The following is a 56438-nucleotide window of genomic DNA, read 5'->3' on the forward strand; positions in this document are numbered from 1 at the left end:
CCCCAGACATCAGCGGCGGCATCGGAATTGGCGGCGTTTTCTAGGCTTCGCGCGGATTGCTTACAAGGTTCCAATCGGCAAATCCTTGCTTTACCGCCCTGCAACCTTTTTTCGCCGGGCGGCAACGCGAGCAATTCCGCCGAGCAAATAGCGTGCGCAAATCCTGATAGGCGTGCAGCGATGGAAAGCCGGCGATGAGTTCGAACGAAGACCCTTTCGGCTCGGGCGACAGAACCATCATTCGTCCCGGTCGAGCGTCGAAGCCAGCCGGCGAAAAGCCAAAGTCCAACAACGTAGCGCGGGCTCTCGCCGAAGCCACTGTCTTCGATCCCGGAATCGCACAATCGCCACCGCCCGGCTGGTCATCGGGCACCGTGATCTACCAAGGCGCATTCGCGGAAAACGCTCCGGCAGAAGGCAACCCGTGCGGAGATTTCGCCGACGGCTCAATCGATCCGCAAGTTCAGAAAATCTCGCAGGATGTGGTACTTAACGCCGGCAACAACGTTTCATACAAGGCAGCCAACCCAATCGTCGCCGCGGCCGCTCCGCTGCTGGTGTTGCTGGGCCACTTGCGGCTCAACATCTCCGATATCGACGCCGAGCCCCTGGCAGCGCGACTTGCCGATAAAATCGAGGAATTCGAACAAAGGATTGCAGACGCGGGCGTTGCGAGCGAGGACGCCCGCATCGCGAAATTCGTCCTCTGCGAAACCGCCGACGATATTGTCCTCAATCTCCCTGGCGTCGACAAGCAGGCATGGACGAAGCAAGGCATGCTGGCGCGTTTTTTTCAGGTCGGAACGCCCGGTGTGGGTTTCTTCAAGGCATTGAACAAGACACTGGCTGATCCCGAGGCGCATCCCGATCTGCTCGAATTGATGCACGCCTGCCTCTGCCTGGGTTTCGAGGGCCAGTACCGCGGCCTGGCACGCGACGACAGCAGTCTCGAACGCGTTCGCAGTGATGCTTATGAGACGTTGCGTTACTTCAGCGCTCGCCCGGACGACGAGATTTCACTGCGATGGCAGGGGCTGTCCGCAGCAATGACGCGCAGTTCGCCGCGGGTGCCGCTCTGGTCGGTTGCGGCTGCCGCACTCGCCCTGGTGACCGGTGCATTTTTCGCGATGCGTGTCCTGATCACCAACGAAGGTGACGCATTGGCCGACGAACTCCTGGCACTCAATCCATCGACGCCGGTCATTATCGAGCGTGCGAGTTTCGTGCCGTTGGTTGAGGAAGTCAAAGTCACCACGACACAGATCGAGCGCGTCCGTGCCGCGTTGGCCAACGAGATCGAAAACGGCGGGCTGACGGTCGACACCAAGGGCGATTTCATCGTCGTGGAAGTCAACAATCTCGTGCTGTTCCAGTCCGGAAAGGCAGATGCAAAGCCGGAGTTCGATCCGATCGCCGCGCGCATCGCAACGGCATTGGAGCCGGAGCCGGGACCGATCAAGATCGTTGGTCACACGGACAATGTGAAGCCTAGAAAATCGAGTGCCTTCAAATCGAACTACGACCTTTCCGTTGCTCGAGCCAAAGCGGTCGAGAAGGTGATCGCATCGAAGATCGGTGATCCGTCTCGTATCGCTGTCGAGGGCAAAGGTGAAGACGAGCCTATCGCTGACAATACAACACCGGAAGGCAGAGCCCGAAATCGTCGCGTCGACCTGATGATTCCCAGGGAAGAAACATTGTGAATGCGTGCCGGATCAAATTGAAGCTCAGCCCGGAGCGCCCATGACGATCTGGCTGCTGCGGATCTTCAGCGCACTTGCACTGATCGGCCTTTCCATCGCCGTGTGGTTTGCAGGCCCCATGATCGGCTTTGCCGACGCCAGGCCGCTGGAGCCCGCGTGGCTTCGCGCAACGATCATCGGCGTATTCGTCGTAATCGTGACGGGCTACTATCTGTTCCGCTTCTGGCAAACGCGCAAAAGGCAAAACGCCCTTGAGGCGATGGTCACGGAAGGTGACGACAAGCACAGCGATTCGCGCGTGCTCGAAGGACGGATGAGCGAAGCCGTCTCCATCCTCAAGCGTTCGAACGGCAGGCGCAATTTTCTCTACGAGTTCCCCTGGTACATCGTCATCGGTCCTCCCGGCACCGGCAAAACCACGGCGCTCGTGAATTCGGGCCTGAAGTTTCCTCTTGCTGGTTCGAGTGAAGCCCAGCCTGTGGCGGGTGTTGGCGGCACGCGTTATTGCGACTGGTGGTTCACCGACGAGGCCGTTCTGATCGACACGGCGGGTCGATACACGACGCAGGATTCGGATGCCGAATCCGACAAGAAAAGCTGGCTAGCATTCCTGTCGCTCCTCAAGAAGCATCGTGTCAGGCAGCCCGTAAACGGCGTTATCCTGGCCATCAGCCTTTCGGATCTTATGACACTCAGCGGCCAGGAGCTTGGCGCACATTCAATCGAAATCCGCAACAGATTGCGGGAAATCCATGAGATCCTGAAGATCGAATTTCCAGTTTATGTGCTGTTCACCAAGGCTGACCTGGTGGCCGGCTTCATGGAGTATTTCGCCGATTTCGATGAGAACCGACGACGCAAGGTTTGGGGGCTGACCTTCCAGACAAGCGACCGCGGCAAGAACATGGTCGAAGCTGCGCCCGCCGAATTCGATGCTCTGGTCGAACGCTTGTCAAGCGAGATGCCGGACCGTCTTCACGAGGAAGCCGATCCAGTCGAGCGTATCTCAATCTTTGGCTTTCCCGCCCAGTTCAGCGCGCTGAAGGACAGGGTCACCGATTTTCTCGGCAGCGTTTTCGAGCCGACTCAAAGGCAGGTGAACGCGAGCCTGCGCGGCTTCTATTTCTCGTCGGGTACCCAGGAAGGTACACCGATCGATCAGGTTCTCGGCGCCATCGGCCGGAGTTTCGGCAACACGGCCCAGGCTCATCTTTCCGGCACCGGCAAGAGCTTCTTTCTCCACGACCTCCTAACCAAGGTCATTTTTGCGGAGTCCGGATGGGTCTCGCACGATAAGTCGGCTGAACGGCGTGCCGCACTTGCCCGATATGGCGGCTTCGCCGCAATCTCGCTCGTCGCCGCCGCAGCCCTTGGCGCACTGGCTCTGAGCTTCACGACAAACAGGACACTGATTGCGAGCACGGACGAGGCGGTTGTTCAATACCGCGTGACGGCGGAGCCATTGCTCAAAAGCGCTACGGTGGCCGATGTCGACCTGGAAAATGTGCTTGGCGCGCTGGAAGCACTCCGCAATCTGCCAGTCGGCTATGAAAATCGCGAATTGCCGACGCCTGTCGGGGAAACTCTGGGGCTCAGCCAGCGCGAGAGACTCGTTTCGGCTTCCGAAACCGCCTACCGGCAGGCGTTGGAGCGGATGTTCCGATCGCGGTTGTTGCTGCAGGTCGAGCGAACGCTCGAAGCCAATATGGGCAATCCGATTGCGCTCTACGAGCCACTTAAGATCTATTTGATGCTCGGCGGCAAGGCGCCGAAAGCCGATGATGAGTTGATCGTGTCCTGGATGAAACAGGACTGGGAGCAGAACCGGTACCCCGGCCTGCAGAATCGTGCCGGGCGCGAGGAACTCGAAAAGCATTTGCGCGCGATGCTCGCGCTGGACGATTCATACGAACCATTGTTCGAACTCAACCGTCCGCTGGTCGAATCCGCGCAACGTTCGCTCGGACGCATGACCGTCGCGGATCGCGCTTCCGCAGTGCTTGGATCATCAACCTACGCGGCTTCGCTCGACGATTTTTCGGTGGCCGTGCATGGAGGCTCCGAGGCGCAACTGGTTTTCGAAACGGTGGACGGCAACGACCTGTCTGCACTCAGTGTGCCCGGCATCTATACCTATGCCGGTTTCAACGACTTCTACATCAAGCAACTCGGCGGCATTGCACAGAAACTTGTCGACGACCAGTGGGTGATTGGCGCGGGCAGCGAACAAGGCGGCTTCGAGCAGGAATTGCTCAGGCTCGGACCCGAACTTCTGGAGCGGTACAGCAAGGATTTTGCAACTGCGTGGACCGCAGCCCTCGACAAATTGAAGTTCAAGCCAATGTCGGCGGACAAGCCCGATTATCTCGCCCTGTCTGCCGCCGGGTCTTCCACATCCCCGATCATCCGACTTTTCGAGGCTGTCGCATACGAAACGGCGTTGACACGTGAGGCTGATGCCAGCGAGAGCTCACCAAAAGGCAATACGGGCACGGCCGCGGACGGGGATCGAAGCCGATCGCAAAGCCCGGAAGATCGTGCAAAAGGCCTTGCCCGCATCGGTATCGATATTCCCACCGGCAAGTCGCAGAGCAGAGCTGGTGCCGCCTTCGCGAAATCGGCGGGACAAAACCCCGGCGCAAGCATCGAAGCCCAGTTCAGGCCTTTCCAACTCCTGATCAGCGGACCTGCCGGCCAGCGACCGATAGATTCACTGGTCCAGAATTTCCGTGACATCCATCAAAGCCTCACATTGGCCGCCGCGATGCCAGGCCAGACGGAACGCGCCAACGCGAATCTCCAGCTGCAAATATCCAACCTGCGAGCCAATGCGTCGCGTCTACCGAAGGTTCTTTCGAGGATGGTTCAAGGAGCTGCCGACGATTTCGAAGGGGATGCGGCCGAGACCTCCATAACGCAGCTAAATCAAAGGCTTGCCGAAACGGTGACCAAACCCTGCGAGGACGTGATCGCGAATCGTTTTCCTTTTGCTGGCAGCAGCGCTGAAGATGTGCCGATGGTGGATTTTGCCAGGCTTTTCGCACCCAATGGCGTGATCGACAGATTTTTTGCCCAGAACCTCGCACCGCTTGCCGATATGAGCGGCCAGAACTGGGAATGGAAGCAAGAAACCCGTCTTGGCCGCGAACTCTCAAAATCGACGCTGAAGCAATTTCAGCTCGCGGCGCAGATTCGCGACGCATTCTTCCCTATGGGAGGCTCGGTGCCTGCCATAAACATCACGTTCACGCCCTTCTCGCTGCACGGCGAGGCCGATATGGCACTGCTCGACGTGAATGGTCAGGTAGTGCAGAGCTACCAGACCGGTAACGCGCCGGGCATGGTGACCTGGCCGGGAGGTCTCGATTCCGGATCCGCGAACCTCAGCCTGACGCCAGAGCTTCCAGGGCGCGAATCCGTTATCAGGTTCGATGGCTCCTGGGCGCTGAAGCGCCTGCTGGACAAGGGTACGATCACCCGGAACGGTGATAACCTGGAGGCGCGTTTCGTAATCGGCGGCCGTGATGTCGCTTACACGATCCAGATTAATTCAACTGGCAATCCGTTTTCGCTCCCGGCTATCTCCGGGTTCAACTGCCCCTCGGGATTCTGAATGCTTGCGGACTTTCTTTGGCTGGGAAAGGTCGGCGTTAAAAGACCTTGAACTATGAATTCAGACTGCGGCAAAGATACCGCATCCACCGCTCAAACCACGGCTCGACTTAATTTCTATACTCTAATGTTCTTGCGTGTGGCAGACTGGCATGCAGCGTGCCGGATAGAGCGCCGCGGACAGCGTCGAGAACGCCAGGAGGCAATTTGAAAGATGCCACCCTCCCCTTCGAAAGCTACGGCGTGAGCCATAAGGGCTGCGTGCGCCAGCTCAATGAGGACAGCTATCTGATGGAGCCTCAGAGTGGGCTTTGGCTGGTTGCGGACGGAATGGGTGGACATGACGCTGGTGAGGTTGCTTCTGCCAGCATCGTGGAGCACCTGGCGACCGTCGGTATCGCAAGTTCCGCGCCGGATCTTCGCGCCCGCTTCGAGGATCGCCTGAGCCGGGCTCATGCAGAAATACGCGGTATCTCCGAGGCGCGAGGGGTCACGATTGGCTCGACAGTTGCAGCCCTCCTGGCCATGGATGGCAGGTTTGCCTGCCTGTGGTCTGGCGACAGCCGTGTCTACCTGGTTCGCAACGGCGCGATCTCACAGATTTCGCGTGACCACACCGAAGTCCAGGAGCTTCTCGACCGCGGCATGATCAGTCCTACCGAAGCGCGAACCTGGCCACGCCGCAACGTCATCACCCGGGCAGTCGGCGTCAGTGATGAAATCGTCGTCGATTTCCAGCAGGGGGAAATCTTACCGGGTGATGTTTTTGTCCTCAGCACCGACGGCCTGACAGCCCATGTCACCGACGCCGAGATCGAGGCGGCGGTGGCATCAGCTGCACCGAAGGCAGCATGCGAGAAACTGCTCGCGGCAGTGCTCGCACGCGGCGGAACCGACAACGTCACCATAGTGCTTGTGCGGATTCGAGATGGACACAACGGCCGCTTTCCCGGTTCGGGTCTATCGGTGTCGGGGAGTCGGGATCGATGAGTGCCGACGACAAGACACGAATCTTGCCTGACATGGCCAACACCGATGTCGGCACCCAGCTCAGCGGCATCTACGAACTCGATGAGCGCATTGCTTCCGGAGGAATGGGCGAGGTCTTTCGCGGGCATAACATCCAGACCGGCGATCATGTTGCCATAAAGATCGTGCTGCCGGAGTTTGCTCGCGACCAGACCATCCTGTCGCTCTTCCGCAAGGAAGCGTCCATCCTCAATCATCTGTCGCACGACGCGATCGTGCGATACCACGTGTTCACCATAGACCCCGGAATCGGTCGTCCGTATCTCGCGATGGAATTCGTGAACGGCGAGTCGCTGTTCGACATCATACGTCGCGGTCCCATGCCGACCGATGATGTGCGCAGGTTGTGCCATCGCCTCGCCTCGGGCCTGAGCTTCGTCCACGAAGCAGGTGCCGTGCACCGTGATCTCTCTCCAGACAACGTCATTTTGCCGGGAGGCAGGGTCGAGCGGGCAAAGATCATCGACTTCGGCATCGCCCGCTCGGCGACGGTGGGAGGCGAAACATTGATCGGTGGAAAATTCGCCGGCAAATACAATTACGTCTCTCCCGAGCAGTTGGGGCTCTGCGGCGGCGAGGTAAGCGAACGATCGGACATCTATAGTCTGGGGCTTGTTCTGGCGGCGGTGCTGCGCGGAAAGCCGCTTGAGATGAGCGGTTCGCAATTCGAAATCGTCGAGAAACGCCGAAGCGTTCCCGACCTGTCCGACATCGATGACGATCTGCGGCCGATGATCGAAACTATGTTGCAGCCCGATCCCATGGATCGTCCGACCGCCGCCGAAATAGCCAGGATGACGCGGGACGACATGGACCTCGACGGCACGCTGGCGCCGAGATCGGCCAGCCAGCGCGATCGATCAACCGTCAGGCCGCAAACCAAGCAACCCACTTCCCGCGATCCCTGGGTCGACTCATCCTCTTCCGAAATCCCCGAGGATGCGCATGCCTTGGCTGCGCCACCGAGGACGGAGGTGCCCCCTTTCGTACCGCATATGCGGCCGGCGCATTTATCGCAACCGCGACGTATGCCTCCCCCTACGCCACTACCCCAAAAGCCTGCGGGAGAACGGCCTGGCCGGAAACGGAATATCGCGATCGCATCGGCGGCGGCAGTGGTCCTACTGCTTGGTGGAGGCGCCTGGCTGGCAGGATTCCTGACGTCGCCTCCCGCCACGGATACCGGCGAAATATCGCAGCTGACGCCCAACCTTTCCACACCGCCCAAAACCGAAACCGCTGTGCCGGACAACGAGGCGGCTGAAAGTGCGGCACCATCCAAGACCCAAGCCGAAACGCCGGATCCGTCACCTCCAGCGAACCAAACGGATATTGCAACCGCTCAAGATGCTCCGCCGCCGACCGACAAGATCGCGGATACTCCGGCCCCGATAGAGAAAGCAGATGTCCCGGTTCCACCGGTAGAGAAAGCAGACGTCCCGGTTTCGCCGGTAGAGGAGTCGACCACCGCAAATGAGCAAAGTCGCGTGGCCGTTCAAGCACCCGAGAGCAATGCAAAAACCGCAGCTCCTGAGATATCGGCGCAACCGTCACGCCAGACGGACACGACTGAGACCGAACGTCCGCAAGCTGACAAAACTGCACCCCCCGAAATCGAAACGTCGGCCTCCATTCCACCGACCGGCGAGTCCGATCTCGTCAAGGGACCAGGATCGACCGACGAGCAGCCTGCAAATAGCGAGCAGCAGGAAACAACGACGGCAATGAATATTCCAAAGCCGGAGATTCCGGCGACAGACGCCATCGACGACGTTGCCGAACGCATATCCTGGCTGCGCAATTATAGCGGTGGAGACTGTTTCTATGCGTCGGCGACCGGGGCGACCGACAAGGCCATCGAGATCGAAGGATTTGGCACTGCGGTCGAACCATTCATGCAGATGATGGAAGCTTTTCGCGGACAATTTGGTATTGAGCCGGATGTCAATGTCCGGCTGATCGAGCCTGCGCAATGCCAGGTTACACAATTCTTGCGCACGCTTGGCGCAACAGCGGCGGACAAGCCACACCTTACACTCGACCGAACATCGGTGCCGAATGGGTCGCCGATCAGCGGCACGCTTGAAACCCTTGGCGGGTTAAAGTCCAGCCTGATTCTGATCGATCACAAAGGAATGGCATTCAACCTTGATGAGCGCGTCGTCGTAGAGTCCGGGAGGGCGACGTTCAGTATTCCGATCGGCCTCGGCGCCACAGATCAGGCTGCGGGGAAGGCCGTTCCTCAGATAATACTCGCCGTCACGGGGGGCAGTGACATCGCCACCGCCACATTCTCAAACCCGACGCCAGCGGCCGTCGCGCTGCCCAAAATCCTTGCTGAAATCCAGGAAAAGGGGCTCGAGTTTTCCGCGACGGCCAAATATTTCCGGCTTGGCGGGTAGCATGGGCACCCATGGCACTTGGTCACCCGCATCCGTTCGGCCACTCCGCCACCTCGCAGGAAAACCGGAATAACTCTGCCGGGCCGCTCACCGCTCTAATGGATATCCCAAGACTCACCACCATGGTCATGGCGTTTCTGGCAACCTTGCTGTTGCAGGGAGAGGCGCGGGCAGAATTCACGGTCTGCAATCAGACGCTCGATGTCGTCAATCTTGCTGTCGGCCAGGAGATCGACACCGCATTCCAGACGGACGGATGGTGGACGATCGGCGCAAATCAATGCGTCAACGTCATCCGCGAGGAACTGACCAACCGCTACATCTACGTCTATGCAACCGATGTTTTCGGGCACGCGATCCTGAGCGGTTCGACAGACATGTGTATCGAGCGCCGGCGCTTCAGTATCCGCGGTATCGAAGAGTGCTGGCAGCGAGGTCACATAGCAGCACGGTTTTATGAGATCGACACGCTTGAACAGATCCGGTGGACCTTCTTCCTGACCGGGCGCAGTCCATGACGCACGACATCGACGCCAGTTTCCGGTTGCGAAAGCAGGCGCTTGCGGCGCGGCGAAAGCGGGCGCGCTGGCGCAAAGTCTTCCTCGGGTTCGGTGTCTTCGCACTGCTGTCGATCGCCACCTCACTGTATTTGACAGCGGACTACTGGTCGTTCGGCGATTACGACGAAGAACTGGAGGCAACAGAAGGAAGCGATGACATGCCAGCGGACGCGCCGGTTTATGTGCCGGCGATCGTCGACCTGGCGGGTGATCCGATGTGGATCAACCTTTCGCGCGACAGCGCCACCGCGACGAAGGGCAGGTCGATCGCAAGGCCGGCGGACCTCGCCATCGATGGAATATCGCCGCAGATCGAGATCCTGTCGGATGCCATGCTGAGTTCCAGCGAACGCTTCATGACCACTATACCTTCGTCGCAGGAGGATTTCGCGTTCTTCCAGGCACAAAGAACTGCCGTATCAGCACCGGCGGATGATTTGCAGATCGATCTCCAACCATCGATAGAAGATGCGGATGCGGACGATTCCGAACCGGCAACCGATTCTTTCGTCGATCCAAGCGCAGGCTGGGGTGAAACCATCGATGCGGGCGAAGCCGACCTTCCCGCCTTCCAGAAAACCGAGATCGAGAACAACACCAACGTCGCGACGGTAACTCCCGAATTCGAACGATTCGAGATGACCGAAGACATCTTCGTGAAAATTCTCAGCAACCGCAGTTTGGACAGCGTCGTCATCGAGGGGCATTTCACTGCCGAAGAAGCCAAGCTGGCTGGTGAAGCGATGAAGTTGCTTTTCAAGCGGGAAAGTCTGGAGCCCGGCTATGTCGTCGCCATGCGCGGGTACCGGTCGAGGCGAGAGACATTGACGCCTTCGCTGATGCAGATCTCGATCTACGCCAAGAACACGTTCGTCGGCACACTCGCGCGCAATTCGGCGGGCACCTTCGTATCAGGCGTCGATCCGTGGGTACGCGATGACTTGTTCAACTATTCCGGCGCCCCCGAAGAAGGAGCGCATAAACGGCAATACCGGCTTCTCGATGCAATCTATTCAACCGCCGCCCGCAACAACGTGCCGACTGGCGTGATCGGCGAAGCGATCATGTATCTGTCACGCGGTCAGGATTTGAATGCCTTCGCCACCTATAACGAGCGCCTGGTGCTCATCTATTCGCAGACTGCGCGTGGCGAGGACGGCGCTGCCGGACGTGTACTGTACGCCGGTGTCCACGGTGCCGACAAAACTCTCGAATGTTTCGTCTTCCAGCAAAGCAACCGCGAGTTTGCCTGTGTCACAGGCGACGACCAGGTTCATTCGCTGACCGTCACCAACGGCATGGTCACACCTGTCAGCGGAGTCATGACTTCCACTTTCGGCCCGCGCAAGCACCCGATCCTGGGTACCGTCCGCATCCACAAGGGTGTCGATTGGGCGGCGCCCACAGGCACCCCGATTTCCGCGGCGTTCGACGGCGAGATCGTCTTCCAGGGCAACGGCGGAGGTTACGGCAATCTGGTACGCATTTCCCACGCGAACGGCCGCGAGACGCGCTATGCGCATATGTCGCGCTTTGCGGCGAACACGAGCGTCGGTACCGTCGTCAAGGCCGGCGATATCATCGGCTATATCGGTACCACCGGCCTGTCGACAGGTCCGCATCTTCATTTCGAACTCTATCAAAACAGTCAGGCGATCGATCCATTGGGTACGGTAACGGTCGTCGCATCGGACGATTCCGCGGTCGAGGCGTTGACCAACCGCATCATCCACGTCGAAAGCGGCGGCAGCGCCCGCGCCAAGAATCCGCTGTCGTCAGCGACCGGCCTCGGCCAGTTCATCTCATCCACCTGGATCAGGATGATGAACACCTACCGGCCGGATCTTGCGCGCAGTCTTTCGCGCGACGAACTCCTCGCCTTGCGTTTCGATCCGACAATCTCGCGTGAAATGGTGCGCAACCTGGCGCGGGAAGGCGAAGCCTATCTCAAGGCGCGAGGTCATCAGATCACCGCCGGACGGCTCTACCTTTGCCATTTCCTCGGCATGGAAGGCGCGCACGTTGTGCTCTCGGCGCCGGGCGAGTCCATGCTCGTCAACCTCCTCGGGTCGTCGGTCATCCAGGCTAATCCGTTCCTTACTGGCAAGAATGCGAGTTACGTTGCCAGTTGGGCCGAGCGGAAGATGAGCGGTCGCAGCACATTTACGCCACAGCCATCAACCACCGTCACGACGGAAGTCAGGCAGACCTCGCCGGAGTTCGAAAAATACAAGAAGGCGATCGCCGCGCTCGTGGAATCCGTAAAGAACACGATTTGAACGATCACGCCCACCGCGGCGGGATCGTCTTTACGAACCGCGCAGCTAACACCGGCACCGGAGAATTACTGAATCTTGATCCGCATTTCGACCCGCCGGTTGACCGGGTCGTACGGGTTGGCATTGCGCGGATGCGTTTCGCCCATGCCGATCGCATTGATGCGAGAGGGTTCGATGCCGCTGGACAGAAGGAATGCAGTCACCGATTGCGCGCGCCGTTGCGAAAGCCCTTCATTGTAAACTTCCGAACCAGAGGCGTCAGTATGGCCTTCGACGACAAAGGTATGCGCCTTCAGGCGATTATCCTTCAATGCCTTAGCAAATTCGCCGAGTTTGACCCGAGCGTCCGGGACCAAATCCGCCGAATCGAGTTCGAAATTGACCGACATATCGAGGCCTGTTTGCACAGGCTGTTCAGCCTTGCTTTTGCATTCGTCTTCGGTGCCGACGCATATTCCGCGCGCGGCGCCCAAATCCGCCGCGTTGGCGAAAAATTTGACGATGTCTTCCGAAGACTGAAGCGGATCAGCCAATGCAGTTGAAGATGTTAGCGCTGATAACAGCACAATGACCGAAGTACTTACCCGCATAGCGGTGTCTCCAGTTTGAGAATCCGACTAACAACGGACGGGAATAGCTAAAGTAATTCGATGAAGATTTCCTGTCAACCAAAACGCTGATCGTTCAGTCATGGACACGCCTCCGCTGATATGCATGACACAACGTCCGAGCCACAAACTGCGTCATGATTTCTACCGGCCTCCTCGGCAGCGTTCCCTAAGACATAAAGCGAATCTCATAGACGAGTGTTTTCAGTGTCTTGCACACGTTACCAATGATATTTTCAGAACCTGATTTTGACTATGGTCTCGGAAATTTGGATTTTTGCTTGAAAATAAATCGGGATACGCTTCAGTCCAATCTCTGATTGGCGGCTAACGATTTGGCACCTGCGTCAACTTAAGCGAGCGTGCATCCGGCACCGGGTGTCGGCTGATCTAGCGGGAAGGCATCGCAACGATGGTCAATGGGCTCCGGTTCAAGACGGCAATTGATCTTTTCACAGCGTATCCGGCGGCCTCTCAAGACATGATCGCCGCACCAAACGATCAACCCTCACTTGAATTCTGCCGCGCCCTGCTCGCGAGCAAGGTACCTGAGGAGGCAATTACGTTTTGTGCATACCTGCTGCCTGGCCGAGCCGCGATCTGGTGGGGGCATGAGTGCCTGAGCCAGTTGTCGGAGCTGCTAGAAGAACAGGATCACCGGTTGCTGGCGCTTGTTCACGACTGGATCAGTGAACCACTGGAATACCGGTACCATGTTGCGTTGGACGAAGCGACGGCGACCGACCAACAGAGCCCCGCAGTCTGGATCGCCTTGGCAACGGGGCGGAGCGGTGACAGCACGGCTGCATATCCACGAACGCCTTTGACCGCCCGCGCCGTTAATGCCGGCATCCTGGCCGGGCTGGCACGAGTGGCAATAGCGGACCGCCTTTCCGTACTGACTGCCTTCGTGGAAATGGGCATTCAGTTGGCGGAGATTGAAAGCCTGAACGTCTCGAGCGGAGTTTGATGGCCTATCCTCTCACCCTTGGCCAGAAGAAACCCGTCCTCTGGCGGTAGGCTTCATAGGGGCCGGCCAGTGCCGTGGTCGAGAACTTCTTTTCCTCATCCCGGGCGGCAACCACGTAGATGGCGATCAATCCGGCGACCGGCACAACCGCCCAGATCGACCACGTGGCTATACCCCATCCGATCCAGAAGATTGCATATGAAGTGTAGAACGGGTGACGGACATACAAGTACGGCCCCTCCGTCACCAGGCTATCCGGGTTGTCGGCATCGAATGCGAAGCGGAGCCTTGCTGCTCGCGAGGCGGTAATCGCCCACCAGAACAGCGCAAGGCTGGCAATCTCCAAACCGAAACCAACGAGCTTCGCCCCTATCGGCTGCTTCTCGATCCACAAAATGCTGAGAAAAAACAGCGATGTCGCGATTACCACCGCGGAAATCAACATTGCGCCGGGCGGCATGGTCGCTGAATGGAAATGCGCCCGCATCGACCAGGTGTACTGGCCGACGATGGCGAGGCTCAGCACCGAAACGAGGAGGTCGAGAAAGAATGCCATCTGGTCGCTCCGGCAAGCATGAAAAAAATCCGTCGGCATATATACCGACGCTATTACAGGTTTATTCCGAACCCCGTCATGAAGGAAGAATATGCCGGCGAAGGCATGATAATTCCGGTAATCCCATTCGCCAATCGCAAAAGTTAACGCGCCGTTGAACTTCCTTGTGCAATAGCTGGCTGAACAGTTCTTCGAGTTCCGCGTAAACAATGGTCGCATCAGACCTCACGATCCGTACTGCGCAAGCAGACCTCCGCATCAGCCAGACCTCGGGAGATGGCCTGCCGGTTTTGCTTATCCATGGCTCCGGCGCTTCACGAAAGGTTTTTGCGCGGCAGTTCGAGAGCCCGCTTGCAGCGACAAACCGTCTGATCGCTTTCGATCTGCCTGGCCATGGCCAGTCGTCAGACGCGCGCGATCCGTCAACCGCCTATTCGTTGCCCGGCCTCGCAATCTTGGCGGGCCAGGTTCTCGACCGGCTTGGCATTGGCCGTGCAGCGGTCTACGGCTGGTCGCTCGGCGGCCATGTCGCGATCGAACTGGCGAGCATCCATCCCGCAGTCGCCGGGCTGATGCTTTCGGGTGCTCCGCCCGTTGCCAAAGGGCTGCTGGAAATGCTGCGTGGTTTCCACGCCAACTGGGACATGCTGCTTGCTTCCAAGAAGATTTATTCGGAGCGTGATGCCTCACGTTTCGAACGACTCTGCTTCGGCGAGACGGGCAATCCTGCGTTCCTTCAGGACATCCTGCGCGCGGATGGACGGCTGCGCAATGCCGTCTCGCGAAGCATGATGAGCGGTGAAGGTGCCAACCAGAAGCGAGTGGTCGAAGACGCCGAATTTCCCGTGGCTTTCGTGAATGGAGAAAACGATCCTTTCATCCGCCTCGGCTTTTTCAACACGCTCAACTGCGCATCGCTGTGGGAAGAGCCAATTGTCGTGGAAGGCGCCGGCCACGCGCCCTTCTGGGAGCGTCCGGAAGCGTTCAATGCGATCTTCTCGCGGTTCCTCAATGAGGTTTCTGCACAGGAAGCGCGTGGGTCGGAAAAACTGCGCCGCCGCTCGGCATAGTCGTCGCCGAAGTTCGGCGAACGTTTCGAGGGCCCGCAACTCATACTGGAATCAAAGTTGGTAGCCTTGTCAGATTGTGGAGGACACTTTCAGCCGATTGCTGATAGGTTATGGTCGCCGGTGCATGAAGCGGAGTTTCTTGATGAGTAAGTGGCAGTCGTTCCGAATGATGGCACTGGCGGCGTCGACATCCCTCTTCGCTGGCGCCGGGGCACAAGCAGCCGATCTCGTCATCGCGATGCCGAACTGGTCATCGGGCCAAGCAACGGCGAACATACTCAAGGTGGCGCTCAAGAAAGAATTCGGGGTCGAAGCCGACGCAGTCGAAATGGGCACGCTGATCGCGTTTGCCGGCCTAAACTCGGGCACCGTCGATATTCACCCGGAAGTCTGGCTGCCCAACCTCGACAATCTGGTCAAGCAGTATGTCACCGACGCCGGCACGGTCGCGATCAGCCCGGTCGGCGTGCCCGCATGGCAAGGTATTTGCGCAAACCGCACCGCGGCCGACAAATACGGCATCAAGGACATTTCCGACCTCAGCGATCCGAAGAAGACAGCGGCCGTCGACACGGATGGAGACGGGCGCGGCGAGATGTGGATCGGCGCCCAGACCTGGTCCTCTACCTCCATCGAGCGCATTCGCGCCAACAGCTATGGCTACGCCAAGACGGTTACACTGCTGGAGATGCCCGAGGATGTCGGCATGGCGGCGGTGGACGCTGCGGAGGCTACGGAGCAGCCGGTGGTGTTTGGTTGCTACGCGCCGCATGCAGTGTTCAAGCTGCACGATATCGTCAGGCTCACCGAACCGCCCTATGATCCGGCCAAATGGCAGATCGTTCTGCCTTCCGAGGATCCGGCCTGGGAAACGAAGTCGAGCGCGCCAGTGGGCTGGGATACGGCCCATTATCACATCGCCTATGCGACAGCATTGCGAAAGGAGCATCCCGAGATCGTCAAGTTCCTGGAACGCGTCGATTTCAAGCCTGAGGAGTCGACTGAGATGAGCTACGCGCTCCAGGTCGAACGTCAGGATCCTTACGAGTTCGCCCAGCAATGGGTGACCAAGAACGATGCGCGCGTCAAAGGATGGGCCAAGCCATGAACGTGAACCCGGAGGGCGCAAAAACGTGTTCGGGAGGCGGTCGCGGCGGCTTGCAACGCTTCTCTTTGGCGAAAGCTGCAATCCTGCTGGCCACAGGCTTGGCCTTCTCCGTTGGAGTGGCTCTGGCGGCGGGGACGCAGGTCTACAACCCCAAGACAGGGCAGTGGACGAACTACGATCGCACCCAGGCGTACAAATATTACCGGACGCACAAGCAGGTGCCGGAATCGTTTCGCATGCAGGTCGTCAAGTTCCGGACCGCCGAGCAGCCCGGCACGATCATCATCGATGGAAACCAGCACTTTCTCTACCTGGTGCAGCCGGGCCAGAAGGCGATCCGGTACGGAATAGGCGTTGGTCGGGACGGCTTCGGATGGGCAGGCATCGTGCGCGTGGGGCGCACGGCCGAATGGCCGACCTGGACGCCGCCCGCCGAAATGGTCGCCCGCGACCCCAACGCCAGGAAGTGGGCCAAAGGTCAGCCGGGAGGACCGGACAACCCACTCGGCGCGCGCGCGCTTTATCTCTACGAAGGCGACCAGGATACGATCTACCGCATCCACGGCACGCCGGAGCCATGGACGATCGGACTGGACGTGTCATCCGGATGCATCCGGATGAACAACGACGACATCGTCGACCTTCATTCCCGCATCCAGGTCGGGGCCAAGGTGATCGTGCTGATGCAGGGGGCGGCCCTCTACAAGGGCGTGTGAAGTTCTGAAACCGGAGAGGGGTGGATCATGACCATTGCGACCAACAAGGAGTTTTCTGCGCGACGCACCAACGTTCTACGGCTCGGTTCAGTTCTCCTCGCGGCTGTCGCAAGCGCCTGCACGAGCACGCCAACACCCGACCAGATGTCGAGGACGGCGGTGGAAACTGCGCCAGCCGACCTGCAACTGCTTTGCGCCAACGCGGCGGCGCAAGCCGGCGGCGTCGAAAGCAGCAAGGTGCTGCCGACGAGTTCGCGCAAACTCGATGCCAAGACCTACCAAGTGGACCTAAACGTCGGCGGAAAACCCGTCAGTTGCACCGTCGACACCGAAGGCAATGTAATATCGGTCTAGGCTAGACCGGAGACTTTGCGGCGGCTGGTTGCGCGTGCCCGGAATGCCTTCGCCGTTTTCGACGAGAGAAAGCAGCGGAACATCCGGAACCAGCGTCACCGCCCCAGCTTGGCATCCTTAGTCGTCGACTCACTAGAAAAATGAAACCGGCATCCGTCACTCTGGATACCGTTCCCCACGGGTTGATCCGTGCGGCTGTCTGCGATAACATGACAATCGTAGTTAAGTTTTAGCCGCGGACGCAGCAAGGGCCACTCTTCACGCGCGGCGCCATCAAAACCTTTGAAACTCCGTACGGAGCGCCTGGCCGGCCTCTGTGTGAAATGGCGTCCGCAACGAATGATCGACAAGAATCAGATTGTAGCAGAGCAGGCAATTTTTAGAAGCTTCGCAAACAGCTATCTGCGCGAGCTGAATCCCGGGATCCCGGTTTTCCATCGCATCGGCGAACGGAATTTCGACTGCGTCGAGATTTCCCTGCCGTCGCGGCATGCGGTTCTTCGCATCGAAATCAAATCCCGATCGCTGTGCGGAATGCACCTCTTTGGACAAATCTGGATTCGTCAGGATGCCGGTCCGAACTGGCGCGAGATAGAACCCATCCTGGCCTTGCATCTGCTTGTGCTCGGCGCCCGGGATGGCGGATCGGCGACACACCGGCAGATCGATGTGGAGCTCATCGAGAGGATTTTCCTCAGCTGCCAGGCAACGAAACGTTATCTCGACGCGGCCGGGGAAACGCCGTCTTCGCCGGTCGGCTTCATTGCCGCGGAGCAATCCTTGTATTTTGGGCATCCGCTGCATCCGACGCCCAAAAGCCTGCAAGGCATGACCGACTGGCAGCAAGCCGCCTATGCCCCTGAGCTACACGGCCGGTTTCAGCTAACCTATTTCGCCGCCGCCGACTTCGTCCGCGCGGATTCCGCCGGCCTTCCAGTGGCTTCCATCGTCGAATCCCTTCTGGGAAATGACGCCGGCAAAGTCGCCGCCGGCAACGGCGAAATGCTTCTGCCCATGCACCCGCTCCAGGCGGAGGCGCTGATGCTCGACCCTGCGGTGCGGGAACTGATGGCATTGGGACACATCCGGCATCTCGGTCCGGCAGGGCCGACGTTCACGGCAACCTCCTCGGTACGCACCGTCTACAGTGACGCCGCCGCCTGGATGCCGAAATTCTCGCTGCCCGTCCGCATCACCAACTCCAAGCGCGTGAACCGCCGGCACGAGCTGGAGGCCGGCGTGGCAGTGGCGCGTCTTTTCCAACGCGCCGGGATCAACACTTTCGATCCGCATCTCGGCTTCCTCCACGACAGCGCATATCTGACGCTGGATTTTCCCGGGCAGGCAGAGAGCGGGTTCGAGGTCATCTTCCGCGAGAACCCGTTCCGGGGCCGGGCGAACGATCCTGTGATAACAGTGTCGGCGCTGACGGCCGAACCGCGCCCGGGAGACAGTTCGCTGTTCGAAAGCGTCATCCTGCGTGTCGCACATGACCATGATGTCTCCGTGCGGCAAGCGTGCCGGCGCTGGTTCGAATGCTATCTCGATTGTGCGCTTGATCCGCTGGTCAAACTCTACGACCGATTCGGCGTCGCGCTGGAGGCACATCAGCAGAACAGCTTGCTGGATCTGTCGCAGCGGGGGCTGCCGAGCCGATACCTCTATCGAGACAGCCAGGGATTCTACCTCTCGAACAGCTTCAAGGCACGGTGGTATAGCCTGGTGCCGGAGATCGTCCAGATCCGCGGTCTTTTCTTCGATGATCGTGAAATTCGCGAACGGTTCTCCTACTACCTCATCGTCAACCAGATCTTCTCTGTCGTCGCGCGTGCCGGACACGACGGCCTGGCGAGCGAGGCCGAGTTGCTCGGCATTCTGCGCGCGCGGCTAAAGAAGCTGGCGGCGGAACTGACAGGGGCTGGCGGCGAGTTCGCGGCTGGACTGCTGAACAAGCCGACGATCACCGCGAAGGCCAACCTGGCGATACGGCTCCAGAATGTTGATGAACTGGCCGCCGACGGCACCACGATCTACACACATTTTCCCAATCCGCTGAGCCGCGTCGGGCTGTTCATGACCGCCGAGACGGCACATGCCATTGCCTCTTGATCTCCACGGCACGCCAGAGCGGCGCGTCATGCGCCAACTGGCCGAGGCCCTAATCTATGAAGGCTTGGTCGATTGCGCGGTGTCCTGGCGCGGTAGCAAATGCCGCTTCGAATGGCGACATGACGGCGGCGGGATGCGCTGCTCAGGATATATCGGCGCCTTCGGCCGAATCAGGATTGTTCCCGAAACCATCGAGCACCGCGAAAGCGGTCAATGGCAGCAGGCAACGCTCGGCGCCCTCCTGGCAAGCACGCGAGTTTGTCCCGAACGTCACGCACAACTCGCATTCGAACTCGAACAAACGCTGGACTTCAGCATTTGGAACGACAGCAACCTTCCTCCTCGACCGCGCCGGGATCTGCCGTTTGCGCAACTCGACAGCGCAATGGACGAGGGCCATCCCTATCACCCGTGCTTCAAAGCGCGCACCGGCTTCGATGTCGACGATCATGCAGGATATGGCCCGGAAGCTGGCAACACCTTCCGGCTGGCCTGGCTGGCGATCGCGCCGGAGCGCCTGCACTCGGCGTTTCCCGCGGATGAACAGGGCTTCTGGCAGCAGGAACTAGGCGCCGAAACCTATTCGGTGCTCAACGCGCGTCGTGCCCGGCTTAGCGATAACGCAGGGCGGTTCGGTCTTATGCCCTTGCACCCCTGGCAGTGGAAAGCGTTACAGGAGTCGGACCTTTCGCGCTGGCTGGCCGAGGGTTCCGCCGGCTTCCTCGGCCATGCCGGCGACCGCTACACCGCCAGCCAATCGGTGCGGACGCTTTTTAATCATGACCATCCGCAACGCGCCAATCTCAAACTGCCGATGAACCTCGTCAACTCGTCGGCCATACGCATCGTCGAACCCCATTCGGTATGCAGCGCGCCAACGATCAGCCGCTGGCTCCAGGGCATCGTCGCCGGCGATCCGCTATTTGCGGAGCGCTACCCACTCACCCTCCTCGGTGAATATGCCGGCACGATCGCCGACCGAGACGGACCGCTCGCAGGCCAGGTCGCTGCGATCTGGCGCGAGGACGTGACGGGTTTCCTGGAGCCGGGCGAAGCCGCCGTGCCACTCAACGCGCTGATGGTGCTTGAGGAGGACGGCCGGCCGTTCGTCGCCGACTGGGTCGACCGCTACGGTCTGGAAGCCTGGCTCGATAAGCTTGTCGACACCGTGGTTATGCCGGCCTGGCACCTGCTTGTTTGCCACGGCATCGCAACCGAAGCACATGGCCAGAACCTCATCCTGATCCACCGCGACGGGTGGCCGGTGCGGCTGGCGATGCGCGACTTCCATGACAGCGTCGAATATGTGCCGGGCTTCCTGCGCGACCCCGAGATCGCTCCCGACTTCCTCACCTTGAACCCGGCCTATCGCAACGCCGCGCCCAACGAATATTACTGGATGGAGCACCCCAAAATGCTGGGCGAGCTCTTCGTCGATTGCCTGTTCATCTACAACCTAGCCGAGATCTCGCATCTGCTGCGGCACAGCTACGGCCTCGACGAGGCAGGTATCTGGTCCGATATCGGAAGCCGAATGCGAGCCCATTCGCTTGAATGTGGATTGGCGGATCGGCAAGACGCGCTCGGACTTTTTCAGCCCCGCATGCGCACGGAATCCCTGCTCCGGCGCAAGCTCTCGCCACCGGGCACGGAATGCGCCCACGAAATCCCCAATAGCCTGGCAGCCTGAGGAACAGATACATGATCAGAATCAACGATACGGTCTTTGATCAGGCCTACTTCAATGACGCATCGGAGCGCATGGCAGCGGCCGCGCAACTCGACAAGCGCGCAGGCGAGCGTTTCGCGGTGTGCTTCTCGGAAGCACAAGACTGGCTGGCGTTCTTCTTCGCCGCCCGCGCCGCCGGCGTCAGCGTCTTGCCTCTGCATCCCTCGACGCCGTATGCGGCGGCGCGCCGCCAGGCGGAGACGGCGAAGTGTAACTGGCTGTTCTACAACCGGCAGGAAGGCGAGCCTGTCTGCGAGGAGCATGCGGACGAGCCCGGGCAGCTCTTGCAGATGAGTTCCGGCACGACCGGCGAACCGAAATGCATCGCGCGACCGTGGGAAGACATCGGCGACGAGATCGACAGTTACACGGCGGCATTTGTTGAACCGGAGGATATGACGCCATTGATCGCCTGTCCAACCACGCATTCCTATGGCCTGATCTGCGGCATACTGATGGCGCTGAAGCGCGGCCAGATGCCGACCATACTGGATACAGGCAATCCCAAATTCCTGCTGCGCAAGCTGCGCGAAACCGAGCGGCCGTACCTGATCTCGTCACCGGCGATTCTGCATACCCTTGCGCGACTGCTACCGGCCGGCGAGCAGATACACGCGACGATGACCTCCGGCACCCTTTTGCCCGAACCGTGGTTCAAAACGATCCGCGGCAAATCCAGGCACATGTTCCAGCAATACGGCTGCTCCGAAGCCGGCTGCATCGCGATAAATCCGGACGTTCAGGCGGCCAATGAGGTCGGTTATGTGCTGCCGCGCTTCTCGTTGCGAGGCCCTGGCACACAGGGCGCCCCCAAGGAGATCGCGGTCCAGCACGCAGGTGTGACGGTGGAGACCCGCGACCTCGGCTATCGCCGCGACGACGGCATGTTGGTGTTCCTGTCGCGCCTCGATGATCTGATCAACGTGTCGGGCCTCAACGTGTATCCGAAGGAAGTCGAGGACGTGGTCATGACCTTCGCCGGCATTGGTGATGCCGTCGTGTTCCGCAAGCAGGACGCATTTGCCGGCGAGCGTGTCGCGCTGCTGTTCAGCGCCGAACAGACGGTCGACCAGAGGCAGCTTCGGCAATGGTGCGCCGAGCGGCTGGTGGCGCACCAGATGCCGACCGAGGTCCTCCAGGTCGAGCGCATCCCGCGTCAAGCCAATGGCAAGATCAGCCGGCGCGAGGTGGCTGCCCGTCACGACGCGGGCGAATTCCAGGCGGCTCGGACGGAGGCGGCGTGATGACTTACGATCAATTATTCGGCGCGATCGAAACCGTCCTGCGCGACAAGCTCGGCCACCCGCATATGGATGGCTTCGCGCCTCAAGCGAGGCTGAACGAGGATCTCTATCTCGACTCCGTTCTGATCCTCGAAATCATGCTCGCTCTCGAACTCGACCACGGCATCGCATTATCCGAGGAGGTCATCAGCCGCCAGGATCTTGATACCGTGGACGACCTCGTACGGCTGTTCATCCAGGAAATCGAAACCGATCCGGAAGAGGTGGAACCGGCCAAGGAACTGGTTCTCATCCGCGCCGAAAGGGAAGCCGCCGAGCGGATCGGCGTGCACGGCGAGGACTACGTCGACATCAAGGTTCACTGCTTCGTCAGCAGCGTCTGCCACGCGGTAAAGCAGAAACTTCTCGATCACCGGCTGTTCTTCTTCGGTGTATGGGATGCGGGTTTCGCCATCGATGAGAGCTGGCGGCTGGCGTACCACGCACCTGAAATCAACCACGACTTCTTTCGTGACTGGTTCGAGCGCCTCTATGGCCCAGAGATTCGCCAATGGTACCGGGTAGACGACACCAAGTTGGGCAATCTGGCGACGATGCTGGAACTGCTGGAGCGCAAGAAGCCGAGCGAATACCTGATGGTCATGCTCGATCTCTTCCATCTGCCCGAGCGCGAGAACAAGTTCAACCAGAACCCGTTCCCGCACTACCTGATGCTGGAGAAAACCGACGATCTCGAGGTGTGGATGGTTCTCGATCCCGATTTCCGCTGGGAAGGCAGGATCGACAGGCAGAAGGTCATCGACGCCATCATGCAGCCGACCGTTGCGGGCGGCTTCATCTTCGACGCCGCCGACATCAGGAAACCGTCCGCTGTCGATGTGCGCGACTACTTCCTTGCCTGCTTCCATGAGGACGACAATCTGTTGACACGCGCCACCCGCGATATCGTCCGCGCGCATGTCGAGGGACGTGATGGTGTCAACCTGACCGATTTGTCGACGGCGCTGCGCGAACTGCCGGTCATCTCGATCCGCAAGTACGCGCTGGAGCATGGCTTCGCCTTTTTCTGGCGATCGCTGCAGCTCTCCAACGCCGGATTCGAAACGATCTGTGACGATATCGAGTCCCTGATCCAAGGGTTCAAGGCGCTTCATTACGCGATCATGAAGCTCAGCCGAACAGGCGACGAAGCCCTGGCGGCGGGAATATTCGAAAAGCTCGATGAGTTGGACGCGATGGAGCGCTCCCTGAAGGGCCGTCTCGCGCAAACCTACAGGGTGTGGTGCGACACGCGCGGCCTCCTGCATGCTCCGCGCCACGATGTGGAGGAAGCCGTCGCATGAGATTGTCGCTTTGCACGATCACGTTCCGCCATCACCTGCTGTCGCTGGAAGATATTGCGCGATGGGCGGCGGCGAACGATTTCCAGGGTATCGAACTGTGGGGCGCGCACGCGCGCAACATGCAGCATATGACCGACCGCAATGCGGCGTGGATGGCGGGGTTCGGGCTTTCCGTGCCCATGCTCAGCGACTATCTGCCTCTTGACGACGATCTGGCATCGCTGCGTCACGCCACGTCGAACCTCTGCCGTCTGGCCGGCCGTTGGGGGGCTGGCAAGGTGCGCACATTCGCCGGCAAATCGGCCAGCGGGGATACATCGCCCGAAGCCCGGTGGCGGTTATCGGCCCGGCTCAAGGACGCCTGCATGATGGCGCAGGACCAGGGTTGCCAGATACTGGTCGAAACACATCCGGGAACGCTTGCCGATACGCTGACGTCGACGCAGCGACTGATCGAGGAGGTCGACCATCCGGCCCTCGGCATCAATTTCGATACCTTGCATGTCTGGGAAGGTGGCGATGATCCGATCGCCGCGCACCGCGCCCTGCTGCCGCATATCCGGCACTACCATCTGAAGAATGTGCGCGCGCGCGCCGATCTCGCGGTGTTCGAGCCGGCGAATGTTTACGCGGCAGCTGGAAGGCGGGCCGGGATGACGGCACTGTTCGACGGCGCCGTCGACTATCTGGAATTCCTGGACGAACTGCCGGAGCACGACGAGGTCGACGCTTCGCTGGAATGGTTCGGCGGCGATTGCTTCAACATCCTCGCCAATGACGCGCGCAACATGCGCTTGCTGCGTGCCGACCGAGAAGCGCCGATCCGATCCGGAGCGGCATAAACCGCCCCACTTCAGGCGGAATTGCAAAGGCTGGCGCGAGTCTCCCCGCGCCAGCCTTTTTCGATGTCAGAACCGCGCCGTGGCGCTCAACCGGAACGAACGGCCGGGATCATAGTGCGGCATTACACCGTCGAAATCCTGCCCGTAGGCTGCGCGGTCCGTGTAGTTTTCGTCGAAGATATTGAGGGCGTCCGCCCGCAACGTGAAGTTCGGGCGCGAGGGCGGCGTCCATTCGAGGAAAGCATTCACCACCTCATAGCCGGGCAGTTCCTTCTTGGCGCTGGTTGGATCGGTCGGATGCCGCACCATCGTGCCGTCGTAGGCGAGTGCGATCTCGACGTCGCCGCCGACTTTCAGTCCCCAGTCGTCGAACGTGTAACCCGCACCGATCATGATGATCTGCCCGAGCGGCGTCGTCAGGTAGCGGCCGATCTCGGAATCGGCGGGCACATCGTCGACATCGGCATCGATGTCGGCGTATTTCACGCTGACGAAGCCGGCATCCCAATCGTAGCGTCCGCCGATTTCCCAGCCTTTGGAGACGAGATCGAGGGTTCGGATCGACGTCAGTTCGGGAACGGGTGCGCCGCGTCCGAATACCGGCAGGCGTGCGTCGCTGATATCGGTGCGGAACACGTTCGCCTCGAAGGTGAAGCCGTTGTAACGCGCCTCCAGACCGGCGGTATAGTTGTTGGAAGTCACCGGCTCGGGGCCGCCGCCATAAGTCCAGAGCGGGTTCTGCAGATAGTTTTCCGCCAGCGGAACAGCGCCCCAGACATGCGAGGTGCCGGCCTTGACCGTCAGGAATTCAGGCAGCAGGTCGTATTCGCCCGAGATGTTGCCGCTGATACCGGCGTTCTTCCACTCCGTACCGTCGACGCCGGTGAACCATTGGTGGTCGGCGCGCCCCCCAAACGAGATCCTGGCCCGGTCGAAGGGCTCCAGGCGCGCCTGGGCATAGGCGCCGACATTCGTGGCGCGTTCATCGGTGAAGAACGGCGCCGTCGCGTTCTTGTAGTCCAGGTCGGCCTTGTCGTTGTAGAAATCGAAGCCGGCAGTGACGCTGCCCATGTCGAGCGCAAACCGGTTTTCCACCTTGCCGTTGAAGCTGCTGGTCGCGCCCTCGGTCGGCGACACAATGTCGGGGTCGAAGCGGTCCGTTTCCAGAGTTCCTATCTGTGTGCGGCTGTAAGCGAACACGATCTTGGGGTCCCACCATCCTTCAGGTGTTGTATCCGTATAGGTGAAGACAGTGTTCTGGCGTTGTAGGTCGTAGTTCCGGACTTCAGGCTCCGCGCCGCGGTTGATGTAGACATTGGCGCGATAGGGACGCAGCGCGTTGTCGCGCACCTGCTCGTGGCTGAGCTCGAAGCGATGGCCATCGACAGCCTCATAGGCGATCTTGCCCAGCCCACTGATGAGGTCGGTGCCCGTCCCCAGCATTTCGTCGCCATTGCCGGAGGTGAAATTGCCACCATGGCCGTAGTTGATGTAGCCGAGATATTCGAACCCGTTCTGCTGGCCGAAGGCGCTCACGCCGGTGGTGAATGTCTCGCTGTTGGTGTCCCAGATGCCGGTGACGAAACCGCCGAAATTGCGGCCAGGCTCCAGCAAGTCGACAGCGTCCTTGGTCTCGAACCCGAGCGAACCTGCGAGCGCGGCTGGACCGGCATCGGCCGGTGCGACGCCCGCCTGCACCGATGCAGCCTTCAGGAGCGCCGGATCGAGCAGATATGTGCCGTTGTGGTGGAATACCTTGTTGTTCTGTCGTGACCCGTCGACGGTCACAGCCAGATTGTTCTCGTCGACGCCGTTGACGTAGATCTTCTGCGTGCTGGGGATCGCCCCGCCTACAGCGATTTGCGGCTCGCCGGAGAACACCTCCCTCAAGTCCTGCGGTTTCTTGCGGTCGATCTCCTCCTGGTCGATGGTGATCAGATCGGCGCCGGCCGTGGCGTTCGCGCCCGCACCCACGTCGACAACGACAACGGTATCGAGTTGCGTCACTCCGCCAGGAGCCGGGCTTTCTCCTTCTTCTTCGCTCGAGGTTCGCGATTCCGCTTCCCGCGCCGGAGCCGACTGTGCCAGCGCGTCGGGACACACAAAAAAGGACATCGCTGTACTAACGGTCAGCGCGCGCAGAATATCGGATGACATCAACTGAATTCCCCTCGACAACTTGTGGCCCCCGCCGCCGCGAACGCGCCAGCTTCCGACTGCCTTAGCGCATCGTGGTGTTGTCGACAATAAAGTTGATAAAAAAAATCCAGTTTATGCAAGCTACTGTAACTACTGTGCTCTTCAGAACACACCAGGTTTACATGTCATGTGTGGTGCAGCACCGCCAACCGCCCCGCGACCCGCTCCACCAGCATGGGAAAGCCGAAAATGCTCTCCAGGACGTCCGGTCTGATGATCGCCTCGGTATCCCCCGAGGCTACGACGGCGCCGTCCTTCATTGCCACGATCCGGTCTGCATGAGCCGCCGCGTGATTGATGTCGTGGAGCACGATGAGCACGGTCTTTCCGTGCTCGTCCCCAATGCGTCGCAGCGTCCGCATGAGGTTTCTGGCGTGGAACATGTCCAGGTTGTTCAACGGCTCGTCCAGAAGGATGTAGTCCGTTCCCTGACAGAAGGTCATGGCGACAAGGGCGCGCTGCCGTTGTCCGCCCGATAGGGTATCGATGAAGCGCAGCGACAGATCGCCGAGGTCGAACTGTTCCAGAGATGCCGCGACGATTTCCCGGTCCTGCGCCGTCAATCTTCCGCGGTGATGCGGGAAACGGCCGAAACCCACCAGTTCGGCGACGCGCAGGCGGCTTGCGACGCCAGGATCCTGGCGCAGGATGGCCATGACCTTCGCCAGTTCGCGGCTTGGCGTCGTGTCGACCGCCAGTCCGTCGACGGTGATGCGGCCGCTTTGGAGAGGTTGCAGGCGGGCAATCAGCGACAGCAGGCTAGACTTGCCGGCGCCATTGGGGCCGACAAGCGCCGTGACCCCGCCTTTCGGCACCGTAAGGTTCACATCGTTGAGGATGCCGCTGCCGCCAAGGGTCAGGGATACGCCTGAAATCTCGATCATCGTCGGCCCGATGCAAACAGAATGGCAAGGAACACGATTCCACCGGCGAACTCCACTACGATGCCGAGGCTGCCCTCTCCCCCGAGAGCGTGCTGAAGCACGGTCTGGCCGCCCACGAGCACGATTATCGCCGTCAACGCCGCCGCCGGAATAAGCACGGCGTGCCGGTTGGTACCGACGATGCGTTGGGCGAGTGAAACGACCAGCAGCCCCAGAAACGCCATCGGCCCAACCAACGCCGTTGATGCCGACACCAGCGCGGCGACAAGAACGAGAAGCCCGGCGGCGGTGACGCGCCATGCAACGCCAAGCCCGATTGCGGTGTCCGAGCCCAGCGCGAGCACATCGAGAACATGCCGCGCCCGCCATGCGATGAAGGTGCCCGCCACCGTAATCGCGGCAGCGAGCAGCAGCAGTTCGGGTTCCACCGCGTTGAAGCTTGCGAAGACCGCACCTTGCAGCACCGCGAAATCGTTGGGATCGATGAGCCTGGCCAGCAACGTCGTCAGGGAGCGGAAAAGTACACTGAGCACGACGCCGGTCAGCAACATCAGCGTCAGATCGAATTGGCGGCGCAGCATCGGCAGGAACAGCACAAGCGCCAAACACGTCATCGCCATGAAATTGCCGAGGAAGTGCAAGCGGGGATCGATGCCGGCAAAACCGAAGCCGCTCAGCGTAAAGACAAGCGCGGTCTGGCAGAAGATGTAGAGCGCATCCAACCCCATGATCGACGGGGTGATGATGCGGTTTGCGCAAACGGTCTGGAACACGACCGTCGAAACCGCCACCGCCACGCCGACCACGACCATGGCCGCCAGGCGGACCGAGCGCAATTCGAGCACAAAGGCCAGGTTGCCGCGCAAGCCGATCGTCATGTACGCCAGACAGGCCAGCAATGCCGCCGCCGCCATGATCGCCACGCGGAAATCGGGCCGCACCATGTCGCGTTGCACGGCGGTTTCAGTCATTGCGGTTTCGGCCGAGCAACAGGATGAGGAAAAGTACCGCGCCGACGACGCCAAGAACCGTGCCGACCGGCACTTCGTAGGGGAAGCGGATCAGCCTGCCGATCATATCGCAGGCAAGCACCAGCGCCGCGCCCCCTCCGGCGACCCACGGCAGGGTGTGGCGGAGATTTTCCCCGGCGAAGCGGGATACGATGTTGGGCACGACAAGACCGACGAAAGGGATGGTCCCGACAACGACCACGATGAGCGCGGTGACGGCCGAGACGATGACCAGGCCGAACCGCAGCACGCCGGCATAGTTGAGGCCAAGCCCGATGCTGGCGTCCCTGCCCATCGAAAGAATCGTCAACCTGTCGGCGGTCCACAAGGCCAGCGCGACCAGCGCGCCCGCAACCCACAACAGTTCATAGCGTCCGCGCAGGATGCCGGAAAACTCGCCCGTCATCCATACTTCGACATATTGCAGGAGGTCCAATCTCCAGGCCAAGAAGGTGGCGACGGCACCGATGACGCCGCCATAAACGAGCCCGAAAAGGGCGACGAGGAAAGGCTGCGTGGGCGGCAGCCTGTGGGCAAGCATGAGAAATAAAGATGTTCCCGCGAGCGCGGTCGCGGCAGCACCCGCGGCCTTCCAGCCAAGCGCGGCATTCGGCCAGACCAGCGTCACGACCAGTATGCCGAGTGCAGCCGATTGCGCGGTCCCGGCCGTCGCCGGCTCGACGAAACGGTTGCGGGCAAGTGTCTGCATCACAAGGCCGGCGATGGCCAGTGCGCTGCCGGCCAGGAGGGCGGCCAGTGTGCGCGGCAGCCGGCTGACCATCACCAGCCGCAAGGCTTCCGGATCGGAAACGAGGCTGCGGATGGACAGGTTGGTGACGCCGACGAACAGGCTGCCGACAAACAGCGCAGCCAGGGTTGCGATGGCGATGGCCTGAAAGGCGAAGCCTGGGCGGCCGATGGTGGCAGCTGTCATTGCGTCTGCGAGAAGGCGTCTCGGATCGTCTCGAGCACGCGCTGCATCGACCGGACGCCGCCCGCCGCGATGTAGAAATCCGCTGCCGGCACGTGGATAATCTGCTTCTTCTTCCAAGCCGTGGTTTCGGCCACCAGTTCGTTGTCGAGCGTCGCCATCGCGTTCTGCTCGCCCGACCCGATCGCCGCGGCGCGGTCAAGCACGATGAGCCAGTCCGGGTTGGCATCGCGAACGAACTCGAAGGAAATCGCCTCACCATGGGTGGCGGCCTCGACATCCTCGACGGCAGGCGGGAGCTCGAGCGCCGCGTGCACCCAACCGAAGCGGGAGCCCTTGCCGTATGCCGTCACTTTCGGGCCGCTCGTCATCAGGATCAGCGCCTTGCCCTTGCCTTTGACTGCCTCGCGTGTCGACACGAGCAAGGCGTCGAGTTCTGCGGCAAGCGCGGTGGCCTCGGCCTGTTTGTCGACCAGGGCACCATACGCCGCGAGGCGCTGTTTGGCCTGCGCGAACAGGTCGTCGCCGTCCATCGTCATATCGATGGTCTGCGCAATCCGGCTGGTGGCGGCCAGTTGCGGCGAGGAGCGCCCGCCGAGAATGATCAAGTCCGGCGCCAGTGCGCTCAGGGCCTCCATGTCAGGTTCGAAGATGGTGCCGACGACTTCGGCGCCATCCTTTAACCGGGCGAGTTCCGGCACGTAGAGATTCTCGGGCAGGCCGGCGATCTTCACCCCAAGGCTGTCGAGCGTATCGACCGCCGCTATGTCGAAGACGGCGAGCGTCTGCGGCGTCTCGCCGACGCTCACCGGTCCCTTTGCCGTCTCGATTTCGGTACCTGTCGCCTGAGCGAGGAAAAGAGCCAATGCGGGCAGCGACAGGGCTGATGTGAACCATCTCATGAGCGAGTTCCGGATCGAATGGCCGCTCAGCCTTGCCAGGCCAGCGGCTGCAGATTTTCGCGAAAGGCAAAGCGGACAAGATGCGATTCGATGACCTGCTTGGTCTCGCTCAGCGCCTCGGCGTCCGCAGCTTCAACCCGTATCTCCAGTTCCTTCGGGCCGGCGTCCATCTTGGCGGTGCCGCAGGAAAAGCGGCACTCTCCACGCCCATCGCCATATTCCACCTCAACCTTGTGCGCGAAATGTTTGCAGAGCTGCTGGAGGTATTTGTCCGCATATGGCGTTTCGCAATGCGCTGTCGCGGTGAGCATCGAGGCCTCTTAATATGAGAATTAAGCTCCACTTATCGCAAACCCCACTTTCAGGCAAGGTTACGACGGGTGGTCCCCCTGTCAGCATCTGTCAGGAATATTTTCTCCCCTTTATCCCCACCCTTCCAACCACCCGCATAATCCTTCTCACAGTTTGGAAGGAACGGCGATGGACTGGACTGCGGCAATCGAGAAGAACCGGGAGGCGCTGAAGCGCATCCTGGCCGCACTCGTCGCCATGGCCGGGCTCGCCGGCGCTGACCCCGGATTCCCCTCCCCCTTGCGGGGAGGGGTTAGGGGTGGGGGTACCCTTCCCCGCCATCTCCACCGCGCCGTGCTCCGTTTGCTGCGTCCGGCCGAAGCGGCGACGCGGCGGCTGATCATCGTGGCGGCGCGCGGCATTATCGTTCCGCCCCCTCCACCACGCTCCGCGTGGTCCCCTCCCCCGTAAACGGGAGAGGATCAAGGTCGTGCCGGCTTCACCGCTTCGGATCCTCCCTTGCACAGCGGGGGAGGGGGACCGCCGAAGGCGGTGGAGGGGGCAGAGCGACAGTCTCCGGCGGTGGAGGGGGCATCGCAAAACCGCACGTCACCCGTCCGCTCACCCTGCCGCTTTTCGACCGGCTTCCGCGCTGGAATATCCGCGCCCGCCGTCCGGCCGCCAACAGCGTGCCGCGCATCTCGGTGCCCGGCATTACCACGCCGTTTCCCATCGTGCCCCGCCGCATGCCAGCGCCCGGCGACCCGGTCGACACCACGCGCCTCGGCCGCCGGCTCGCCACACTTTCCTCGGCTCTCGACGGCCAGCCGCGCCAGGCAAAACGCTTCGCCCGCTGGCGCGCGCGCCGCGACGCGATCCGCGCGGAGGAAAAAAGCCGTGACACCACCACGCAAAGTGGCCATCTCCCACAAGTCGGCCGCCGGCCGCATCGGAACTGGCCACTGCGCCCCGGCCGCCCGCCCGGCTGGCGCCGAAAGCCAGACCACGAGGTCCACGAGGTTCTTGACGTCGTCCACGGCTTGGCCTTCTGGGCGCTGGAGCGTCGCGACACCTCCTGACGGAGTCCGCCAGGAAAGGCCGTCAGATAGGCTAGGTCTGTTTACCGATAGGTCGCGAAGGACGCCGGGTCACTCCCACTCCATTATATCCTAGCACATAAACCTTTGATTTCAATCAGGAATAATCTTTCAAATTTTTTGCATACCGTCAAAAATACCGTCACAAAACTGCCTAAATCCAAATCTGCGACAGAACAGGTCGCTGTATCCGAACACCGCCGATCTCCGCACGGTTCAAGTGTTCCTCTCGCATACGCATGTTGCGCCGCGCTGCTCTTAAGCAGAGAGTTTACACATGGCAGAAAAGTTGGTCGAGGCCGGTCTTGAGATCGATACTGGAGAGTGGGCTCACGCGTCGGTTCGAACAGAGCGACAGGGCTACACATCCACTGGGCATGGTTTGCGGTTCATACGCCGCACGAGTGAACGCTGGCTGGGTGCGTCGTTCCTGCTGGCAAGTCACCCCACGCTTCACGGGGCTCTGTCGCAAACGGCACGGTAACGTTGTCTGGAGCATGAAAGCTCTTCCATTTCAGGGGAGCTCGTCGATGTTCAGTGGCCGCCACTTCGACCAAACGGCAATCCTGCTGTGCGTACGCTGGTATCTGGCTTATAATCTCAGCCTTCGTGATCTGGAAGTGATGATGGCCGAGCGCGGCATTCACGTCGACCATTCCACGGTCCATCGTTGGGTCGTTCATTTCGCGCCGCTGCTGCTTGAACGCTTCAACCGGAGAAAACGTTCGGTCACCGGCAAGTGGCACGTTGATGAAACTTATATCCGGGTGCGCGGCCGCTGGATGTATCTCTACCGCGCCGTCGACAGCGTGGGCGACACGGTCGAGTTCTTCTTCAGCGAAAACCGTGATCTGCCGACCACCAAGCGCTTCATCCGCAAAGCGCTGAACCGTCATGGCCGACCAGATCGTATCGTCATTGATGGTAACCAGACTAACCGGGAAGCAATCATTGCGTGCGATGGCGAGAGCCGGCTTCGGGATCGCAACGGCTACTGAAGCGGATCCGCATCCGGCAAAGTCCATACTTGAACAACAGGATCGAACAGGACCATCGTCGAATCAAGCGCCGGATCCGGCCCATGCTCGGCTTCAAAATCGACCACCTGCGCAGCAACCATCCTGTGCGGCATTGAAATGATTTACATGATGCGGAAACGACAGGCGAGGTACGCGCACAATCCAGCACCGTCACTTGTCGAACAGTTTGAAGTCCTGGCCGCGTAAAAAATGAGCAGAAGCCTTTCCGCGTCTCACCTTCGAGTTTGCGACAGAGCCACGGAAACCGGTAGTAGAGCCAAACGGCTCGCGCGATGATCTCCGGCGGAAAGCGATGGTTCTTGTAACGGGCAGCGGCTTCAGACATGTGCCGATGCCTAGCGTCAAACCTTTACCGAGAAGACAATGTGACAGCCCCGTCCAGGCTCATTCCAGGTTTCCGTTACCATCGATAGAGTGGATTGGTTGCGTATAGGCAGCGCGGCTCAGTCGCAATCTCGCTACGACGTCGCGATGGGTTGAAGGGAAGGAATTTCCTTCAGCAGTTCGCGCAGCATCGCCACGAAAAGAACGACGATCGGCGATTTTTCCGCCTCGGCCTTCCGATAGAGGCTGAACTCCCGCATCATCGCCGACCAGGTGCCGCCAAGTTTTACCAGCGTACCATCGCGCAGGTCTTTCTCGAAGGCGTGGATCGGACCCGCGGCAATCCGGTCCGATGACAAGACAAGTGCCTTGGTGGCAGAGATCGAGGCGGTCGAGATCACATTTTTCGGTACCGCCACGCCGTCGCGGCGGACCCATTCGTCGAAGCGCACCCGCAGGATGCCGCCGACGTCCGGCATCACCCAGGCGTAGCCGGCAAGCATCTTCGGCTTCCGCCTCTTCTCCAGTTGCCTCTTTACGAAGGCGTTCGTGCGGGAGGAGCTCGTTGATCAGTGCCTGGTCAATTGAGGGACGCCACGCATAGGGGCGGCTTGAAATATAAATGTGCGCCCGTTGCAGCGCTCCCTGGAGACGTGCCGCGAAGGCGCCAATCGCCGATTCGAATGCACGCGGCTCGGAAAGACGGATTTCGTCGACAGAGTCGAGGAAGAACCAAGCTTCGTCGGACCCGTGCAGCCAAGCTTCGAACGATCCTGAAGACCCCACCTCGAAGGCGGAGCCAAAGGTGTCATCGATGTCTTCAAGCCGCAGGAAAAATGACGGCTGACCAGCGCTGGCCATGCGTTCAGCCGCTGATTTCAGCTCATAGGTTTTACCTGCGCCGGCATCAGCGAGGATGATGACGCGGTGTTGATCGAGGAGGTTTTGCCAGGTCTTGCGATCGCCGCGACTTAAGCTTGGCCATAGTTGGTCAAGCGGGACCTCGTCCGTCAGATAGGGCGCCGGGACCGGTGTAAAGCCGCGCTGTAGCGCGGAACTGCCGACATCAAATATTATCGTGCACGAAGCTTGCGACCGCGCTGGTCACGGCACCACGCAACAAGGGGCGCAATCGCGACTGGCCATAGGCTAACATTACTTCGCAAGTAGATACCCCCTCCCTTTTGACGGAACATAACAGTTTCTCACGCACTGACTAGACTGACGCCGCAAGTCGAAATTAACCTCTCTTTTCGCACCCGATGGATAACGCCCGTTCTCAGATAGGTCCCAAGGGCGACCGTTTGTCGTGGCTGCCCGTCTAAATGAAGAATGGCAGCTATCAGGATGGCCGGCGCGAGCAACGAAAGGCAACAACGGGCGCGTTGCGGCCTGGCAGGTTCGGGGCCGAGAGCAGACCGGCAGCTTCGGGCCTGCGAATATTCTAGAGCGGATCAGGTGTGGGCATTGTCGGAACCTGACCCTTACAACAAACTGCAATGCCTGGATAAGGTCAGTTGCGGTCGTGACGCTGCGTTACAGGAAATCGCTTCGTGTCAGCAGGTAGACGTTCCTGCGGCCGTGCGAATAGGCTTTTTGCGCGACGGCATGGATTTTATCGCGGGCGCTGTCGAATGCCGCCAGATAGCCCGCTTCGGCCGTCGGTGCAGCCGATTTGGCGGTTGCGAGCGCGTCGAGTTCGACCCCGAAGGGTATTTCAAACATGCCGTCATGGCCGATAAAGCGGACACGCTGCCCGGCTTCGTCGTAACTGCGGCTTCGGTTTGGAAAAGTCAGTGTCATGATCTCAAGCTCCGGTTAGAACCGCGTGGCAAACGTCTGCCGGAGACTCGATGCCCGGCGTCTCCTAGCATTGCGCGCATTAAGAAAGATCATCGTCGAGGTGGCTTCGGTTTCGCCGAGGCCGGCCATCGGCCGGCCTTCCAGCTCCGCCGGCGCGCCGCTGAAAACGTGATAGATCGTCCACGACTTGTCCGGTTCGACCCGTCGACCGTAATGGTGGCTCATGTCGCCGTGATCCGGCGCGCCGCCTTCGTTTTCCCAAATGCCCAGTTCGCGCGCTTTGGAATCTTCTCGATGGTTATAGTCGTTCATGACGGCACCTCTCAATGTGGGATAAAAGCCCGCAGCAGCCGATGGGGTAGCTGGCGCTGCGGAAAGATTGCGCTACCAGGCACCGCCAAAAAACGTCGAATAGACGATGACGACGAGCGCGGCAGCGACCGCAACCCGGATCAAAAAGCTGCGGTAATCGAAAACAAAAATATCTGGCGTAAGGTGATTTTTCACGGGTGGCCTCCTTTGTAATTTGATTATCGGCCAGAAATTTACCCTACCACACAGATAATGATCTGTGCCGCGCAAAACAATTTTAAATAAATATTCGCCGCCGGGCTTTTTTTGATAAATTACTGCCCGAGGCAATACTTTTAATATTTCGCGCTCGCGAATTAAATGTCTGGCACTCCTATCAATCGAGTGCCAATGAGCGTATGAAGGTGTGTGGCTGCCCAATGCGCCGGCCGCAGAAAGAATTCCCAAATGAAATTCCGGCCACTTCACGACCGCGTCGTCATTCGACGTGCGGAAGGCGATATCAAATCCAAAGGCGGGATCATCATTCCCGACAATGCCAAGGAAAAACCCCAGCAAGGCGAAGTCGTCGTCGTCGGACCGGGTTCCCGCGACGAAAGCGGCAAGCTCGTTCCGCTGGATGTCGCCCCTGGCGACATCGTGCTTTTCGGCAAATGGTCAGGCACCGAAATCAAGATCGACAATGAGGATCTGCTGATCGTCAAGGAGGCCGACATCATGGCCATCGTCGACAGGCCGAAGGCGGACAAGTCGAAGGCGGCTGAAAAGAAAGCCGCCTGATCGCAATCTTCGCCCGCAAAATTAAATCGAGCCCGAACAGGACAGAACCATGTCTGCCAAGGAAATCAAATTCTCCACCGATGCGCGTGACCGCATGTTGCGTGGCGTCGAAATATTGAACAACGCCGTCAAGGTGACGCTTGGTCCGAAGGGCCGCAACGTCATCATCGATAAGGCCTACGGTGCCCCGCGCATCACCAAGGACGGCGTTACCGTCGCCAAGGAAATCGAGCTTGAGGACAAGTTCGAGAACATGGGCGCGCAAATGGTGCGCGAGGTCGCTTCCAAGACCAACGATCTTGCTGGCGACGGCACCACCACCGCAACTGTCCTCGCCGCCTCCATCCTGCGCGAGGGTGCCAAGCTGGTTGCCGCCGGCATGAATCCGATGGACCTGAAGCGCGGCATCGATCTGGCCGTGACCGCCGTCGTCAAGGACATCCAGGCCCGCGCCAAGAAGGTCAAGTCTTCGGACGAGATCGCCCAGGTCGGCACCATCGCCGCCAATGGCGACGCCACCATCGGCAAAATGATCGCCAAGGCTTTCGACAAGGTCGGCAACGAGGGTGTCGTCACCGTCGAGGAGGCCAAGACCGCCGAAACCGAACTCGATGTCGTCGAAGGCATGCAGTTCGACCGCGGTTACCTCAGCCCCTATTTCGTCACCAATGCCGAAAAGATGCGCGCCGAGCTGGAGGACCCCTACATCCTGCTTCACGAGAAGAAGCTCGGCAATCTGCAGGCTCTGCTGCCTATCCTCGAAGCTGTGGTGCAGTCGGGAAAACCACTGCTGATCCTCTCCGAAGATGTTGAGGGCGAGGCGCTGGCGACGCTGGTCGTCAACAAATTGCGCGGCGGCCTGAAGGTCGCGGCGGTCAAGGCACCGGGTTTCGGCGATCGTCGCAAGTCGATGCTGGAAGATATCGCCATCCTCACTGGCGGTCAGCTGATATCCGAGGATATCGGCATCAAGCTCGAAAACGTCACCATAGACATGCTCGGCCGGTCAAAGCGTGTGGTTATCGACAAGGACACCACTACGATCATCGACGGCTCCGGTGAAAAGACCGGCATCACGGCGCGCGTTCAGCAAATCAAGGCGCAGATCGAGGAAACCACCTCCGACTACGACAGGGAGAAGCTGCAGGAACGCCTGGCGAAACTCGCCGGCGGTGTCGCCGTGATCCGCGTCGGCGGCGCGACCGAGACCGAGGTCAAGGAAAAGAAGGACCGTATCGACGATGCGCTGAACGCCACCCGTGCGGCGGTCGAGGAAGGCATCGTTGCCGGCGGCGGCGTAGCGCTGCTGCGTGCCAGGACCGTCCTGGCGACGCTCACCGGACCGAATGCCGACGTGACGGCCGGCATCTCTATCGTTATGCGGGCGCTTGAAGCGCCGATCCGGCAGATCGCCGAAAACTCCGGTGTCGAGGGTTCGATCGTCGTCGGCAAACTGATGGACGGCAAGAACCAGAATCTCGGGTTCAACGCCCAGACGGAAGCCTATGTCGACATGATCAAGGAGGGCATCGTTGATCCCGCCAAGGTGGTGAGGACCGCCCTGCAGGACGCCGGCTCGATTGCGGCGCTGCTGATTACAGCTGAAGCCATGATCACCGACATCCCGCCCAAAGATGCGCCTGCTGCCGGCAATGGTGGCGGTGGCATGGGTTACTGACCGATGCCTCAACCCTTCGGCCATCGCGGCCTGAAGACGAAACCGAAGCAGGAAACCGGAAGGACCATCTCCATGGCCGTGCAGAACAACACCAAACAATCCCTGGCGCAGCGCTGGGAAAGCTATCAGCCCTCCAAATCGGTGGTTGCCTGGGCATGCGTTGCGACCGCGATTGCAACCATGTTCATCGGCTTCAGCTGGGGCGGATGGGTCACCGGCGGCACCTCGCGGACACTGGCGACGACTGCCGGCGACGTGGCGCGCGGCGAACTCGCTTCGGTCGTCTGCGTCGAGAAGTTCAAGGCCGCTCCTGATTCGGCCGCCAAGCTCATCGAGCTCAATGCCATAACCGACAGCTACAAGCGGCGGCAGTTCGTCGAGACCGGTGGCTGGGCCACCATGCCTGGGCAGACATCTCCAGACCGGCGTGCCGCCGAAGGTTGTGCCCTCGCGCTCGCAATCTGACCTCTCGCGACAAGACCAACCGCCGGGCATACGCTCGGCGGACTTTTTCCCACCGAGCAAGGAACCTGACGATGATCGCCTATCAACCCAAACCCAGTGTATCGCCTGTCCTTAAAGAGACCGAGGAAAACCGGTTCGAGCGTATTCGCAAGGAGATCGCGGACAGGCATCGCAAAGCCGATACCGATGGAACACGCCGCCGTGACAGGCAAACGGCGGAGGATAACCGTCTCATCTAGGGGCGAAAACGAGACCCGTGAGAAATGCATGTCGACCCGCACCACCCACTCCGTCGTCCACTTCTCCGCGCCCTTCGCACTGCGCGGGGTCGACGAGATCCTGCCGCCCGGCGATTATGCGATCGACGAGGACGAAGAACTCATCGATGGAATTTCCTGGCTCGCCTATCGGCGCGTCGCGACGTTCATCCATTTTCCTTCGGTGGCGTCGAACAGCAGGACAAGCCAACTGATTGCGATCGATCATGCCGAACTCGAAGCGGCGTTACAGCAGGATCGGACAAAAGAGCATGATGGATCAAGATAGGCAGAAATTGCCAGTCCATCGTTTTGCGATTGGCCAGACCGTCCGCCTGCAGAGCAGCTTTGACATGGCTCTCAGGACCGCTGAACTTTACCGCATCACCGGCACGCTGCCCTCGCGGGACAATTCACCGCAATACCGCATCCGCAGCGACCAGGAGCGGCACGAGCGGGTTACGACCGAAGACAGCCTTGAGGAAGTGGAAACGCCTCAAGGCGGCGCTACCCCGAACAAAGGAGCCTAAAAAATGGCCAAAGGCCAGCAACGCAGCAATCGCGAAATTCGTAAACCGAAGAAGCAGAAGGCGGCGGCAAAACCTGAAAGCACGTTTGGCAGCCAGATCAAACTCGCTGCAAATGCAAACGCTCCGGGTGGCAAGGACAAGCGCTGACTGCTGGCGTAATCTGCCGAGATCGCATCGATGAAGGTAGTGATCGAATTCTACCGCACCCGCAGTTCCGATGACGCGCATGCACTCGTTGGGCGCGAGGTGCGGGAGGCACACGATGTTGCCGATGCCATCGAATTCGGACAGCGCCTGTCACAGACTCTCGATATGCCGCAGCGACCTGACGCGATGACCATAATCGACGCAGACGGCGAAACACTCCATTCCTGTGTTGTCGACGCCGATGCAATCAACAAAGGCGATCATCATGAAACGCCAGAACAATGAATTTCGCGACGGCTATCAGGGCATGTTCGAGGGTTCCGCTTTCTGTCGGCACGGGCGCGTTGGCAATGCCGGGCAGGATGGACCTGCGTGCAGCGGATTTCCTCAGTGCCTTCGACGCAGCGGGCCGTTCAGCCGATGAAATCGCACGTGAAGTCTATCCTCATGGCCACTGCACGTCCTACATGCTGACAGGCGCAGTTTTTCCGTTAGGCGCACCCGCATGTTGATCCGCTATGGCTATGAGATCACGCTGACCTGCCAGCAGCCCACTGCGTTGGTATGCCTGCTATCAGTCCACGAGGATCGGGCGGCCGATATCAGAAATCCGGAAACGACGTTCACCACTCCCGACGTTCCGGTATCGACCTACCTCGATCTGTTCGGCAACCGATGCCGGCGCCTCGTCGCACCGGCCGGCGACCTGACGATGTGGGGTGACGCCACGATCAAGGACGACGGCAAACCGGACCGAGTGCTCCCTGAAGCCCGGGAACTCGCGGTGCCGGAACTGCCAGACGATTGCCTTGTCTACCTTATGGGCAGTCGCTATTGCGAGACCGACCGGCTCAGCCAGATTGCATGGGACCTATTCGGCACGATCCCGCCCGGCTGGGGCCGCGTGCAGGCGATCTGCGATTTCGTCCATGCCCACATCCATTTCGACTACATGCAGGCTCGCGCGACGCGGACGGCTTTCGAGACATTTAACGAACGCGTCGGCGTCTGTCGCGACTTCGCGCATCTGGCGCTGACTTTCTGCCGCTGCCTCAACATTCCCGCCCGCTATGTCAACGGCCATCTCGGTGACATCGGCGTCCCAGTCGCCGATCCGATGGACTTTAGCGCTTGGATCGAGGTGTTCCTCGATGGTACATGGCACACCTTCGATCCGCGCAACAACGTCCCGCGGATCGGCAGGATTGTGGTGGCGCGCGGCCGAGATGCAGCCGACATACCTCTCATCAATTCCTTCGGACCGCATGTCCTGAAATCGTTTCGGGTATGGACTTACGAGGTGCCGAACCTGCAACGCACCTAAGCGCATCTCGCATGAAGCCCAGAGACAAGAAGGCTAACAATCGGCGAGCGATGGCCAGCCATAAGCGTCACCGGAGACATCAAGGTCCAGTGCAGCCAACCAGATAGTCCGCTGAATAAGCATTCCCGACGGTTACTCGCTGGGGCTGAGATGTCTTCAAATGGCGACCAAGATCTCCAGCATGGTCACCCGCGATGTCTGCCTCTTGGGAGGCAAAGTTTGGCTCTATGGCCGACACAGAGGCGCGCTGCTGACTGGCATCCTTTGGCGCCGTGTATGGACGGCTCTCCGTTGGCAAGGGGTTCTTGAGCTTTGCCGTTGCTGGTTGGTGCGGCCATGTATCCGACCTGTAGGTGCGGCTATCCATGTGCCGCTGGCCATAATCGGTCCGCATATCTCCCAGTCGTTCGAACTAATGCGCCATATCCCCAGCCTGATCGAGGGGGAAGACTACCGATCAACTGCCGAAATGTCTCCCAATGCCCTATTTTTCCTCGATCGAAAGGGGCGACTGGTGCATGCCAATCGTCCCGGACGCACGTTGCACAGCGAAGCATCAATCGTGCGGGTCGATCGTGATGGGCACTTTCACCTCCACGACCCGCAGGCTGAGAGGGCACTGCACGCCACACTGGGCGCGATTGCAAGGGCTGACTTCCAGAAGCTGCGGGGGAATTTCCTAATTAGTCGTACAAACGGTCTGCCCGTGGAGGCGACGATAGCCCCGATTGAGCGCAACGCCACGCCACTCATTTTCGATCAGATATTCGAAAACCTTCCGATTGCTACGCTGGTGTTGAAGAGCCAGTCCGACGCAGCCACCCTGCTCGAGGGCTGTGGACTGACCCCCGCGGAGTTGGCGCTGGCCCAATCGATAGCCAAAGGACTGTCTCCCCGCGAACTTGCCGACAGTAAGGGCATCAGCATCAATACGGTGAGGACGCAGCTAAAAGCGGTCTACTCAAAGACCGGGACTACCCGTCAAAGCCAGCTCGTGGCACTGATGCTGCGCGGATAGTTCGCTACAGACGTCCACGTCGAGCTCCTGAGACGGGCCAAGACGGGTCTGACGAACAACCTTTTCATTGGCGATAAAATCACGTCGGATCACCCATATGGGTGACGTGTGACGTCCAGACATATGCGACAGGATCGTACACGTCGTGCCAGGGCATCGACGGGTACCACTAAATCGGAATATTGCCAACTTTAGCGGGAGCCGGTCAGGCCCCGACGGCTCCCGCCATTTTTAAAATCGCTACGATGCGAATGGCCCGCACCTTAGCGCGGCGGCTGCGACGATGTACATGCTGCCACAGTAGTACAACTGCTAAACAAAGATACGCGTTGCGTTGGCCCGCGCCCACTCCTTGGCCTCCGGCGAGGCGGACCATTTGATCGCGTTCAGCATCAATCGCCGAAAGCTCGGATGCGACCAAGCATTATTGTCGTGGCCGGGCTGTATGTAGACCACTGGCGTGTTCTCGGCGGTCTTGACCCAGCCCGCGAGGTTGCTGCCCGGCGGGTGGCCTTCGCCGGCGTTGGCGCCGTTCGGCGCATGGGCGAATTTTTCCACTGTCGGCTCGAAATCGGTACGCAGAAGCGGATGCACCGAATCTTCCAGGATGGGACAGAGATACGGCTCATCGACGATGTCGAAGTCGCCCACGCCTTCGGTGATGGGATGGGCGGTGTCGACAACGGTGATACGCTGTTCGGTGCCCTGGCGGTAGCCGGACTTGGGATAGTCTTTGCCGCGCACATTCTTCACTCCCAGACCCCAGTCGGCCGCCGCGCCCATCATCTCGATGTAGGCGTTGGTGCCGTTGACACCTGCGGGCCAACTGTGGACCCATGAAGCGAGCGCGTGGTGGAAGAGAACGAAACCCTTGTCACCATTGGTCAGCAGCTGCTTCAGATCGGCCTGCAGCTTTTCCGATGGCGGCGGATAGTCGTAGGTTGACCTCCCGTTCGGCCCCATGCCGGTCATCTTGCGGCCGGCGAAGGCGTCGTAGAACAGGAAGACGTCGAAATCCTCGGCCAACGCCGGATCGAAGAAATACTCCGCCGCCGGATGCTCGACATGGCACCAGGTGATCTCCTCGCCAAAAGTGTCCAGCATGCGGAACAGATTCTCACGGTCGAAGGCATGGTAGCTCGAGATGAATAGCACCCGGATTGGGCCATAGCCGCCTTGTTGCGGGAGCCCCTGCGTGCCGGTGCTGTTGATTGGCGCGCCTGTGCCCCTGGGACCAAGCGGCTCGTTGGCGCCGGCCGTAGTTTGCGCCTTCGCCACGATCGGCAGCGCCGCCGCAGCAGCGACGCCGCCGAACAGCGTACGGCGTGATAAACCCTTGATAGGGCTACCTTTATGGTCCGTCATCGTAAATCTCCTCTACTTCGGTGGATTGTCAGCATGGACGGCGGACTCCTCCGCCGCGCTCAAGCGGAGCGCCAGCATGTTGCAAGCTCCTTGCTTGCGGGGCTCTTGCAGATTTCAGGTCGTTTCGTAGCCGCGGGTTTTGACCTCGGACTTTGCCTTGCCGCCCAGTTCGGCGAGCCACTCTTCGTGGGTCATGGGCTGCGAGAACATCGGAAAATTCTTGGCGCAGGCGTGGTCCTGCTCCTCCTGGCTCAGTGCCGCCGTGCAGTCTGTGAGCGTGACGACGCTGTAGCCCTTCTCGTATGCGACACGCATGGTCGATTCGACACAGCAATTCGTCAGGAAGCCGCTGAGCGCGATGTCGGTGATGGCCCGGCTGCGCAGGATGAAATCGAGATTGGTGCTCTCGAAGCCGCAGAGTCCGCGCTTACCCTCGACCACGATGTCGCCCGCGTCGGGGGTCAGCACGTCGACGATCTGCGAGCCCCACTCGCCCTTGAGGAACGAGTTCGAGTCGACCACGCCCTTCAGGATCCCGTAAGGCTCTTGCCGCAGTTCGCCATAGCCGGTGGCGAAGCTGATCGGCACGTGCAGGATCGTTGCACCGAGCCCGCGCGCCTTGTTCACGGTCTCGACCGTGTTCTGCAGCATGTTGGTCTTGTCCATCACGGGCTTCACCGCGTCGTGGAGCGTACCGCCAGGCGTGGTGAAATCGTTCTGGAATTCGATCAAGACCAGGGCTGTATTCTTGGGATTCATTCTACGATCTCCATGGGTTGAGCAGTGTGCTTGCCCTAACGGTGACTGGGATAGACCCAGTCCCGCAGGAACAGGGTGATCGGTGGGAAGTAGGTGATGATGAGCAGGCACACGCAGATCACCAGAACGAAACCCACGAGCCGCGTGATGATCTGATCGAGGGAAATGCCGGCGACCTGGCAGGCCGCGAACAGATTCACTCCGAAGGGCGGCGTGATCATGCCCATCGCCAGATTGACCACCATGACCAGACCGAAATGGACGGGATCGATGCCGAGACTGATGGCGATCGGTGCGAGGATGGGCGACAGCACGATCACCGCCGAGTTCGTCTCGATGAACATGCCGATCACGAACAAAGCGAGATTGACGCCGAGCAGGAACATGTAGGGGTTGCTCAAATTCTCGATCAGCCAGGCCGCCATATGATCCGGCACGTTGGCTCGGGTGATGAGGTAGCTGAACACGCCTGCATTCGCGATGATGAACATCACGACCGCCGACGAGATGACGGACTTCTCAAGCGCCACGACTAGGTCGCGTGGCCGCAGTTCCCGATAGAGAAACATGCCGACGACGATCGCCGCAAAAACCGCAACGATCGACGCCTCCGTCGGCGTCGTCGCACCGCTGTAGATCCCTCCGAGAATGACAACCGGAAGCATAAGCGCGGGAAGAGCCTGCCAGGTCGCCTTGAAGAAGGAAAGCCTGCCATCGAGGTCCTGCTTTCCGTAACCCCTAATGCGGGCCGTTATGAGGACATAGCCTATCAGCGCGCCACTGATGAGGATGCCGGGGCCGAAACCGGCAATGAAGAGTTCGCCGACCGACACCTGCGCGGTGACGCCGTAGAGGATCATCGGAATGGACGGCGGAATGATGACGCCGAGTTCGGCCGAAGTTGCCTGCAACGCGGCCGCATAGTTCACCGGATAGCCATGCCGCACCAGCGCCGGGATAAGGATTGCGCCGATGGCGAAAGTGGTCGCGATGGACGAACCCGAAATTGCGGCAAAGAGCATGCAGGTGAGCACGCAGGTCGCGGCGAGACCGCCCTGAACGCCGCCGACGATGGACTTGGCGAAATTCACCAGCCGAAGCGAAATCCCGCCCCGCTCCATGATGTTGCCGGCAAGGATGAAGAAGGGGATCGCCGCCAGGGGAAACTTGTCGATGGCGCTGTACATCTCCTTCGGCAGGATCAGCAGCGAAGAATTCGTGGTGTAGAGATAGAGGATATTCGCCAGGCCGATGGAAATTGCGACGGAAACGGAGAACGCAAGACCGAGGCACATGACGATGAGAAGAAGAATCGGCATTTTGCTCGCCTCACTGCGCGGTTTCGAGTTCTTCGTGCTTGGGCTCTAGATAGTTTCCAATCACGGCGATCATCGCCAATGCGGAACCGATCGGCAGCGAGATATAGGCCCAGAACATCTTCAGCGGCTCCAGGCCGATGATCGTTTGGACATTGCCCGCCATCAGGGAGAATCGCATCCCCCACCAGGTGAGTGTGATGAGAAACGCCAGCGTGACGGCCGTTATGAAAATCTCAAGCTTGGGCCGGAACCAGGGAGAGGACTTGCGATACATCAGATCTACCGAGATCATGGCGCCGCGCCGGAATGCGATCGGGATACCCATGAAGACCATCCAGATCAGCAGTATCCGGATTGATACCTCACTCCAGGGAGTGGGCAGCTTGAGCACGAACCGGGTGAATATCTGCATGAGGCCGATCATTGAGGCGATGCCGAACAGCGTGCAGGCCAGCCACAATGTCGCATGCGTCAAGATACGTTCGCAGCGTAGGAACTCTTCTCTCATCTTTGGCTAACTCTGCGTGAAAGGTAGGCGACCCGCCGGCGGCAAGGCGCAAGGTGAAACCTCAAGCAGAGCTTCACCGACCGGTCGTTTCCGATTTATTTCTGAGCGGCTTGGATTTCTTGCAAGGTGGCGCCGAAGCGCTCGCTGAAGTCAGCATAGACCGGCGCCAGCGCGTCGATGAATTTCTGCTTGTCGACATTCTCCACGACCTCGACGCCCTTGCTCTTCAGGTATTCGATCCCGACCTTTTCATCTGCATCGACACGCGCTCGATTGGCCGCGGCCGCAACCTTCGCCGCCTCCTTGAAGGCGGTCTTGTCTTCGTCCGAAAGAGCCTCCCACTTCCCCGCATTCATCAGGAAGACGGCGGGAGAAAAGACATGGCCCGTCATCGACACATATTTCTGCACTTCGTCGAAGTGGTTTGCGACGATCACCGAAAGCGGGTTTTCCTGGCCGTCGACGACACCCTGCTGGAGTGCCGCGAAAACTTCGGTAAGCGCCATCGGCGTGGGGATTACGCCGAACTCCTTGTAGGCTTCGATGTGGATCGGATTTTCCATGGTCCGCATCTTCAGGCCAGCCAGGTCTTCCGGCGTGCTGATGGCCAGTTTGTTGTTCGTCATGTTGCGGAAACCGTTGTCCGCCCATGCGAGCGCGTGGATGCCATGGTTGTCGAATTGTCCGAGCAGGCCCTCCCCGATCGGGCCATCGAGAACGGCGCGCGCGTTGTCGTAGTCCTTGAAGAGGAAGGGCACGTCCAGCACCGCGACCTCGGGAACGAAGTTCGGAACCGGGCCGGTCGAGGTGAAGGTCAAGTCCACCGTCCCGAGCTGGACGGCCTCGACCGACTCGCGCTCCGCGCCCAGCGAGCCGTTGTAGAAGGTCTCGACCCGATAGCGGTCGCTGGTGCGTTTGGTGACTTCCTCGGCGAATGTGTCGATCGCCACCCCGAAATGCGAATCCTTCTGGAACGGAATGCCGATGCGCAGCGTCTCCTGCGCTGACGCCCAGCTCGCGAGCAGATTGGCGGCCGCAGCAGCGCAGACCAGTACAGCATTCCTCTTGAAACCCATCGAAAAACCTCCCTTGGCGCGAATGAACCCAAGCGCATTCGCGCGTTGATTTCCCAAAGAATATTTGAAGTACATATTATGTCAATCTTCTATTTTATTTGTGCTATAATAATACAAATAGATCACTTAGAGTTCTATAATAATACTTTTATTACTATGTTGACTAGTAAATTTTAGATCAATAGAAACGTTCTGCAAACTCACACCTTTTCAGGGAGGATTACACAAATGAGGATTTTTTTTGCTGCTACGGCTGCGTGTTTGATTGCGGCCATGGCCGCGCCTGTCGCCCTTGCGCAGGACGATCTAGCGGCGAAAGCCGGCCAGGACAGCGGTGCCCGTGACAATGCCCTGCCCGGCGCGGTCAACCAGGGCCCGTTCGACAAGTCTACATGGACGTACGGGAAGACCTTCGATGCGCCGGCCGATTCGGCGATCTGGAATCCCGTCAAGCTCAAGATGATGCGGGGCGAGAAGGTCACCGGCGGCACCGTCTTTGCCGGCACCGACCCCGCAATCTATTGCGCCATGGCCAATGCGGGCTACGACTTCATCTGGGTCGAGATGCAGCACAGCTCGAAGGACTGGGAAGAGGTGGGCCGCATGTGGGCGACCTGCCCCCACGCGAAGGCAGTCCCCGGCGTGCGGGTTGCCTATACCGACGAGCGTGAAATCCAGCATGCCCTCGATGCCGGCGCCCTGGTTCTCGTCGTCCCAACCGTGGACAGCGAGGCTGAAGCGATCGAAGCCCGCAACTGGGCGTTCTTCCCGCCACTCGGGCGGCGCAGCAACGGTGGCGGCCAGGCCTTCGGCGACGCCATGTGGGGCAAGGTCCCCGGCGGTTATCGGCAGACCATCAACGACAATCTGGTCTTCATTCCGATGATCGAAACGCTCGACGGTCTTCAGGAAGTCGACAAGATCGCCAAGGTCGAAGGCGTGGACGGCATCTTCGCCGCAAGCGGCGATCTAGGCAACTTCACCGGCTACAAGCGGGATGTCGGCGATCCGGACTACGAGCGTGTGATCAACATGGTGCATGACGCCGCCATAAGCGCCAGCGTGCGTCTTTGCGGGCCCCTTTCCTGGAAGGATCGTCCGGACTTCACCTGCTTCCAGGCAGGCACCGAGACCGGCGCCATCACGCGCGGCGTCAAGGAAGAGCTGGGCGATCTCGTCGACACGCAGGGCAAGCCCGAAGTCGGGCCTTTCGCTTCCACGAAGTAGAAAGGGCAGTCCCCCCTACCAACAAAAAACGCGGCCGGCAGTTTGCTGCCGGCGCGCCTGTCGGCGGTCACGCACACACATGGGCGGCTTGTGCTGCCGGCGACAAGAAATTTCGCCTTCATGAAGGACAGCAGGAGAGTGCAGATGAAGATCGGATTCATTGGCCTTGGCATCATGGGCCGTCCGATAGCCGGTCATATTGTCGATGGTGGACATCAGATGGCGATCTACAGCCGGAGTTCGCCGCCGAGCGATCTGCTCGAGAAGGGTGCCGTCGTCTGCGCTTCGTCGCGCGAGGTCGCCGAACGGGCCGACGTCATCATCGTGATGGTTCCCGATACGCCGGATGTCGAAGCCGTCCTGTTCTCCAGGGGCGGCGTTGCCGATGGCCTGACCGACGGCAAGACCGTTATAGACATGAGTTCGATTTCGCCGATAGCCACCAAGGAATTTGCTGCCCGCATCGCCGAGAAAGGCTGCGACTATCTCGACGCCCCTGTGTCGGGCGGAGAGGTCGGAGCCAAGGCGGCGACTTTGTCGATCATGGTCGGCGGCACGCAGGAAACCTTCGACCGCGTCAAGCCGCTCTTCGATCTTGTGGGCAAGAACATAACCCTCGTAGGAAGCGTCGGCGACGGCCAGACGGCCAAGGTCGCGAACCAGATCATCGTCGCGGTGACCATAGAAGCCGTAGGAGAGGCATTGCTCTTCGCGTCGAAGGCGGGCGCCGATCCCGCGCGTGTGCGGGCCGCCCTGATGGGAGGCTTTGCCTCGTCTCGGATTCTGGAAGTACATGGCGAGCGGATGATCAAGCGCAGCTTCGATCCCGGTTTCAAGGTCGAGCTGCATCAGAAGGATCTGAACCTCGCGCTGGAAGGAGCGCGACAGCTTCGGTTGGCGTTGCCGAATACCGCAACCTGTCAGCAACTCTTCAGCGTCTGCGCGGCGCACGGGGGCTCCCTCCGGGATCACTCGGCCATGGTGAATGCGCTCGAGATCATGGCGGACCACGAAATAGCTTCGGCTACCTGACGTCCATCCAATCCCGTCATCTGCCACCCGGACGTACCATCCCACAAAAGGCAAATCGTGCCAAACGATCACGCAGACATAAGCAGGGAAATCACGCGCCTGAGCGATCGGGAGATCCTGCACAAGATGTTCTACTCGGCCTTGAAGGTCGCCTCTCTCGAGGGGAAATTCGCGAATCGTCTTCCGAACCCGCCCAAGGGCCGCACCATCGTGATCGGAGCGGGCAAGGCTTCGTCTGACATGGCGCAAGCTTTCGAAGAGGCTTGGAACCGGCCCTGCGAAGGACTGGTCGTCACCCGCTACGGCCATGCGGTCAAAACCCGCTATGTGGAGGTTATCGAAGCAAGCCACCCGGTCCCCGACGCGGCGGGCGAACAGGCCGCACAACGTATTCTAGACCTTGCGCGCTCCGCGGGGCCGGACGACCTGGTCGTCTGCATGATCTCCGGCGGGGCTTCGGCACTGCTATCGCTTCCGGTGCCGGGTATCACCCTGGCAGACAAGCAGGCGCTGACGGAGGTCATGTTGCGATCCGGCGCGCCGATCGGCGCCATGAACAAGGTCCGCAAAAGCCTCTCGGCAATCAAGGGCGGCCGCCTGGCAGCTGCCGCCCTCCCCGCCAGCATCATGACCTATCTGATCTCCGACGTGCCGGGCGACGATCCGTCCGTCATAGGATCCGGCCCGACGATCTTTGCCGCGCCGGAATCGGATGGCGCACTGGAAATTCTCGAAGAATATCAGATTGAAATCTCGCCCAGGATCCGCTCGGCCATCCTGCAGAACCGCCATTCGAATGGCGTGGGGTTGAAGAACGATGCGCATTTCCTCGCCACGCCGAAAATGGCGCTCGACGCCGCGGCGGCGGAAGCACGAAAGCTCGGGGTGACGCCGCTGATTCTCGGAGACGCAATCGAGGGCGAAGCGCGGGAGGTCGCCACCGTATTTGCCGGGCTCGCTCGATCGGTGATCGCTTATGGGGAGCCGGTGGGGAAGCCCTGCGTGCTGATTTCCGGCGGAGAGACGACGGTGACGGTCAAGGGGAATGGCCGCGGTGGACGCAATGCGGAGTTTCTTCTGGCTCTGATGTGCCAGTTGCAATCGCAGCCCGGTACGTCGGCCATCGCCTGCGATACCGACGGCATCGATGGGTCGGAAGACAACGCCGGTGCGTGGTTCGACAGCCAGGCGCTTCAGGATCCCGTGCATATGGCCCGCGCCTATCTTCAGAACAACGACGCCTATTCCTACTTCAACCTGAAAGACAGGCTTGTCATCACTGGACCGACGCACACGAACGTGAACGATTTCCGGGCAGTACTCATAAGATAGGTAGAATCCGACAACGGAGTGAACGATGATTGCGCTGAATGTGATCTACACCGTCAAGGAGGGGAAGATGGACGAAGTCCTGCGCCTCCTCGCACGCATGAAGGATCTTGTAAAAGCGAAAGAGCCAGGTTGTGTCCTATACCAGGTGTCCAAATCGCAATCGGATGAAAATATCCTCCTCCTCTACGAAGTGTATAAGGACCAACTGGCACTGGATGCCCATGGTAACACGGGCCACTTTGAGGAGATCGTCAAGAAAGAAGTCGTACCAAGGCTCGAGAGCCGGGTGAGGACTGCTTTCGACGTCACCATTGAATGATCTGATTTTCTACCGAAGCTGCAAGGCTCCGGTGGAATCGAGACGAGCTTTCCGGACGCGGCGCGCACGGTCAGCGCGATTTTAGACTAGGCTTGCGATCGGAAAATTCGATCGCCACCGCGATACCGGACATCCAATCTCAGGTCATCATCTGAAGCGGCATGGTTATCACCAGGGGACTGGATGCGAGTTGGTAGTGCGCGTTCTCGATCCCTTCGCGGATCACCTGGGTCATCGCCTCGCAAGCGCTACACGCATCCTGGTCCGCGATCGCTTCCAGCACCTTTCCGTGACGGTCGATGGAGACCTGCAACCTTTCTACGCTGTCCACCGGCGCGCTGATCTGGAACGAGCAACGGATAGCAGCCTCTATGACGCTGCTGAAGGACTGCATGAAGGGATTGCCCGAGGCCAGCAGCACCTGCTGGTGAAATCCGAGGTCGGGTTCGGCGTAGCTCTCGCGCGTATGACGGGGAGCACTCATGCGCCCGAGAAACTGCCGCATGTCGTCGAGATGTTCGTCCGTTCGCCTGATCGCCGCAAACGCGGCGGCCGCCGGTTCGACCGCCTGACGGACTTCGTAGATATTCTGCAAGAAAATGTCGTTGACCCCAAGTTCGACCCGCCAGGTCAGCACCTGGGGATCGTACATATTCCAATGACCTTCGTGCAGCACACGTGTGCCGACCTTCGTCTTGGAAATGAGAAAGCCTTTGGCTGTCAGGGTCTTTATGGCTTCTCGAAGCGCGGTCCGCGACACGCCGTATTTGTCGATGAGGTCGGCTTCGTTGGGAAGCAGCGAATCTGGCGGCAGGTCACCGCGCAGAATCCCGAGTGCGATGTCGTGAGTGACCAGCGAATGGGCAGATCGGACCTGCCCATCGGAGAACAGTCGCGGCATAAGCGCCGCCGATGTTCCCGCAACGGATTCATGGATCGTCATGGAATTTCCTCCTCGTCAAGTGCATCAAGCGGTTTGCCGCCCGCCAGCGCTTGAGTTCCGCATCCTCAAGCCCCGAAGTTGCCGTGCTCTTTAGTGGCAGTCTCCCTTCTGATTGTTCTAGGCCCCGATGGCGCACTCACGCACGCTGCTTTCCTTTTCGGATACCGTCTTCATGCGCCGCGCAAATATCGAGCGGGAACGAGATGGTGGCGAATTTGGAATCTCTTAGAGGTTGAGAGGTTGGCGTAGGCACCGTCACCCCTCCATCCACCAATCCCTGCAACCGTTTATGCCAGTTCATGGTGACGCCGGCTCTATGCTGCGTCTTCTTCATCGCGTTACGAAAATCCCCGCGCAAGCCCTCCGAGAAAGGGCCTGACGCGTGGCTTCCACCAAGTGGAAAGTAGCAAGGTTTGTCAGACAATAAGCACATCTGACCTGCTAGCCAAACTGTTTCCGGGCGTACCAGAGTGAGGCCATCCGAGGTCACCCCTTGTAACGCCGGGTTCGGTCGGTGGTGAAGCGCACTTCAAGACCAAAGGAGGAGAAGCGCTCACCGGTGCTGACCAACATGGTGAGCGTGAATCGACGCGATCGCGACATTGTCGATCCTGCGGAAGCGATGGCGACAAAAACCAGACGCCTGTCAAACGCCTGCGAAGACGTTTGTCGTGATGGACTGCCTATGCACCGGCCTGGCGTCGCCTGCGCTTTTGAGAGTTCTCCTACACAGTTCGAACTCAGCTGGGCGCAAGCGGTCCTGGATTCTTAAGATATCTGTTCTTCACGGCGTCAGCGGCCCACAGTGCTAGAGCACCGACCGGCCCTGTCGGGTTTTTCCCGGAATTGTGGCTGAAGGACGTGGCACCCAGGACGAAGACGTTCGGAACGTCCCAGGATTGCAGATATTGATTGAGGGCACTGGTGCTCCGGTCGGTTCCCATCAAAGCGCCCCCCATGTTGTGCGTGCTTTGATATGGCACGATCGAATAGGGACCGCTCTTGGTGTTGCGCGTGAACGATTTCGGGTTGAGTGTCTTGGCCATCTCAACCGCCACATCCGCCGCATGGTTCGACATCTTGTATTCGTTTTCGGTGTAGTCGAACGTCATGCGCAGCAACGGTCTGCCAAAGGCATCTTTGTAGGTTGGATCGAGATCGAGATAGTTCTGCTTGTAGGCCATGACGGCCCCCGAGCCGCCGATGCCCATGGTGTGGTTGTAGCTGCGGGCGACAGCCGCCTTCCACTCGGAGCCCCATTTCGGCGTTCCTTTCGGCGTCGGATGATAGCCGATGGGCCGGGCGCCCTGATGTCCGGCACTCAATTGGTGGCCGCCAATGAAACCCAATTCGGCGAAATCATAGACGTCCCCGTTGAAATCATCGCAGACCGACGACGTGCCGCCCGTCGCCATGAACGGATTCATGTGTGTGTTCTCGTCGAAATAGAGCGTTGCGCCACCGCTGTTCGTATATGTGTAGCCGCGCCCGACGACGCCTTGTCCGGTCGCCGGATCATAGGGTTGGCCAATCCCTGAAAGCAGCATGAGGTGCACGTTCGAGAGCTGATAGGCGGAGAGGATGATGAGATCCGCCGGTTGCTCGATCTCGTTGCCTCGGGCGTCGAGATAGGTGACGCTGACTGCCTTCTTGCCGGTTGAATCGAGATTGATCTTGAGCACGCGGGATCGTGTTCGAAGCTCGAAATTGGGGTTCTTTTTCGCGAGGGGAATGACGGTGAAGTGCGGGCTCGCCTTGGCGTTGGCCTCGCAGCCGAACTGTTCGCAGAAGCCGCAATAATGGCACTGTCCGAAGTCAATGCCGTCAGGATTGGTGTAAGGCTGAGACGCTGTCGAGGATGGCTGAGGGAAAGGATGAAGGCCCCTTTCCCGGGCTGCCTTCTCGAACAGCAGATTGGCTTGCGTCCGGACCAGCGGCTCCGTCGGATACTCACTTTTGCGTAGGCCCTCGAAGGGATTTCCACCTTCAACGATCTTGCCGTTGAGATTGCCTGCCTTGCCCGAAGTGCCGCAGAGCATCTCGAATTTTTCATAGTAGGGCTCAAGCTCGGCGTATGTCACACCCCAGTCCTGAAGCTGCATGTCCGCGGGGATGATGCTTTTGCCATACCTGTCGACCGTCCGCGTATACGCCTCATGATCCCACTCCATCCACCGCCATGTGATACCAGCCCAGTGGACGCCGGCGCCACCGACACCATCGCCTGGCAGGAAGGAGCCGAGCCGCCGCATCGGAAGAGCGGTCTGCGAGGTGTTGTTGCGGAATGTGATCGTTTCCTTGGTAACGTCCTGCATCAACTCGTTTCGACGCACGTAGCGGACCTCGTCGTCCTTGGTGACGCTGACGAAATCCGGGTCGGTGTCGCGCTGTATGCCGCGCTCCAGAGCCACGATACGCAGACCGGTATCGGCAAGCTCCTTGGCCATGATGCCGCCCGTCCAACCTAGGCCGACGATCACGATGTCAACAGGTTTCAACTTTGTCGCCATAACATCCTCCCGGTATGGACCGTCGTCTAACTGAAATCCTGGATACTTTGCGGCTCTACCGGATATGGCTTGTTGCGATACTCGAGTATCGCATCCGTATAGATATTGCCGACGCCCGGAAAACCGATCATCTTCCAGACCGCCTTGTCCGTGTTGCCGCCATGGATGGGATCGCCAAAATATCCCTCCTGGGTCAGCGACCAGAGATGGCCGAAGAAAATCTTCGCCGGCACCGTCGCGAGCGTTGCCTTGCCCTCGTCCAGTTCCTTCAGGATTGCATCCCGATCACCCAAGGACAGTGCGGCAAAGTTCTTCTGATGCTTTTCGAGCGCATAGGCATCGACGTCGGCGATGCCGGCCTTGATCAGTTCAGCGGGTGTAAAGGGCAGTTGATATCCCTGCTCAGGCTCGCCCTCCTGAAAAGGCCCCTGGAGATAAAGCCGCGCGCCGCTGCCATAGGCGCCGCCCAGTTGCCGATCGATATAGATGACAACCCCTGATTCCACTGCTCCCGGCCCAGTGGAATCCGACGGGATCAACACATCGATGGCCGCCTCGATAAATCCGCCTTCGTCGAGATTGAGGAACACGTAGCCTGGCCGTGAACCCAGCGCAGGAGCGGCGTGGCCGTGCCCCATCGCGGTGGTCTCCGCAGCGATGGCGACGCCGGGGATCGTCGTCGAGACGCTCGCCACGCCGATGACCTTCAGAAAGTTGCGCCGGTCGACCGCACACTCATCATCATTCCGCTTTGACATCGCCTCCTCCTCACGAATGTCGCCCCGATGTAGAGGCAAGTTATATGAATATATATTCGAGTCAAATGAAAGTAATTCGTAATATTATTCTTTAATAATACTAATTAAATTCCACGGAAAATCTCCGCTTGGCTGTCCTTAGATGTGTCAAACGGCTTCCAAAACTGACCCTCGATCGGCGTCCGATAGCAGATCGCCGACGATCCTCGGCGGCTCGTGCTGGCGCTTGATGCCTGTCGCAATGACCTCGTCATAGGCGCCCCGCATCCCGTAGAGCTTCAGCGTGCCCATCAGTTCCAGAACCTGCGTGCGTTCCATCAGCTTGCCCTCCTGAGGCTGTCGTAGCGGGCGCAGTCGGCTTGCGGCTCGTGTTGCAGACGAAGAGCGTCCGGGGTGAGAATGGTGCCTACCGGCGCCGGATCGCGCTGCCGCGCCAGGATGTTGATGATGACGGCGGATGAGCAGACATTCTGATCGAGCGCGTTCCGGCAGGCAGCCTCCACGGCATCGATGCCGTCGGTCAACACCGTGGCCAGGATCGACACCATCTGCCGATACCGTCATGCGCGGCTTTTTATCGGCGTCGGATACGCTCCATCGCTGGTGGCAGAGCCCAGTCCCGGAATGGCGCGCCGTTGCGCAGCGCACTGGGCTTGCGGGCAAGTACAGGGACGTAATGCCAGGGATCGTAGATCGTCTTGTTCCGCCCGAAGGAGCGGGCATGTTCGGCGACGACCACGCCGTCCTGGCGGATGACGATCCGATCCGCATCAGCATGGATGTCGACCGGGCGGCCGACCGCCGTCGACACACCGCCTCATGCTCAACTGGCTCGCAAACGTTAATTCTCAAACACCCTCTTAGCCCAGCCCCCACCTGTTGCAGGTTGTAAGGTCCACATGTGGCGGCAGAAGACCTTCGGTCTGACGGTGTGCAGGTTCATCTCGCCCGTTGCCAGCGATAGAGAATGTCAGGTTCGCGCTCTTCGTTGTCGCGACCGTCAGTCTCCTTGATCGCAATGAAGCCGCGCTTCTCATAGAAGCGGCGAGCGAGGGCGTTTTTCTGAAAAGTCCAAAGTTGCAAGCCTGGAAAAGCTGCTTTCGCGCGCTGCAGAAGGGCATCGCCGGCTCCTCGCCCCTGGTGCTGTGGGAGCACATAGAGCTGATCGATCCAGCCTTCGCGGAAAGCGACAATGCCGATCGTCTCGCCGTCAGCCGCGCCCCAGACCTCGCACTCCACGAAGACATGTTTCCTGAAGTAGGCGCGATCCCCTTCTGGTGTGTGGAGCCCTGCGAGCCAGGGAAGGCGCTCGTCGAAGGCGGCACGGCCGTTGGTTGAGATGCGTCAGCGACGAGTGTGCATCTAGCGCGGTCGCAAACAATAACTGGTGTTCCGATCGACGTACATCGGCGTTGATCATCCGACGATCCATCGCTGGGTCATTCATTTCGCGCCGCGGCTTCCGGACCCCTTCAACCGCAGCAAGCGTGCCGTTACCGGCAAATGGCATGCGGACGAGACCTATATCAAGGTCCGCGGGCGGTGGATGTATCTCGACCGTGCCATCGACGGCGTCGGCGACACGGTCGAATTCTGGTTCAGCGAGCATCGCGCTCTGCCGGCGGCCAAGCGCTTTTTCAAGAAAGCTCTGGAGCACCATGGCCCGGCCCGATCGCATTGTCATCGATGGCAGCCAGGCCAATCACGAGGCCATCGTTTCCTGCGATGCGGCAAATCGATTGAGGGACAGCCGCCTTCTTGGCTATGCGAGGAGCGCCGGCCCATTACGGCATCTAGCGCACGAAGGATTGCCCGTCGGCGATTGCTACGCTCCATTTGTCAACTGGCGGTTGCCGATGCTGGCGTACATGCCGCTTGTGCGGAAATCGGTGGGATTGGCCCCGAAGGCGCGCCGAAACACTTTTGCGAAGTAGTTCGGGTCTCCGAATCCGCACATCGCCGAAACGTCCTTCACCGGCAAGTTCGCCGCCGTGGTGAGCAACTTGACTGCCCGGTCGAGCCGCTTCTGCATCACATATTCGGCTGGAGGTATGCCCTCTTGCG

General features: G+C 59.9%; 57 protein-coding genes and 4 pseudogenes (2 of these 61 cut by a window edge). 35 read left to right on the forward strand and 26 right to left on the reverse strand.

Features of this window, described 5'->3' with window-relative positions; translation table 11 throughout:
- From OHD58_RS23240 to OHD58_RS23270, 7 genes are all read left to right on the forward strand, one after another.
- Positions 1-44 carry the 3' portion of a caspase family protein gene (locus OHD58_RS23240; RefSeq protein ID WP_263805926.1) on the forward strand. Its footprint begins 1423 nt before the window's first position, so only the last 44 of its 1467 coding nucleotides appear in the window; its start codon lies beyond the left edge, outside the window; the stop codon is at positions 42-44.
- 150 nt (positions 45-194) lie between these two features.
- Positions 195-1703, forward strand: a complete 1509-nt coding sequence (tssL, locus tag OHD58_RS23245; RefSeq protein ID WP_263805927.1) for a type VI secretion system protein TssL, long form — start codon at positions 195-197, stop codon at positions 1701-1703.
- 40 nt (positions 1704-1743) lie between these two features.
- The gene (tssM, locus tag OHD58_RS23250; protein ID WP_263805928.1) at positions 1744-5316 is read left to right on the forward strand and encodes a type VI secretion system membrane subunit TssM; all 3573 of its coding nucleotides are present in this window, start codon (positions 1744-1746) and stop codon (positions 5314-5316) included.
- A gap of 206 nt (positions 5317-5522) precedes the next feature.
- Complete coding sequence (locus OHD58_RS23255) at positions 5523-6305, forward strand: PP2C family protein-serine/threonine phosphatase (RefSeq protein ID WP_263805930.1); 783 nt, start codon at positions 5523-5525, stop codon at positions 6303-6305.
- Positions 6302-8746, forward strand: a complete 2445-nt coding sequence (locus OHD58_RS23260; RefSeq protein ID WP_263805932.1) for a serine/threonine-protein kinase — start codon at positions 6302-6304, stop codon at positions 8744-8746. Before OHD58_RS23255 ends, OHD58_RS23260 begins: the two co-directional genes overlap by 4 nt.
- A gap of 122 nt (positions 8747-8868) precedes the next feature.
- Positions 8869-9264, forward strand: a complete 396-nt coding sequence (locus OHD58_RS23265) for a DUF1036 domain-containing protein (protein WP_318528290.1) — start codon at positions 8869-8871, stop codon at positions 9262-9264.
- Complete coding sequence (locus tag OHD58_RS23270) at positions 9261-11585, forward strand: M23 family metallopeptidase (protein ID WP_263805934.1); 2325 nt, start codon at positions 9261-9263, stop codon at positions 11583-11585. Before OHD58_RS23265 ends, OHD58_RS23270 begins: the two co-directional genes overlap by 4 nt.
- 65 nt (positions 11586-11650) lie before the next feature.
- Here OHD58_RS23270 and OHD58_RS23275 read toward each other — a convergent pair whose 3' ends face one another.
- Positions 11651-12175: an OmpA family protein gene (locus tag OHD58_RS23275; protein WP_263805935.1), complete on the reverse strand. Its 525-nt coding sequence runs from the start codon at positions 12173-12175 to the stop codon at positions 11651-11653.
- 430 nt (positions 12176-12605) lie between these two features.
- Between OHD58_RS23275 and OHD58_RS23280 the strand changes: the two genes are divergently transcribed.
- Positions 12606-13163 carry a DUF6931 family protein gene (locus OHD58_RS23280; protein ID WP_263805936.1) on the forward strand — a complete coding sequence of 186 codons (558 nt, stop codon included), beginning with the start codon at positions 12606-12608 and terminating at the stop codon, positions 13161-13163.
- Between the two features lie 4 nt (positions 13164-13167).
- Here the strand turns inward: OHD58_RS23280 and OHD58_RS23285 are convergent, their stop codons facing one another.
- A complete protein-coding gene (locus OHD58_RS23285; protein ID WP_263805937.1) occupies positions 13168-13938 on the reverse strand; it encodes a methyltransferase family protein in 771 nt (256 codons plus the stop codon).
- Here OHD58_RS23285 and OHD58_RS23290 point away from each other — a divergent pair.
- The 4 genes from OHD58_RS23290 (at position 13929) to OHD58_RS23305 (ending at position 16967) form a co-directional block, all read left to right on the forward strand.
- Positions 13929-14789, forward strand: a complete 861-nt coding sequence (locus OHD58_RS23290; protein WP_263805938.1) for an alpha/beta fold hydrolase — start codon at positions 13929-13931, stop codon at positions 14787-14789. The two genes, OHD58_RS23285 and OHD58_RS23290, sit on opposite strands and share 10 nt — an antisense overlap.
- A 142-nt stretch (positions 14790-14931) precedes the next feature.
- On the forward strand, positions 14932-15897 hold the full coding sequence (locus OHD58_RS23295; RefSeq protein ID WP_263805939.1) for a glycine betaine ABC transporter substrate-binding protein: 966 nt from the start codon (positions 14932-14934) through the stop codon (positions 15895-15897).
- Positions 15894-16613, forward strand: coding sequence for a L,D-transpeptidase (locus OHD58_RS23300; RefSeq protein ID WP_263805940.1), 720 nt, complete (start codon positions 15894-15896; stop codon positions 16611-16613). Before OHD58_RS23295 ends, OHD58_RS23300 begins: the two co-directional genes overlap by 4 nt.
- Positions 16614-16640: 27 nt before the next feature.
- The gene (locus tag OHD58_RS23305) at positions 16641-16967 is read left to right on the forward strand and encodes a hypothetical protein (RefSeq protein WP_263805942.1); all 327 of its coding nucleotides are present in this window, start codon (positions 16641-16643) and stop codon (positions 16965-16967) included.
- A gap of 273 nt (positions 16968-17240) precedes the next feature.
- Here OHD58_RS23305 and OHD58_RS30625 read toward each other — a convergent pair whose 3' ends face one another.
- Positions 17241-17762 (reverse strand): hypothetical protein, encoded by a 522-nt coding sequence (locus tag OHD58_RS30625; protein WP_318528286.1) that lies wholly within the window; start codon positions 17760-17762, stop codon positions 17241-17243.
- Here OHD58_RS30625 and OHD58_RS23310 point away from each other — a divergent pair.
- The 5 genes from OHD58_RS23310 to OHD58_RS23330 are packed head-to-tail and all read left to right on the forward strand — an operon-like array spanning position 17748 to position 24234.
- Entirely contained in the window at positions 17748-19076 is a 1329-nt protein-coding gene (locus OHD58_RS23310; protein WP_318528287.1) for an IucA/IucC family protein, read from the forward strand. The two genes, OHD58_RS30625 and OHD58_RS23310, sit on opposite strands and share 15 nt — an antisense overlap.
- The gene (locus tag OHD58_RS23315) at positions 19060-20766 is read left to right on the forward strand and encodes an IucA/IucC family protein (protein WP_263805945.1); all 1707 of its coding nucleotides are present in this window, start codon (positions 19060-19062) and stop codon (positions 20764-20766) included. Before OHD58_RS23310 ends, OHD58_RS23315 begins: the two co-directional genes overlap by 17 nt.
- Positions 20767-20777: 11 nt before the next feature.
- The gene (locus tag OHD58_RS23320) at positions 20778-22049 is read left to right on the forward strand and encodes an AMP-binding protein (RefSeq protein ID WP_263805946.1); all 1272 of its coding nucleotides are present in this window, start codon (positions 20778-20780) and stop codon (positions 22047-22049) included.
- Entirely contained in the window at positions 22049-23392 is a 1344-nt protein-coding gene (locus OHD58_RS23325; RefSeq protein ID WP_263805947.1) for a DUF6005 family protein, read from the forward strand. The genes OHD58_RS23320 and OHD58_RS23325 overlap by 1 nt, the downstream gene beginning before the upstream one ends.
- Complete coding sequence (locus OHD58_RS23330; protein WP_263805948.1) at positions 23389-24234, forward strand: sugar phosphate isomerase/epimerase family protein; 846 nt, start codon at positions 23389-23391, stop codon at positions 24232-24234. The genes OHD58_RS23325 and OHD58_RS23330 overlap by 4 nt, the downstream gene beginning before the upstream one ends.
- Before the next feature lie 66 nt (positions 24235-24300).
- Here the strand turns inward: OHD58_RS23330 and OHD58_RS23335 are convergent, their stop codons facing one another.
- From OHD58_RS23335 to OHD58_RS23360, 6 genes are all read right to left on the reverse strand, one after another.
- Positions 24301-26391 (reverse strand): TonB-dependent receptor domain-containing protein, encoded by a 2091-nt coding sequence (locus tag OHD58_RS23335; protein ID WP_263805949.1) that lies wholly within the window; start codon positions 26389-26391, stop codon positions 24301-24303.
- Between the two features lie 167 nt (positions 26392-26558).
- The gene (locus OHD58_RS23340) at positions 26559-27317 is read right to left on the reverse strand and encodes an ABC transporter ATP-binding protein (protein ID WP_263805951.1); all 759 of its coding nucleotides are present in this window, start codon (positions 27315-27317) and stop codon (positions 26559-26561) included.
- Positions 27314-28288, reverse strand: coding sequence for an iron chelate uptake ABC transporter family permease subunit (locus tag OHD58_RS23345; protein ID WP_263805952.1), 975 nt, complete (start codon positions 28286-28288; stop codon positions 27314-27316). The genes OHD58_RS23340 and OHD58_RS23345 overlap by 4 nt, the downstream gene beginning before the upstream one ends.
- Positions 28281-29261 carry an ABC transporter permease gene (locus tag OHD58_RS23350; protein WP_263805953.1) on the reverse strand — a complete coding sequence of 327 codons (981 nt, stop codon included), beginning with the start codon at positions 29259-29261 and terminating at the stop codon, positions 28281-28283. Before OHD58_RS23350 ends, OHD58_RS23345 begins: the two co-directional genes overlap by 8 nt.
- Entirely contained in the window at positions 29258-30160 is a 903-nt protein-coding gene (locus OHD58_RS23355; RefSeq protein ID WP_263805955.1) for a siderophore ABC transporter substrate-binding protein, read from the reverse strand. Before OHD58_RS23355 ends, OHD58_RS23350 begins: the two co-directional genes overlap by 4 nt.
- A 26-nt stretch (positions 30161-30186) precedes the next feature.
- A complete protein-coding gene (locus OHD58_RS23360; RefSeq protein ID WP_263805956.1) occupies positions 30187-30471 on the reverse strand; it encodes a DUF2218 domain-containing protein in 285 nt (94 codons plus the stop codon).
- Positions 30472-30640: 169 nt separating this feature from the next.
- Between OHD58_RS23360 and OHD58_RS23365 the strand changes: the two genes are divergently transcribed.
- The 3 genes and pseudogenes from OHD58_RS23365 to OHD58_RS23375 all read left to right on the forward strand — a co-directional run bounded on the left by OHD58_RS23365 (position 30641) and on the right by OHD58_RS23375 (position 32774).
- Positions 30641-30922, forward strand: coding sequence for a hypothetical protein (locus tag OHD58_RS23365; RefSeq protein ID WP_263805957.1), 282 nt, complete (start codon positions 30641-30643; stop codon positions 30920-30922).
- Entirely contained in the window at positions 30904-31530 is a 627-nt protein-coding gene (locus tag OHD58_RS23370; protein WP_263805959.1) for a hypothetical protein, read from the forward strand. The genes OHD58_RS23365 and OHD58_RS23370 overlap by 19 nt, the downstream gene beginning before the upstream one ends.
- A gap of 548 nt (positions 31531-32078) precedes the next feature.
- Positions 32079-32774: pseudogene (locus OHD58_RS23375) on the forward strand (IS6 family transposase).
- Between the two features lie 272 nt (positions 32775-33046).
- On the opposite strand, the gene OHD58_RS23385 reads toward OHD58_RS23375, so the two are convergent.
- The 4 genes from OHD58_RS23385 to OHD58_RS23400 form a co-directional block, all read right to left on the reverse strand.
- Positions 33047-33439: a LysR substrate-binding domain-containing protein gene (locus OHD58_RS23385; RefSeq protein ID WP_263806098.1), complete on the reverse strand. Its 393-nt coding sequence runs from the start codon at positions 33437-33439 to the stop codon at positions 33047-33049.
- 1009 nt (positions 33440-34448) lie between these two features.
- The gene (locus OHD58_RS23390) at positions 34449-34715 is read right to left on the reverse strand and encodes a DUF1488 domain-containing protein (protein ID WP_263805960.1); all 267 of its coding nucleotides are present in this window, start codon (positions 34713-34715) and stop codon (positions 34449-34451) included.
- A 15-nt stretch (positions 34716-34730) separates the two neighbouring features.
- A complete protein-coding gene (locus tag OHD58_RS23395) occupies positions 34731-35027 on the reverse strand; it encodes a hypothetical protein (RefSeq protein ID WP_263805962.1) in 297 nt (98 codons plus the stop codon).
- 72 nt (positions 35028-35099) lie between these two features.
- Entirely contained in the window at positions 35100-35474 is a 375-nt protein-coding gene (locus tag OHD58_RS23400; protein WP_263805963.1) for a hypothetical protein, read from the reverse strand.
- On the opposite strand from OHD58_RS23400, the gene OHD58_RS23405 reads away from it, so the two are divergent.
- From OHD58_RS23405 to OHD58_RS23450, 10 genes are all read left to right on the forward strand, one after another.
- Entirely contained in the window at positions 35475-35807 is a 333-nt protein-coding gene (locus tag OHD58_RS23405) for a co-chaperone GroES (protein WP_263805964.1), read from the forward strand.
- Positions 35808-35856: 49 nt separating this feature from the next.
- On the forward strand, positions 35857-37485 hold the full coding sequence (groL, locus tag OHD58_RS23410; RefSeq protein ID WP_263805965.1) for a chaperonin GroEL: 1629 nt from the start codon (positions 35857-35859) through the stop codon (positions 37483-37485).
- A gap of 72 nt (positions 37486-37557) precedes the next feature.
- Complete coding sequence (locus tag OHD58_RS23415) at positions 37558-37950, forward strand: hypothetical protein (protein ID WP_263806099.1); 393 nt, start codon at positions 37558-37560, stop codon at positions 37948-37950.
- A gap of 71 nt (positions 37951-38021) precedes the next feature.
- Complete coding sequence (locus OHD58_RS23420) at positions 38022-38189, forward strand: hypothetical protein (protein WP_263805966.1); 168 nt, start codon at positions 38022-38024, stop codon at positions 38187-38189.
- A gap of 28 nt (positions 38190-38217) precedes the next feature.
- Entirely contained in the window at positions 38218-38496 is a 279-nt protein-coding gene (locus tag OHD58_RS23425) for a hypothetical protein (RefSeq protein WP_263805967.1), read from the forward strand.
- Between the two features lie 64 nt (positions 38497-38560).
- The gene (locus tag OHD58_RS23430; RefSeq protein WP_318528288.1) at positions 38561-38737 is read left to right on the forward strand and encodes a hypothetical protein; all 177 of its coding nucleotides are present in this window, start codon (positions 38561-38563) and stop codon (positions 38735-38737) included.
- A gap of 3 nt (positions 38738-38740) precedes the next feature.
- The gene (locus tag OHD58_RS23435) at positions 38741-38884 is read left to right on the forward strand and encodes a hypothetical protein (protein ID WP_263805969.1); all 144 of its coding nucleotides are present in this window, start codon (positions 38741-38743) and stop codon (positions 38882-38884) included.
- 30 nt (positions 38885-38914) lie between these two features.
- Positions 38915-39169: a hypothetical protein gene (locus OHD58_RS23440; protein WP_263805970.1), complete on the forward strand. Its 255-nt coding sequence runs from the start codon at positions 38915-38917 to the stop codon at positions 39167-39169.
- Positions 39170-39389: 220 nt separating this feature from the next.
- The gene (locus OHD58_RS23445; RefSeq protein WP_263805972.1) at positions 39390-40208 is read left to right on the forward strand and encodes a transglutaminase-like domain-containing protein; all 819 of its coding nucleotides are present in this window, start codon (positions 39390-39392) and stop codon (positions 40206-40208) included.
- A gap of 160 nt (positions 40209-40368) precedes the next feature.
- Positions 40369-41226, forward strand: coding sequence for a helix-turn-helix transcriptional regulator (locus tag OHD58_RS23450; RefSeq protein ID WP_263805974.1), 858 nt, complete (start codon positions 40369-40371; stop codon positions 41224-41226).
- Between the two features lie 312 nt (positions 41227-41538).
- On the opposite strand, the gene OHD58_RS23455 is transcribed toward OHD58_RS23450, so the two are convergent.
- The 5 genes from OHD58_RS23455 to OHD58_RS23475 all read right to left on the reverse strand — a co-directional run bounded on the left by OHD58_RS23455 (position 41539) and on the right by OHD58_RS23475 (position 46253).
- Complete coding sequence (locus OHD58_RS23455) at positions 41539-42591, reverse strand: ThuA domain-containing protein (protein WP_263805975.1); 1053 nt, start codon at positions 42589-42591, stop codon at positions 41539-41541.
- 114 nt (positions 42592-42705) lie between these two features.
- The gene (locus OHD58_RS23460; protein WP_263805976.1) at positions 42706-43350 is read right to left on the reverse strand and encodes a cysteine hydrolase; all 645 of its coding nucleotides are present in this window, start codon (positions 43348-43350) and stop codon (positions 42706-42708) included.
- 35 nt (positions 43351-43385) lie between these two features.
- The gene (locus OHD58_RS23465) at positions 43386-44669 is read right to left on the reverse strand and encodes a TRAP transporter large permease (RefSeq protein ID WP_263805977.1); all 1284 of its coding nucleotides are present in this window, start codon (positions 44667-44669) and stop codon (positions 43386-43388) included.
- A 10-nt stretch (positions 44670-44679) separates the two neighbouring features.
- Positions 44680-45144 (reverse strand): TRAP transporter small permease, encoded by a 465-nt coding sequence (locus OHD58_RS23470; protein ID WP_263805978.1) that lies wholly within the window; start codon positions 45142-45144, stop codon positions 44680-44682.
- A gap of 128 nt (positions 45145-45272) precedes the next feature.
- Positions 45273-46253 (reverse strand): DctP family TRAP transporter solute-binding subunit, encoded by a 981-nt coding sequence (locus OHD58_RS23475; RefSeq protein ID WP_263805979.1) that lies wholly within the window; start codon positions 46251-46253, stop codon positions 45273-45275.
- Positions 46254-46526: 273 nt separating this feature from the next.
- Here OHD58_RS23475 and OHD58_RS23480 point away from each other — a divergent pair, with 273 nt between their 5' ends.
- The 4 genes from OHD58_RS23480 (at position 46527) to OHD58_RS23495 (ending at position 50163) form a co-directional block, all read left to right on the forward strand.
- A complete protein-coding gene (locus OHD58_RS23480; protein WP_263805980.1) occupies positions 46527-47480 on the forward strand; it encodes an HpcH/HpaI aldolase family protein in 954 nt (317 codons plus the stop codon).
- Positions 47481-47624: 144 nt separating this feature from the next.
- Complete coding sequence (glxR, locus tag OHD58_RS23485) at positions 47625-48512, forward strand: 2-hydroxy-3-oxopropionate reductase (protein WP_263805981.1); 888 nt, start codon at positions 47625-47627, stop codon at positions 48510-48512.
- 126 nt (positions 48513-48638) lie between these two features.
- A complete protein-coding gene (locus OHD58_RS23490) occupies positions 48639-49844 on the forward strand; it encodes a glycerate kinase (RefSeq protein WP_263805982.1) in 1206 nt (401 codons plus the stop codon).
- Positions 49845-49869: 25 nt separating this feature from the next.
- Entirely contained in the window at positions 49870-50163 is a 294-nt protein-coding gene (locus OHD58_RS23495) for a putative quinol monooxygenase (RefSeq protein WP_263805983.1), read from the forward strand.
- A gap of 139 nt (positions 50164-50302) precedes the next feature.
- On the opposite strand, the gene OHD58_RS23500 is transcribed toward OHD58_RS23495, so the two are convergent.
- The 7 genes and pseudogenes from OHD58_RS23500 to OHD58_RS23530 form a co-directional block, all read right to left on the reverse strand.
- Positions 50303-51106: a FadR/GntR family transcriptional regulator gene (locus tag OHD58_RS23500; RefSeq protein ID WP_263805984.1), complete on the reverse strand. Its 804-nt coding sequence runs from the start codon at positions 51104-51106 to the stop codon at positions 50303-50305.
- A 136-nt stretch (positions 51107-51242) separates the two neighbouring features.
- Complete coding sequence (locus OHD58_RS23505) at positions 51243-51440, reverse strand: hypothetical protein (protein ID WP_263805986.1); 198 nt, start codon at positions 51438-51440, stop codon at positions 51243-51245.
- Between the two features lie 406 nt (positions 51441-51846).
- The gene (locus tag OHD58_RS23510) at positions 51847-53616 is read right to left on the reverse strand and encodes a GMC family oxidoreductase (RefSeq protein WP_263805987.1); all 1770 of its coding nucleotides are present in this window, start codon (positions 53614-53616) and stop codon (positions 51847-51849) included.
- 26 nt (positions 53617-53642) lie between these two features.
- Positions 53643-54374, reverse strand: a complete 732-nt coding sequence (locus tag OHD58_RS23515; protein ID WP_263805988.1) for a gluconate 2-dehydrogenase subunit 3 family protein — start codon at positions 54372-54374, stop codon at positions 53643-53645.
- Between the two features lie 186 nt (positions 54375-54560).
- Positions 54561-54665, reverse strand: a pseudogene (locus OHD58_RS23520) (IS21-like element helper ATPase IstB); the annotation flags it as partial.
- Positions 54625-55182 (reverse strand): annotated as a pseudogene (locus OHD58_RS23525) (Mu transposase domain-containing protein); the annotation flags it as partial. The pseudogenes OHD58_RS23520 and OHD58_RS23525, both read right to left, overlap by 41 nt.
- Positions 55183-55313: 131 nt before the next feature.
- Positions 55314-55613 carry a GNAT family N-acetyltransferase gene (locus OHD58_RS23530; protein WP_318528289.1) on the reverse strand — a complete coding sequence of 100 codons (300 nt, stop codon included), beginning with the start codon at positions 55611-55613 and terminating at the stop codon, positions 55314-55316.
- Positions 55614-55779: 166 nt separating this feature from the next.
- On the opposite strand from OHD58_RS23530, the pseudogene OHD58_RS23535 reads away from it, so the two are divergent.
- Positions 55780-56122, forward strand: a pseudogene (locus tag OHD58_RS23535) (IS6 family transposase); the annotation flags it as partial.
- Between the two features lie 77 nt (positions 56123-56199).
- Here OHD58_RS23535 and OHD58_RS23540 read toward each other — a convergent pair.
- On the reverse strand, positions 56200-56438 hold the 3' end of the coding sequence (locus OHD58_RS23540) for an AraC family transcriptional regulator (RefSeq protein ID WP_263806102.1). 625 nt of this gene lie beyond the right edge of the window; only the last 239 of its 864 coding nucleotides appear in the window; the start codon falls outside the window, past its right edge — the gene reads right to left on this strand; its stop codon occupies positions 56200-56202.

The organism is Mesorhizobium sp. ZC-5, assembly GCF_025753855.1.
In the GTDB taxonomy this organism is placed as follows: domain Bacteria; phylum Pseudomonadota; class Alphaproteobacteria; order Rhizobiales; family Rhizobiaceae; genus Neomesorhizobium.

Coding starts and splice junctions, on each gene's coding strand:
- OHD58_RS23340 (WP_263805951.1), bottom strand. CDS start 27,317: ATGATCGAGATTTCAGGCGTATCCCTGACCCTTGGCGGCAGCGGCATC.
- OHD58_RS23305 (WP_263805942.1), top strand. CDS start 16,641: ATGACCATTGCGACCAACAAGGAGTTTTCTGCGCGACGCACCAACGTT.
- OHD58_RS23455 (WP_263805975.1), bottom strand. CDS start 42,591: ATGACGGACCATAAAGGTAGCCCTATCAAGGGTTTATCACGCCGTACG.
- OHD58_RS23460 (WP_263805976.1), bottom strand. CDS start 43,350: ATGAATCCCAAGAATACAGCCCTGGTCTTGATCGAATTCCAGAACGAT.
- OHD58_RS23315 (WP_263805945.1), top strand. CDS start 19,060: ATGCCATTGCCTCTTGATCTCCACGGCACGCCAGAGCGGCGCGTCATG.
- OHD58_RS23325 (WP_263805947.1), top strand. CDS start 22,049: ATGACTTACGATCAATTATTCGGCGCGATCGAAACCGTCCTGCGCGAC.
- OHD58_RS23395 (WP_263805962.1), bottom strand. CDS start 35,027: ATGAACGACTATAACCATCGAGAAGATTCCAAAGCGCGCGAACTGGGC.
- OHD58_RS23425 (WP_263805967.1), top strand. CDS start 38,218: ATGTCGACCCGCACCACCCACTCCGTCGTCCACTTCTCCGCGCCCTTC.
- OHD58_RS23415 (WP_263806099.1), top strand. CDS start 37,558: ATGGCCGTGCAGAACAACACCAAACAATCCCTGGCGCAGCGCTGGGAA.
- OHD58_RS23390 (WP_263805960.1), bottom strand. CDS start 34,715: ATGACACTGACTTTTCCAAACCGAAGCCGCAGTTACGACGAAGCCGGG.
- OHD58_RS23265 (WP_318528290.1), top strand. CDS start 8,869: ATGGTCATGGCGTTTCTGGCAACCTTGCTGTTGCAGGGAGAGGCGCGG.
- OHD58_RS23360 (WP_263805956.1), bottom strand. CDS start 30,471: ATGCTCACCGCGACAGCGCATTGCGAAACGCCATATGCGGACAAATAC.
- OHD58_RS30625 (WP_318528286.1), bottom strand. CDS start 17,762: ATGCCCAAAATACAAGGATTGCTCCGCGGCAATGAAGCCGACCGGCGA.
- groL (WP_263805965.1), top strand. CDS start 35,857: ATGTCTGCCAAGGAAATCAAATTCTCCACCGATGCGCGTGACCGCATG.
- OHD58_RS23365 (WP_263805957.1), top strand. CDS start 30,641: ATGGACTGGACTGCGGCAATCGAGAAGAACCGGGAGGCGCTGAAGCGC.
- OHD58_RS23510 (WP_263805987.1), bottom strand. CDS start 53,616: ATGGCGACAAAGTTGAAACCTGTTGACATCGTGATCGTCGGCCTAGGT.
- OHD58_RS23270 (WP_263805934.1), top strand. CDS start 9,261: ATGACGCACGACATCGACGCCAGTTTCCGGTTGCGAAAGCAGGCGCTT.
- OHD58_RS23320 (WP_263805946.1), top strand. CDS start 20,778: ATGATCAGAATCAACGATACGGTCTTTGATCAGGCCTACTTCAATGAC.
- OHD58_RS23350 (WP_263805953.1), bottom strand. CDS start 29,261: ATGACAGCTGCCACCATCGGCCGCCCAGGCTTCGCCTTTCAGGCCATC.
- OHD58_RS23290 (WP_263805938.1), top strand. CDS start 13,929: ATGGTCGCATCAGACCTCACGATCCGTACTGCGCAAGCAGACCTCCGC.
- OHD58_RS23280 (WP_263805936.1), top strand. CDS start 12,606: ATGGTCAATGGGCTCCGGTTCAAGACGGCAATTGATCTTTTCACAGCG.
- OHD58_RS23300 (WP_263805940.1), top strand. CDS start 15,894: ATGAACGTGAACCCGGAGGGCGCAAAAACGTGTTCGGGAGGCGGTCGC.
- OHD58_RS23430 (WP_318528288.1), top strand. CDS start 38,561: ATGGCTCTCAGGACCGCTGAACTTTACCGCATCACCGGCACGCTGCCC.
- OHD58_RS23475 (WP_263805979.1), bottom strand. CDS start 46,253: ATGGGTTTCAAGAGGAATGCTGTACTGGTCTGCGCTGCTGCGGCCGCC.
- OHD58_RS23465 (WP_263805977.1), bottom strand. CDS start 44,669: ATGCCGATTCTTCTTCTCATCGTCATGTGCCTCGGTCTTGCGTTCTCC.
- OHD58_RS23260 (WP_263805932.1), top strand. CDS start 6,302: ATGAGTGCCGACGACAAGACACGAATCTTGCCTGACATGGCCAACACC.
- OHD58_RS23480 (WP_263805980.1), top strand. CDS start 46,527: ATGGCCGCGCCTGTCGCCCTTGCGCAGGACGATCTAGCGGCGAAAGCC.
- OHD58_RS23440 (WP_263805970.1), top strand. CDS start 38,915: ATGAAGGTAGTGATCGAATTCTACCGCACCCGCAGTTCCGATGACGCG.
- glxR (WP_263805981.1), top strand. CDS start 47,625: ATGAAGATCGGATTCATTGGCCTTGGCATCATGGGCCGTCCGATAGCC.
- OHD58_RS23345 (WP_263805952.1), bottom strand. CDS start 28,288: ATGACTGAAACCGCCGTGCAACGCGACATGGTGCGGCCCGATTTCCGC.
- OHD58_RS23330 (WP_263805948.1), top strand. CDS start 23,389: ATGAGATTGTCGCTTTGCACGATCACGTTCCGCCATCACCTGCTGTCG.
- OHD58_RS23515 (WP_263805988.1), bottom strand. CDS start 54,374: ATGTCAAAGCGGAATGATGATGAGTGTGCGGTCGACCGGCGCAACTTT.
- OHD58_RS23285 (WP_263805937.1), bottom strand. CDS start 13,938: ATGCGACCATTGTTTACGCGGAACTCGAAGAACTGTTCAGCCAGCTAT.
- OHD58_RS23355 (WP_263805955.1), bottom strand. CDS start 30,160: ATGAGATGGTTCACATCAGCCCTGTCGCTGCCCGCATTGGCTCTTTTC.
- tssL (WP_263805927.1), top strand. CDS start 195: ATGAGTTCGAACGAAGACCCTTTCGGCTCGGGCGACAGAACCATCATT.
- OHD58_RS23295 (WP_263805939.1), top strand. CDS start 14,932: ATGAGTAAGTGGCAGTCGTTCCGAATGATGGCACTGGCGGCGTCGACA.
- OHD58_RS23420 (WP_263805966.1), top strand. CDS start 38,022: ATGATCGCCTATCAACCCAAACCCAGTGTATCGCCTGTCCTTAAAGAG.
- OHD58_RS23405 (WP_263805964.1), top strand. CDS start 35,475: ATGAAATTCCGGCCACTTCACGACCGCGTCGTCATTCGACGTGCGGAA.
- OHD58_RS23335 (WP_263805949.1), bottom strand. CDS start 26,391: ATGTCATCCGATATTCTGCGCGCGCTGACCGTTAGTACAGCGATGTCC.
- OHD58_RS23435 (WP_263805969.1), top strand. CDS start 38,741: ATGGCCAAAGGCCAGCAACGCAGCAATCGCGAAATTCGTAAACCGAAG.
- OHD58_RS23505 (WP_263805986.1), bottom strand. CDS start 51,440: ATGAAGAAGACGCAGCATAGAGCCGGCGTCACCATGAACTGGCATAAA.
- OHD58_RS23500 (WP_263805984.1), bottom strand. CDS start 51,106: ATGACGATCCATGAATCCGTTGCGGGAACATCGGCGGCGCTTATGCCG.
- OHD58_RS23445 (WP_263805972.1), top strand. CDS start 39,390: ATGTTGATCCGCTATGGCTATGAGATCACGCTGACCTGCCAGCAGCCC.
- OHD58_RS23275 (WP_263805935.1), bottom strand. CDS start 12,175: ATGCGGGTAAGTACTTCGGTCATTGTGCTGTTATCAGCGCTAACATCT.
- OHD58_RS23450 (WP_263805974.1), top strand. CDS start 40,369: ATGGCGACCAAGATCTCCAGCATGGTCACCCGCGATGTCTGCCTCTTG.
- tssM (WP_263805928.1), top strand. CDS start 1,744: ATGACGATCTGGCTGCTGCGGATCTTCAGCGCACTTGCACTGATCGGC.
- OHD58_RS23490 (WP_263805982.1), top strand. CDS start 48,639: ATGTTCTACTCGGCCTTGAAGGTCGCCTCTCTCGAGGGGAAATTCGCG.
- OHD58_RS23495 (WP_263805983.1), top strand. CDS start 49,870: ATGATTGCGCTGAATGTGATCTACACCGTCAAGGAGGGGAAGATGGAC.